Below are 57,671 nucleotides of genomic sequence, written 5' to 3'. Positions count from 1 at the left end.
CGTCCACCGCGATGAACGGCCCGTCGTGTTGACCGGTGCGATGCGCTCCGCCGATCATCCCCACCCTGACGGGCCCGCGAACCTGCGTGGCGCGATCGAGGTGGCCGCCACCCAACGCGGCGGTGGCGCCTTCGTTCACTTCGGTGGCACAACCTTGCCTGCACGCGGCCTACGCAAGCGGCACACTACCGATCTGGACGCCTTCGACGTCCCCGTTTCACTGCGCCGACCTATGCCTGTCCCCGCTGCGCCATTGGATGGCTTGTTCGTGCCGATCCTGCGTGCGTGGCCGGGTGACGACGGCACCGTTGCACATCTTGTCGCCTCGAAGTCCCCCGACGGCGTCATTGTCGAGGCCCTCGGTGCCGGCAACGTCTCCGACGGCACCGGCGAAGCACTTCGCGACATGCTGCGCCGCGGCATCCCCGTAGTGATTGCCACTTCTACCCCCTACGGTGCAGTGACCTTCGCCTACGGCGGCGCAGGTGGCGGCTCTACCCTCGGCGACCTCGGCGCGCTGCCCGCCGGCCATCTCTCCCCCGGCCAAGCTCGTATCGCACTGCTCACCGCCCTGGCCACCGGTGTGAATCCCAGCTCACTGCTCTGACAGCCAGTCCTCCCACGCCAACGAATCGACGGGGTCGGCCGGGACGAGCGCGGGATCGTCGCTACGCAAGCTCTTGACCCTGCCAGGCCCCGTCGCGCGAGTTTCAAACCGCACCGTGACCCACCCTTTGCCGGCCCCTTGCACCCAACCGTGCCCAAACTCAGGGTGAAACACGTCCTGGGTAGCCCGCCACTGCCCTGGCGTGTCTCCCATCTCTGAGACCACCTCGAGTCCAGCCGGTGCGGCATGATCACTCACCCCAGTTTCGTAGTCCTCCGCCACCGGCGCCGGCTTCACAATCTCCTGATCCAACTCCGGAAACAACACATCCTGCAGCGCATCCTCCAGGCCCGAATACGACACCCCGACAAGCCTGATTGGCCCGACTTCGTCCGGGTAACGCACCAGTCGAAACGCCGTTGCGAGCAGGGTTTCCGCATCGTCGGTTGCATACGGCAGGGTCGCCGAGCGGGATTCGATGCGAAAGTCCGCCATCCGCAGCTTCACTGTCACCGTGCGAGCCCCTCTCCCGTCCTTGAGCAACCGTCGATGCGAATCCGCTGCCGCACGTTCCAGCGCAGTGTCTACCTCCGACGGCTGGGTTAAATCGTTCGGGTAGGTGTGCTCGGAGGAGATCTGCTTCGCCACAGCACGCGGGGCAACCGGCCGCTCATCCACACCGCGAGCAAGCCACCACAGCTGCTTGCCCACCGCACCACCAATCGCGATATCGAGTTCTTTCTCGGTCAGCGCCGCCAAATCCCCAATCGTCTCGATCCCCGCCGACGCTAACTTCGCCTCCGTCACCGGCCCCACACCCCACAACTCATTGACCGGCATCGGATGCAGGATCTCTAACTGTTCTTCATGCGGGATGACAAACACTCCGTCCGGTTTCGCGCGGCCCGAACCAATCTTGGCGTATTGCTTGCCCGACCCAGCCCCGATCGAGCTCGGCAAGCCAGTCTCCTCCTTGATCTCCGCGCGCAACTGGTTCGCCCACTCACGCACCTCGTCAGGGGTAGCACCAATGAGCTCAGCTGGCTCCATGAAGGCTTCATCGATGGACAGTTGCTCCACCACATCAACGTGCTTGCTAATCACCTCGAACACTCGCCTCGACGCGGTCGTGTACACCGCCCGCCGGGGTGCCACAAGAACTGCTTTTGGCCCCACCAGACGTGCCGCCCGGTGTGTTGGCATGGCGGAGCGCGCCCCATACTTTCTTGCCTCGTAACTGGCGCCCGCCACGACCCCGCGGCCGGTCACACCCGCAACGAGCACTGGCCGCCCTTTCAGCGTGGGACGGGTGAGCTGCTCACATGACGCGTAGAACGCGTCCATGTCGATATGCAGCACCCAGCGAGTCATGCCACCACTGTGCACCACCGCTACCGCCGAGTTCCAATTTCGTCATTCATCGAATGAGGTACCCGTGATGAAATCCAGGCGACGCGGCAACCCTCGCCCGCGGGAAACAAACCGCGCACCATCGTTAAACGTGAAGAACAGGTCGGTTCCCCTGCTTTCAATTATGATCGTCCCGTGGCTAACCTGCGAGTGACAACTCGAGCACAGTGGAATGAGGTTATCCATGTTGGTCGAGCCACCATGCTCCCATTCTCGGATGTGGTGGATCTCAATAAACCGGCGATGCGAGCACCCAGGCATGGCACATTGATACCCCCACGTTGCTAGCAACGCCTGCACCTGGCCGTCAGTGGCGAACCGCTGTGCACGGCCGACGTTGATGGTCAGCCCATGTTTGTCCATCAAGTGCAACCGCACCACGGCGTTAGCAAGGTAGCTTCGCACATCCTCTGACCGTGCGGCACGGTTTTCGGGCATCCAACAGCCCCCGCCCTGATTCACCATGAGATTGACCTGCACACCGGGGCTACGAAGCGGACTAATCGGGTGAGCCCGCACCATATCCACCATGGCCAGCAACGCTGCGTAAACGTCCTGTTTCTCCGGAGGCCCGTAGCGCGAAACCGTCTTCGCGATGTCTTCGGCGGTGATCTTTGTCCGTTTCCGTGGTTCGCGATCCTGCTCAGAGGCGACAGCATCCTTGGCGTTGGTGGCGTCGTCGATAAGCAGTTGCACCTTTTCAGGATCGTTGAGATCCTCCGGATCGACGTCCTCCAGACCAAAACTGGCCAACTGCGCCATTTTCAGCGCGGTCAGAAGTTTCTGCCCAGCCACGGCGGGAAGACGGGCCTCGAACGCAAGCATGCCATCGTCGCACTCTCTGGCCCGGGCGAAAGGTTCGGTCGGCTCATCGCCTTTCGGCCCGGCACCGGCGAGCACAAGTTTCAGGTCCGAAAACGCCAGAGACAACGCAAGAGCGACAAGCTCCTCTTCGTTTTGCTCGTCTAGAAACTGCAGGAGAAAACGAACCGTCGAATACGGCATCACCCCAGACTCAAACGCCTCGAATAACCGGCGATACCTGCGCAGGCCCCGGGCAACCCGCACATACTCAAAGGCCGTCGGTTCGGGCAGGTTGAGTTCCCTACGCAACCACGTCGCGGTCGACTTCTCCCCATACTGCGACGCGAGATCCTGCTCATCGAACTGCCCGACTGCTTCAAGCATCCGCGCACGATGGTGATTGGCCGAAAGGTGGTTGACCTTAATCCGGTCTTCGAGCACCTCTGCCGACAAATCATTCGTTCGATCAGCCACCCACTGGCTCACTGCAACTGTCATGTTCACACCCCTTGTTTACAAACATTGACACCTTTATATATCGAATAGGTGTGCGAGTCAATAGTTTTCCTCAAATCTACCCAAAGAGGCCATTCCCCCACCTTGGCTGCGCAGCTTTTTCACTATGCCGCTGCATAGTTTGGAGCAGACGGCGGTTCTTTGTTCGAAAAACTATGCCGCTGCATAGTCGACACATTCGTCGCCACGATGTGTCACCATGACATCTGTGAAGATCATCCAAACGTTAATCTCGGTAGCGCTCGCATCCGCGACCACGCTCACTGCGCTCACTGCCTGTTCCGGTGCAGAAGATATCGCCGCCGATGCTCCCGAGACCAAACTGACACCGACTGAGGTCGCCGAATTGTGTCAGAACGCCGCCAGAAACGCGTCCACCGCCGACGGCGTTGCCTACGACGCCCTAACGGTCTATGCACACGAAGTGCCCACCGACGCAATCACAGGACAGACGTTCGACAGCGAGATCTCCGGTTTTCTCAGCAATGACGAATACATCGGTGAATTCACATTCCGCTGCACGATCGACGGCTCCGACGCCCAAGTGAGCAATTTTTATTTCCCTCCCGAGAACTTTCTCGCCCCGCAATCGGAATCCAGCCCCACAAGGCAAGCACAGCGACAGCACGCACAGCCGCAGCAACCACAGGCACAGGCCGTGGACCCGCAACGCATCGACCCACGAAACAACGGCGCGGGAGTAACCGGCAGGGACGACAACCTGGGCATTTACTATCACAACAAACAAGACTGGCTGTTTCTCGAGGCTCCGGGCAAGGTTGTACCTGGCGCGAAGATTTACAACGTGAACAAAAGCTACTGCTCTACTGGTTTTATCGCGTCGCGGGAGAACCGCACATTCATCGTTACTGCCGGGCACTGCGGCGATGTGGGTGACCAGTTTTACGTCAATGACCAATACGGCGGGTCACTGGTTGTGGGCGAGATGGTCGAATCCTTCTACGAGCGCGACAACACGGGCTTTATCGGCACCGACATCGGACTGATTGAGATTTACGACGATGCCAAGCCGTACGTGGATTCCGCACTGCCCGTAAATTCCCGATTGAAGGGCTGGATCACCCCAGCCCAAGCGGGGCAAGGCAACATGACCATTTGCCGTCTCGGTGCCACCACTGGCTACTCCTGCGGCAAATTCGTCGAGGTAGATAGGGCCGGCCAATTCGTGTTTCGCAACATCGCTGACAGAGGCGATTCCGGAGGCGCGATCTTCGCGTTCGACGGCACGGACGCATGGGCACTAGGGGTGACGTCGAACGGCAGCGACTACAACAAGACGCTCACCAGCGGCATGGAAATCGCCGGCGCAATGCAGCACTGGGGCCTCACGCTTCACGGCTAGCCCCTAAAAACACTATGCCGCTGCATAGTGGTCCGGGTCAGGATCCACTATGCAGCGGCATAGTCCGTCAGCGCCTAATTCTTGCGAACGGTGGCGGTCACACCGTCGACAACATCATGGCCTTCGACTGGTTCGGTGACCACATCGAAGGAGGTTGCCAACGTTTCAGCGGCGATGTGCTCTGCGTGACGACGAGCCCACTCCTCCTTCTCAGCCGGCACCGCAAGCACAACCGCAATGCGATCGGAGACCTCAAGGCCCTCACGCTTGCGCGCATCCTGCAGGCCACGGATGACATCGGCGGCCCAGCCTTCAGCCTCGAGTTCCTCAGTGACGTTGGTGTCCAGGACGACGAGGCCGACGGCGGCGTCGGCGTCGACACGCGCAGTGCTCTCCGGGTTCTCGGCGACGAGACGCTCGGTGTAGAGCTCCGGAGTCAGCACGATGTCTCCGTCGACCACCACGTCGTCGCCACGACGCTCATAGTTGCCAGCCTTGACGTTCTTGATCGCGCGCTGGACATCCTTGCCCAGCTTCGGACCAGCAATCTTCGCATTAACGACGACCTCGAACGAACCAGCCGAGTCCACATCCGCGGTGAGCTCAACGTCCTTGACGTTCACTTCGTCGCGAATGGTGGAGCGGAACGGCTCAAGTAGATCAGCCTCTGGCAGAGCAACAGTGAGCTTCGGCAGTGGAAGACGGTTACGCAGCTTGTTCGCCTTGCGTACCGACGACGCCGCCGAACACACCGCACGCGTCGCATCCATCGCAGCGACCAGGTCAGCATCCGCCGGCAGGTTGTCTGTCTTCGGGAAGTCAGTCAGGTGCACGGAACGGCCACCGGTCAGGCCACGCCAGATCACCTCAGAGATGTACGGCAGCAACGGCGCGACGGTACGGGTCACGACTTCAAGCACCGTGTAAAGCGTATTGAACGCCTCCGGGTGGGCCTCCTGGCCTTCCCAGAAACGGTCGCGGGAGCGACGCACGTACCAGTTGGTCAGGGTGTCCGCGAAGCGACGCACCTCATCGCAAGCATCGGCGATGCGCGTGTCGTCGAGAGCCTCGCCCACGGCCTCCACCAAGTCGTGGGTCTTGGCCAGGATGTAACGGTCGAGCACGTTGTCGGAATCCACCGACCACTGAGCGTCCTCAGAGGAGTACAGCTGCAGGAAGGTGTACGCGTTCCAGATCGGCAGCAGCGCCTGGCGCACGCCCTCGCGGATGCCCTGCTCAGTGACGATCAGGTTGCCACCACGCAGGATCGGCGAAGACATCAGGAACCAACGCATCGCGTCGGAACCGTCGCGGTCGAAAACCTCGTTGACGTTCGGGTAGTTGCCCTTGGACTTGGACATCTTCTGGCCGTCGGAACCAAGCACGATGCCGTGGGCGACGACCTTCTTGTACGCCACACGGTCGAACAGCGCGGTAGACAGCACGTGCTGGACGTAGAACCAGCCACGGGTCTGGCCCGAGTACTCGACGATGAAGTCAGCCGGCTGGCGAGCGTCGTGCTCCTCGCGGTTCTCAAACGGGTAGTGGTACTGCGCAAACGGCATAGAGCCGGATTCGAACCAGCAGTCGAGCACGTCCGGCACGCGGCGCATCATGGACTTACCGGTCGGGTCGTCCGGGTTCGGACGCACCAGTTCATCAATGTGCGGACGGTGCAGCGACTTGGGGCGCTCACCGAAGTCACGCTCGAGCTCATCGAGGGAACCGTAGACATCCACGCGCGGGTACTCCGGGTTATCGGATACCCACGCCGGCACCGGGGAGCCCCAGTAGCGGGTACGCGAAATGTTCCAATCGCGAGCGCCTTCGAGCCACTTGCCAAACTGGCCATCGCGGATGTGCGACGGGATCCAGTCGATCTCCTGGTTGAGCTCGACCATGCGGTCGCGGATGTCCGTGACCTTCACAAACCAAGCCGGCAGCGCCATGTAGATCAGTGGCTCGCCGGAGCGCCAGGAGTGCGGGTAAGAGTGGACGATGGTCTGGTCACGCACGACACGGCCCTTGGCGCGCAGGTCGCGGATGATGTCGCGGTTCGCGTCGAAGACCAACTTGCCTTCGTAGTCCGGAACCAGCGAGGTGAACTTGCCGTCGGCGTCGACGGGGATGACCAAATCGATGCCGTAGTCCTGGCAGGTGAACATATCGTCTTCACCGAAGGCGGGCGCCTGGTGGACGACACCGGTGCCGTCCTCGGTGGTGACGTAGTCCGCGTTGAGCACCATGAACGCGTTCTCGTGGTCGCGGAAGTAGTCAAAGACCGGCTCGTACTCCAGGCCCTCGAGCTGGGCGCCGGTGAACGTGGAGATGACCTCGTACTCGCCGAGTTCCTTCGCGTATGCGCCGAGCAGGTTCGTCGCCAAGAGCAATGGCGTATCGACGACACCCTCATCCCCCGGCTTCACCAACGAGTATTCAACCTCCGGGTGAACCGCCAACGCCAAGTTCGACGGCAGCGTCCACGGCGTGGTGGTCCAGGCGATCGCAGCCGCATCGTGCAGTTCAGGGTGCTCAGCCCACGTCTTCTCCGCAGCGTAGCCGGCGCGCCCGCCGGTGAACGGCATGGTGACGGTGACGGTAGGGTCCTGGCGGTCGCGGTAGGAATCGTCGAGACGCGTCTCCTGGTTGGACAACGGCGTGTGCTCTGCCCAGGAGTACGGCAGCACACGGAAGCCCTGGTAGATCAAGCCCTTGTCGTAGAGCTCCTTGAACGCCCACATGACAGATTCCATGTACTCCGGGTCCATGGTCTTGTAGCCGTTCTCAAAATCGACCCAACGAGCCTGGCGGGTGACGTACTCTTCCCACTCGCCGGCATAGTGCATGACGGACTTGGCGCAGTACTCGTTGAATTTCTCCAGACCCATGTCATGGATCTGGGCTTTGTCAGTGATGCCGAGCTGCTTTTCTGCCTCAAGCTCCGCAGGCAGACCGTGGCAGTCCCAGCCGAACACACGCGGCACGTGGAAGCCGGTCATCGTGCGGTAGCGCGGAACGATGTCCTTGACGTAGCCCGTCAGCAGGTGGCCGTAGTGAGGCAGACCGTTAGCAAACGGCGGGCCGTCATTGAACACGTATTCTTCGCTGCCTTCACGCTGCTCAAGCGATGCCTGGAACGTTTCATCCTTGTTCCAGTAGTCGAGCACAGCGCGTTCCATCTCGGGAAACTTGTCGCTGCCTCCGGTCATATCGACCTTGGGGTAGACGTTGCCAACCATGACACTCCTCCACACACAATCTGCAGGGACGCATGTGCTGCGCGGTACCACCCTGCTTGGGGCGAAAGCCCCCACTTCATTTGTGGTGAAGGAAGTGACGTCTTCCCATTTAACGTCCGGTTCTAATAAGCGTAATGCCGTTCTTCCGGAATGCTCCCCGGTGATAGCCGGATCAAAGCGTTACGCCCGGAAGTGTAGCACTCCCGGGCGTTGAGGTTTTACTTCTCGTTCGGCGCCGTAGTTGAGCGGGCCTCGAGTTCCTCGAGCTGGGACTCAAGCAGCGTCTTCAGGCGAGTACGGTACTCGCGCTCGAAGGTGCGCAGCTCCGCAATGCGGTTCTCCAGCGCAGTCTGCTGCTGCTTCACCGTGTTCATAATCTCGGTGTGCTTGCGCTCTGCGTCTGCCTTGAGCTTGTTGGCCTTCTCCTCCGCCTGGCGGATCTGGGCCTCGGCGCGGGAAGCGGCCTCGCCAGTGGTCTCCTCGGCCTTCTTCTGGGCCTCGGCGACGAGCAGCTTGGCGCGAGTCTCCGCCTCCTGCAGCTGAGACTGGGAGCGGGTCTGAGCGTCCTGCAGTTGCTTCTTGGACTTCGCCTCAGCCTCGGCCACCTCACGCTCTGCAGCGCTGCGTGCGTCTGCCAGCATGGAGGTTGCCTCTGCCTGGGCATCGCTGGTCAGACGGTCTGCCATCTCCTGTGCAAGGCCGAGCACCTTGGCAGCCTGGATGTGCGAATCCTGGGAAGGCTCTGCCTTCTGCGGGGCGGTGTTGACCGCCTTGGACACGCCTTCAGCCGGACGCTTCGCAGCCTGTGCGCGAGCTTCCTCAGCCTGCTTGCGGGCTGCTGCCGCATCTTCCTTGGCAGCCTTAGCCTCAGCCTCAGCCTTGTCCTTGGCTTCCTTCGCGGAACGCAGCTGTGCCTCGTAGTCAGCGCGGATCTTCTGCTCCACCTCGCGGCGGATTGCAGCCTCGTCTGCGGAAGAACCGGCTGCTGCCGGTGCCGCTACGCCAGCGCCACCCTCTTCGAGTCGTGCGCGGAGCTCTTCGTTTTCATCCTGGAGCTGTGCAAGCGCGTCTTCAACCAGGTCGAGGAACTGATCAACTTCGTCCTCGTTGTAGCCCCGCTTGCCAATCGGGGGCTTGCTGAAAGCGACATTGTGCACGTCAGCTGGCGTCAACGGCATTTGCGTTCCCTTCATGTTCTTGTAACGGACCCGCGTCTGCGGGTCGCGAATGCGCCCCACGTTACGGGAACGTACTTAATTTGTCTGCTGAATTGTAACTGTTTCGTCTACACAACGCACATGACAGCGCGCTAATGCAGTGCCGGAACGATCATCGTCGCCCGGATAACCATCTGGAGCAGGGAAAGTGCCAGGAAAAGCACGATCACGCTCACATCGAGCCCTACTCCCCCGTTCAACCTCAACGGGGGGATGAGCTTGCGCAATGCAAACACTGGAGGGTCGGTGATCTTGAACAGTGGTTCCGCCACCATGATGAACCAGTGTGGCGGGTCGAAGTGCTTCGAGAAGGCCTGAATCATCTCAATGATGATGCGCACGACGACAAATAGCGAGTAGATGCCGATGACGGCGTAGAGAATTGCTCCGATAAGTGCCACGCGTTCACACCCTACAGGTTCGCTAGCGCAGGCCTGCAGAGCGCTTCAGCGCATCTTTGTCCACGTTGGCGTTTTCCGGGACGATGGCAAACAGGCGCTTGCGAGTGTCCTCACCACGGGACAGGTTGTGCATGCTGCCGCGCAGGCCGAAGCACAGGCCAGCAGCAAAGTCGACGATGCGCTTCGCGTCGGCGGTATCCAGGTCGGTCAGATCCATAACCACTGCGTCGCCATCGCGGAACGGCTCGCCGATCTCCTTGGCATCGTTGTAATTACGCGGAGACACGTTGACGATGCGCGGGGTCGGACGGTAGCTGGCGCGTGTCGACGACACCTCGCGGGGGTCACGCTCATAACGCGACGGACGCTCAGCACGGTCGTATGCGCTCGCACCAGTTGCCGAAGACGTCTCGGAGTAGCGCGAATCCTCAAAGTAGGCGTCGTCCTCGTTGTTCTCGATCGGACCGAGGCCGAAGAATTCTTTTGCGCTGCCAAAGAAGGACATAGTGGGGCTCCTTGGGGGTGGTTTTGCGATGAAGGTCAGCCTACGGGGCGGGGCCCAAGCAGCGCTGTTCCGACACGCACGAGATCGGATCCGCACGCGATTGCTGTCTCAAAGTCCCCGCTCATACCGGCCGACAAGATGAGGTCGCGGCCGAGGTGGGCGGAGGTGTCGTCGACAAGCGCACGTGCCCTGCGGAACACCGTCTCGGGGTCGGAGTCCAGCGGGGGCACGACCATGAAACCGTCGAGGCGAAGATGCTCGGAATTTTCGACTGCCTCGATGATTTCCGGCACGTCGTCGTAGGAGGCGCCGCCACGGGCGGTATCGCCGTCGTCGGAAAGCTGGATCAGGCACGGCAGGGTGTCCGTGGTGCGGTCGCCGCGCTCGAGGGCAAGCGCCATGCCACGGTCAAGGCCGTGGGCGAGTTTGACCGAGTCGAGCGAGTGGACCTGAGCCGCCCAACGCGCGACGGCGTTAGCTTTCTTGGACTGGATCTGGCCGATCATGGCGATCTGGCACCGCCCATCCAGAGCTTCAGCCTTCGCGCGGGCCTCCTGCTCGCGGTTCTCACCGACGAGGGTGATGCCTGCCTCGGCGAGTTCAATAATGCGCTCAACGGGGTGGAATTTGGTCACGGGCAAGAGTTGCACGCTGCCTTCCGGGCGGCCGGCGGCGCGCTCGGCGTCGTGAATCTGCTGGGTTACTTTTTCGAGGTTATGCATCTGGCATCCAAATCACGCCGGCTTGACGTCCGGTGACGCCCTCGCGGCGATGAGAGAAGAAATCGGTATCGGTGATGGTATCGCGCGGATCTGCGTCGATGTGGGTCACGCCCATGCTCATCAGTTGGTGCACAAGCCCGGCACGGACGTCGATGCCCGCGGTCCCCTGCTTGGTGGTTGTGCGCGAGCCGGGCAAATGCTTTTCGACGTCCGCAGCCATCTCGGCAGGCACCTCATAGGACTCACCTGCCGCCGCCGGCCCGAGCAGCACCTGGATACGCTCCGGGGCTGCGCCAAGCGCCACCATCTCCTCGACGGTGCGGCGCACAATGCCGTTGCGCGCTCCCATACGGCCCGCGTGGGCTGCGGCGATCACACCTGCGCTGTGGTCGGACAGCAGCACGGGGGTGCAGTCCGCAACCAGCACGCACAGTGCGAGGTTTTTCTCGCGAGTCACGATCGCGTCAGTGGCCGCAACCGGCTCATCCGCAGGCCCGTCGACCACGGTGACGGTGTTGGTGTGGAGTTGTTCCATCCACACGAAACGCTTGGCGGGAAGGCCCAAGATGTCGGCGAGACGCTGACGGTTCGCGGCGACGTCGGCTGGGTCGTCGCCAACATGCGTTCCCAGGTTGAACGCATCGTACGGAGAACGCGAAACCCCGCCAGCACGGGATGTAAACACCATGCGGACGGGGCGGTTGGAAAGATCTGGCATGCCAGCCAGTCTAACTAGCGCATGAAATCAGGCACATCCAAGTCGTCGAAGCCGCCGCCGAACTCCTCGTCGCGGCGCGGACGGGAGTCCTCACGGTCCGTAAACAGGCCACGGTTTGGCTCGTAGCGGTGACGAGCCTGGTAGCTCTCCGACGGCTGCTCGGTGCGGGTCTCGGTCCGGGTCTCAGTGCGTGGCTCGGCCGGCTTCTCCGGCTGGGACTCGAGCTCCTCGGCTGGAGCGACGACGCTTGCCTGCGGGGCGTCCTCGGCAGGGCGGGCGTTGGCCTTCTCGTCGAAGCCGGTGGCGATGATGGTCACTCGGACCTCGTCGCCCAGGTTGTCGTCGATAATCGTGCCGAAGATGATGTTCGCATCGTCGTCGGCCTTCTCCTCCACGATGGAAGCAGCGTTGTTAACTTCCATCAGGCCGAGGTCGGAGCCACCAGCAACGGAGATGAGCACGCCCTTGGCGCCCTCCATGGTGGTCTCCAGCAGCGGGGAGTTGATGGCCTGCTCGGTCGCGGTCATCACACGGTTCTCGCCGCGCGCAGAGCCGACGCCCATGAGCGCGGAGCCAGCGTCAGCCATAACGGAGCGCACGTCCGCAAAGTCGACGTTGATCATGCCCGGGATGGTGATCAGATTGGTAATACCCTGAACACCGTTGTAGAGCACCTCGTCAGCCGCGCGGAACGCTTCCATCATGGAGAGCTCCGCGTCTCCTAGCTGCAGGAGGCGGTCGTTCGGGATCACGATGACGGTGTCGCAAACTTCCTTCAGGTTCTCAATGCCAGCCAGCGCCTGGCGGGTACGGCGCTTGCCCTCAAAGGTGAACGGGCGGGTCACAACACCAATAGTCAGTGCGCCCATCTTCTTTGCAATACCTGCGACGACCGGGGCCGCACCAGTACCGGTGCCGCCGCCTTCGCCTGCGGTAACGAAGACCATGTCGGAGCCCTTCAGGGACTCCTCAATCTCCTGCTTGTGGTCCTCGGCGGAAGTGCGGCCAACCTCGGGGTTCGCGCCTGCGCCCAGCCCACGGGTGGCTTCTCGACCAATGTCGAGCTTGGTGTCGGCATCGGTAAACAGCAGCGCCTGCGAGTCAGTGTTGATGGCGACGAATTCGACGCCCTTCAACCCCTCCTCAATCATTCGGTTCACAGCGTTGACGCCGCCCCCGCCGACACCGACGACGCGGATCATGGCGAGGTAGTTGGCGGGAGAAGTCATAGCGTAAGTCTCGCCTTTCAAAACTCGGGTGTTCAGTTGCGTCCCATCATGTTTGAAAGCGAAGCATTTTTTGTGTTCTCCCCCGGCGTGTCACAACCCTAAACCTGTACTTTAGGGTTGTGACCTGGGGTTTTAGCGCGAGGTCACCAACTCGGGGTTAGAAATATTGAACTCGTGGCCTTCCAACTGGAGCACGGTTTCGAGCGCCAGCGCCTTATTCGCATTGTCGGTTGCAGCTCCCCACTGGACTACGCGGTCGTCGTCAAGCACGAGCGTGTAGGTGTAGTCACCGTTGGCTTTGAGCGCGCGGACGCGAGGCCGGGCAACATCGCTAATCGACGACGCCACCTCCACCGCCTGCGCAAACCGCTCCTGGGCCACCCCCTGGATCTCCACAGCGCCTGCGGGCGGCGCCGCAACGATGAAATCGCGGCCCTCCCGGTCGATCAGGTGCGGCTGGCCATCAATGTCCACCCACGCCACCGGATCATGCTCTGTGATCTCCACACTGACACCGTTCGGCCACGCGCGCGACACTGTTGCGGAATCCACCCAGGGGTTTGCGGCAACATTCTCGGCGGCTCGGCGCGGCTTCACCTTGCCTATCGGCGTGCCGTAATCAATCCCGGTGAGGTTGCGTACTTCCTCCTCGGGCAGGTTCACGGACCCCTCGACGGCAATATCGTTCACGCTCATCAGCGGCGTGAACGGCACGGCCGCGCACACAGCCACAACAATGGCCACCGTTGCTGCGATCGCACCGTACGGGATCTTCCGGTGCTTCGGCTGCTCCTCAGTTGAGTCAGGCATGGGAACTTTCGTGGACATTACTTGCCCGCCAACGCATCCAGGATCTCGTCTGCCAGCATGGTCACACTGCCCGCCCCCATCGTGAGCACCAAGTCACCCGGCTCGGTCACGGACGCAACGGTTGCAGGAGCAGCAGAGAAGTCCGGTTCAAGGTGCACCGGGATGGTCATTTCGTCGCTAATAATGCGCGAGGTCACACCCTCAACCGGGGTTTCACGGGCACCGTAGATATCTAACAGCACGCACTCGTCTGCCAGCGACAATGCCTTAGCAAACTCGCTGGAGAACTCCTGGGTGCGCGAGTACAGGTGTGGCTGGAAGCACACGACCACACGCGCACCGTTGCCTTCTGCTTCCACTTTGTCGCGGGCCGCGGTAAGCACCGCCTCCACCTCGGTCGGGTGGTGGGCGTAGTCGTCGTATACGCGGGTCTCGCCGACGCTGCCCTTGTACTCGAAGCGACGGCGCACGCCAGTGAACTCGCTGAGCCCCTGGGCAAGCTTCTCCGGATTCGCTCCGACCAGCACCCCGCCAAGCAAGGCCGCTGCAGAGTTAAGCACCATGTGGCGGCCCGGGATGGCCAAACTGTAGGTGACCTCGCCGGAGACATCAGGCGTGCGCAGACGCACCCCGACGGCGGTGTGCTCACCTTCCTGACGCTCTTCGGTAATCACCGCCGCTGCCGGCATGCTCGGGTGGCGCTTTGCGGCTTCTTCAGTGCCGTATCCGTAAACCGTCAGACCACGCTCGATTGCGCGCTCACCGCAAGCTGCGGCGTGTTCGTCATCTAGGCACACCACGATGTTCTTCGCAATGTCCGCAAAATCATCGAACACCTTGAAATACGCCTCACGCGTGCCGTAGAAGTCCAGGTGATCCGGCTCAATGTTCGTAATCACGGCGACATCTGGGGAGTAACGCAACAGCGACGCGTCCGACTCGTCGGCCTCCGCGACAAAAACCTCGCCCTGGCCGTGATGAGCGTTCGTGCCAGCACGGTTGAGTTGCCCGCCGATCGCGAACGACGGGTCTTTCCCTGCTGCTTGCAACGCCACGACCGCCATCGACGTCGTCGAAGTCTTGCCGTGCGTGCCAGCGAGCAACAGCTGAGTACGGCCCTCCATCAACTCGGCCAGCAGGTCCGAGCGGCGCAGCAGCGGAACACCCTCCCGCTTGGCGCGGACGAGTTCGGGGTTGTCCTGCGGGATAGCAGCAAAGCTCGTCACCACCGCGGTGGGAAGCTCACCAGAGAGCTCCAGGTGGGCCTCGTCGTGGCCAAGCGCCACCTTCGCGCCCTTGGCCTTCAGTGCGCGAACCGGACGAGAGTCCTTCGCGTCAGAGCCAGTCACGGTTGCGCCTCGGTCCAACAAGATATGCGCCACGCCCGACATGCCAGCACCGCCGATGCCAATGAGGTGCACGCGTGAGAGATCCGTCATCAGTTTTCCTTTCCAGCCGCATCAGCAATGCGGCGCGCGAGGTCCTCGGCAACATTGCCGGCACCGGATTGAGCAATAGCGTGGCGCATCTCGGCGCGCACGTCGTCGTTATTCAACAAAGGCAGCAGCTTCTCGACGAGTACGTCGCCGGTCAGCTCCGCGTCGTCGATACGCAATGCCGCCCCTGTGGCCACCAAGTGTGCAGAGTTCAACCCCTGCTCACCGTTACCGTGCGGCAGCGGGATGTAAATCGCAGGCACACCGGCCGCAGAGTTCTCCGCAACCGTCATCGCCCCCGAGCGGCACACCACCACATCTGCGACCGCATAGGCCGCCTCCATGTCGTCGATGTACGGCACAGCCGTATAGCCATCGTGGGGTGCAGGTGCGTCGTTCTTGCGCCCGTAGGCGTGCAGCACCTGGTGGCCGGCAGCGGTGATGCGCTCCACTGCATCGGCGAGCGCCGTGTTGATGCTCACCGCACCCTGGGAACCACCAGTGACGAGGACAGTCGTCTTCTCCGGATCCAGCCCCCACGTGCGTAGGCCACGCTCACGCTTTGCCCCATCCGGGTCGACCCCGACACCGGGACGCACCGGAATGCCGACGACGTCGCCGGCCATCCCCGAGTTCGCCACCGCATTCAGGCCAACGCCACCGAGCTTGACCCCAAGCTTGTTCGCCATCCCCGCAAGCGCGTTTGTTTCCAGCACGAAAAACGGCAGCCGCAGCGACTTCGCCGCCAAGTATGCCGGCGCCGACACATACCCTCCGGTACCGAGCACCACCTGAGCACCCGAAGATTTCATCGCTTGCTTCGCCTGATTCACGGAACGAAGCAACTTCGCCGGCACCGTGGCCAGCTTCCACGGCTTCTTGCGCGGGATGGGAACCGGGTCAATCAACGCCAGCTCGAACCCGCGGGCGGGAACGATTGTGGTTTCCAAACCACGCTCGGTGCCTAACGCAACGACGTTCGCGCCAAACTGATCGCGCAACACCTCCCCCACGGCAAGCGCTGGCTCAATATGGCCTGCGGTGCCGCCGCCTGCCAAGACGACGTTGAGTTCACTCATGTAATCCTCCTGCTATCTACGCACGCGGCGCGGCCCACCAGTGGCTTGACGCACCGGCGCCGTCGGGCGGTGATTGCGCTGTACCTGCTCACGTGGGTGCTGGCGAGGCTGGCGTTGCTGTGTGATCGGACGGGGCTCCTGGACGCCAAGCATGCGGTCGAACACTGGGCGGCCGTAGTTCTGCATCGCGGAAATCGCATCCGGCTCGTGGCGAGCCACGTTTGCCAACACACCCATCGCCCCCAGGGTGATCACAGCCGAGGTACCGCCAGCAGAGAGCATCGGCAGCTGAATGCCGGTCACCGGCAGCAGACCGATGACGTAGCCGATGTTGACAAACGCCTGCGAAACAACCGCTGCCGTCAGCGCCGCCGCCATCAGCGTCTGGTACTGCGACTGCGCACGCCGAGCGGTACGGAAACCGAAAAAGCCGAGCAAGGCGAACAGGGAAATAACCAAGGTGCCGCCCCACAAGCCGAGCTCTTCGCCGATGATCGCGAAAATAAAGTCGTTGCGTGCCTCAGGCAGGTAGAACCACTTCGCGCGGGACTGGCCAAGACCGACACCGAAAATGTGACCGTCTGCGAGCGACAAAAAGCCTTGGTGGGACTGGAACGCAATACCTTGCGTGTCATCGAAGTGGCCGCGCAGTGCGTCGAAGTACACGTGGAAACGCGCAGAGCGGAAACCTCCGGACAAGAACGCCACAATCAGTGAGAACGCGCCACCAATTCCCAGGTAAACGATTGCCTTCTTTGGCACACCCGCGAAGATCAGGATGAAGGCGACCACAACCGCGAACGACAAAGCCATACCCATGTCGCCCTGTGCGGCAATCAGCGCGACACAGATTGCAGCCACGATAAAGAACGCGAGGAAACCGTTGTTGGCCTGGAACAAACGTTGCGGATTTCTGTGTTCGAGCACCTTCGCGCCCCACATCGCGATAGCCACACGGGCCACCTCCGATGGCTGCAGGCGCAGCGGGCCCAGCACAATCCACGACTGGGAACCTACCTCTTCGCGGCCGGTGCCCAAGGGCGTGAGCACCAAGATCAGCAAAATAACGGAAGCGGCCATCAGGACAGCGGAGAAGCTGCGCAGCCGCTCAGGCGGCGTTTTCAGCGCCACCCAAAACGCGATCAGGCCACCGATGACCATGACGGTTTGGCGGATGGCCACGCCCCAGACGCTCTCGGAATCTGCGAACGACGTCGCCATTGACGACGACATCACCATCACCACACCAAGACCTGCAAGCACCAGGACAATGCTGCGGATCATGGTGTAGTCGATGAGCGGCCGGGAATCCAGAAACTCCTCGAATTTGCGCACCTTAAGTGCCAATTTTGAGGTTGGCTCGGTCGATCGCGGGGCACGCCGCGTTGTCCCCTGTTGCACCGCCATGCAGCTGCCCTTTCATTCGAGAAGTCTCAACGTGAAGTTGAGCTTACTTGTTATCCGGGCTCCAGTGTCGCATCGCTGCCGCTGCGAAGGCGTCGCCACGCGCTGACATACCCGAAAACATATCCAAGCTCGCAGCCGCCGGCGCCAACAGCACCGTATCGCCCGGCTGCGCCTGGGTCGCCGCCCACGCAACAACCTCATCCATGGCTTGTTCCGGATCCGTGGAGTCAGAGACAAACACCGGAACGTCCGGGGCGGCCGCGTTGACAGACGCGCGGATGAGCTCACGATCCACACCGAGCAGAGCAACGGCGCGGAACTGATCAGCGTGTGCTTTGACGACACCGTCGACGGCAGCGCCTTTGAGCTGTCCTCCCGCAACCCACACCACCGTGCCCGCACCGGTGAGCGCAGAATCCGCCGCGTGCGGGTTCGTGGCCTTGGAGTTATCCACCCAATCCACACCGCCGCCGGAGTGCACCACCGCCCCACGGTGACCGGCCACGCGGTACTTCTCCAGCGCCCGCTGGATGTGATGCGGCTTCGCCCCCTGGGTCAACGCCACCGCAGCGGCCGCGAGTGCGTCAAGCAGACCGGCGGCTCCGGCGGGCTCGATGCCGTCGGCACTTGCAACGTCGATAGTTTCGCCGCCGAGTTTGGCCACGATCCTGCCGCCCGAAACACCGACCTGGTTGTCGCCAGGCTCTTGAAGTGTGAACCCGATGATGTCGTCGCGACCAGTCTGCTCAGCTAAACGACGAACCTCCGCATCGTCGATACCTGCAACCGCATGCGTTGCTTGCAATACCTTCGCCTTCGACGCGGCGTATTCCGCAAACGAGCCGTGCCAGTCAATGTGGTCTTCAGCCAGGTTCAGCAGCACGCCAGCATCCGGCACGAGCTCGGAGGACCAGTGCAGCTGGAAGCTGGACAGTTCGGCAACGAGGACATCGACGTGTTCGTCGAGAAGCAGCACCTCTCCGACCGCGGTGCCGATGTTGCCGCAGGCACGTGCGATACGGCCGGAGTCGGCGCCGACTTCGGTCATCATCGCCGCCAGCATGCCCGTAGTCGTGGTTTTGCCGTTGGTGCCCGTGACGACGAGCCACGTCCGCGGTGCGCCAAACACGCCGGCGCGGTCAAGGCGGAAGCACAGTTCAACATCGCCGATGACGTCGATGCCGGCGGCGGTGGCGTCGACAAGCAACGGCGTATCAGGTCGCCACCCGGGCGAGGTGACCACAAGGCCAGTGTCAGCGAAGCGCTCGCGCGCTTCAGCGCTGGAACACACCGCGAAGCCTTTTGCGGTAGCGGCTGCGCGCCCATCCGGGTTGTCGTCGACAACCGTGCAATTCGCACCCGCCTTCGTCAGCAAGTGCGCTGCGCCGAGACCAGAAACACCAGCACCGGCGACTAAAACATGATCTGGCAGCGTCACAGGCCCGCTCCGTTCAGCGAGAGCCACTCACCATAAAACGCGGCGAGGCCAAGCATGACCGACATCCCGGAGATGATCCAGAAACGCACCACTACGGCAGTCTCTGGCCAGCCGCCGTTTTCAAAGTGGTGGTGGAACGGCGCCATGCGGAACACACGCTTGCCGGTGGTCTTGAAGGACGCAACCTGAATCACCACGGAGGCGGCCTCCAGGACGAACAACGCGCCGATGACAACCATCAGCAACTCGGTGCGCGAAGCAACCGACAGGCCCGCAACAAGGCCACCGAGTGCCAGCGAGCCAGTATCCCCCATAAAGATCTTCGCGGGTGCGGCGTTCCACCACAGGAAACCCACGCAGGCGCCAAAACCGGCCGCCGCGAGGATAGCCAGGTCCAACGGGTCGCGCACCGAGTAACAGCCAGCGGTCGCGACAGCGTCACAAGAGTTACGGAACTGCCAGAACGTAATGCCCGAGTAGGCAGCCATCACAAGTGCCGTCGTACCAGCGGCCAACCCGTCGAGACCGTCAGTCAGGTTCACTGCATTCGACCACGCGGCCAGCAGGATGTAGATGAACACCAGGAAGATGATGGTGCCCACCACACCCCCGCCGATGGCGAGGTTGATCGTGTCGATGTCGCGCACGAACGACAAGAACGTCGAGCCAGGTGTCAGACCGTTCTCGTCCGGGAACTGCAAGATAAGCAGCCCGAAGGCGATCGAAATGACAAACTGCGCCACAAGCTTCGCTGTCTTATTGAGGCCAAGGTTGCGGTGCATGAACAACTTAATGCCATCATCGGCAAAACCTACGAGGCCGAGCGACAGCGTAAGCCCCAGCACGATCAGGCCCGAGGCAGTAAACGCCGTGTGGCCCGTAGCCAACGCTGAGAGACTGCCGCCGACGTAGCCAAGCGCGATTGCTAACAAAATAGCGATGCCGCCCATTGTTGGCGTGCCACGCTTGCGGGCGTGCGACTTCGGGCCGTCCTCGCGGATCTCCTGCCCCATCTCGCGGCGATGGAAATATCTAATGAGCAGCGGGGTCACAAAAATCGAGACCAGGAAACTAAGAATCCCGGCGCAAATGACTTGAACCATGAAGTGTTACCTCGCTGCTGTTTCGTTATTCATGTTGAACTATCTAAGCGTATGCCCTTGCAGTAGCGCCTCGGCCACTGCCCACAGTCGCGCAACGTTTGATGCTTTTACCAGCACGACATCGCGGTCGGTGCGCGACTGCCAGTCGTCGATACCCGCTGGCGGCATAGCCAACAGTTCGCGCACTACCTCGCTGGCTTCGGCAGCATCGGCGACGCTGCTGGTGCGGATGCCGAATTGCTCAGCACGCTCGGCCAGCGCTTCCATCGACGCATTATTCCCGACAGTGATGAGGTCGGTGACGCTGTAGCGCGCCAACTCATCGGCAAGCGCCGCGTGCTCGTGTTCCGCACCGGCGCCAAGTTCGCCCATCTCCCCCAGCACCGCAAGAGAGCGCACACCTGGGCGCGCCGCGGCGGTGTAACCCAACGCGGCAATGGCAGCCCGCATCGATTCAGGGTTGGCGTTGTAGGCATCGTTGATCACGGTCACGCCATCGGCGCGGGTGTTGACGTCCATGCGGTTGACCGACACGGAGTGCGCATCAGACAACGCCTGCGCGACAGTTGCGGCATCCATGCCCGATTCAATGCCGACTGCAGCTGCAGCCAGCGCATTGCCCACCTGGTGGGCACCGAACACGTTGAGAGTTACGCGCTGCGGATCACCCTTCGGGGTGTGCATGATAAACGACGCACGCGCCACCGCATCCAGTTCCACATCGGTGGCGTAGTAATCCGCTGCCGTATTGCCGTTGGCGGAAAAGCGCACCACGCGTGCCTTCGTCCGCGGAGCCATCGCGTTGACCAGGTCGTCGTCGGCGTTGAGCACCGCGATGCCATCGGCAGGCAGCGCCTCAACGAGTTCGCCCTTGGCCTGCGCGATGTTCTCGCGGGAGCCGAACTCCCCCAGGTGCGCCGAACCCACGTTAAGCACCACACCGATCTGCGGTGGTGCAATCGTGGCCAAATGCGCAATATGCCCGATACCGCGCGCCGACATCTCCGCGACCAGGAACTTCGTCTCCTCCGTGCAGCGCAGCACCGTGTACGGGTGGCCGATCTCGTTATTAAACGACCCCGGAGGAGCCACCGTCTCGCCCGCACGCTGCAGGACCGCCGCGATCAGGTCCTTCGTCGAGGTCTTGCCGGCAGAACCAGTCACGCCGATGATCCGCAACCCGTGGTTCTCCGTCAGTTCGCGGGCCACATAGGTGGCCAACTTTGACATCCCATCCACAACGCCTGCTGCGGAGCCAGTTGGATCGTTGACCGCCAGGTCCGAGTTGTCGTCGGCACTGGGCGGTCGCTTCTCGACGACCACAGCCGGCCGACCGACCTCCCTCGTGGTCAACGACGCCGTGGCACCCGCCGCAGCCGCCTTACCCACAAAATCGTGGCCATCCACGTTCGCGCCCGGAAACGCGACAAACAACCCCCCTGGACCGATCTTGCGGGAATCGAACTCCACAAACCCGGTCACCGAGTTGTCCGGATCAGCCTCCGGGCTCAAGTGTCCTCCGGTGATCTCCGCGATCTGGCGAAGCGTCAGTGCAATCATGCGTTCCTCTTCTCTCGGCGGGCGCGAAGTGCGCGCCGCATCTCTTCGCGGTCATCAAAATGGTGCTTGGTGTCGCCGATGATCTGTCCAACCTCGTGGCCTTTACCCACGACAATGATGGCATCGCCGGGCTTTGCCCACTCGACGAGCGCGTCGATCGCCCTCGCGCGGGAGCCTGCCTCGATGATCTCGTCTGCCGTTTCTGCGTCGCGTGCGCCTTGCAGCACCGCTGCGCGGATCGCTGCCGGGTCTTCGGTGCGCGGGTTGTCATCAGTCACCACAACAAAGTCTGCGCCCTTCGCTGCTTCCGCTCCCATGAGCGGGCGTTTCGAGGAATCTCTGTCACCACCAGCGCCGATCGCCACACCAATCCGGCCATCGACCTGTCCACGCAGCGTCTGAAGCACTGCTGCGACAGCGGCCGGCTTGTGGGCGTAATCCACAACAGCTACAAAATCCTGGCCTTCATCAATTCGCTCCATGCGCCCCGGCACCGCCGCCTGCTCTAGGCCTGCGACAAACGCTGCTACATCGACACCAACCTGCGCCGCAAGCGTGGTGGCAAGGGCGGCATTGGCGACGTTAAACGCACCCGGCATCGGCAGAGCAAACTCCACCTGACGCTCTGGAGTGTGAAGTCGAATGTGCTGGGTTCCGGTGTCGTCGATACGCAATAGCTCCGCAGTGACATCTGCATGCTCACCACGGGTTGCCACCGTCACCGGGTGCTCCGCGCGCGCGGCCATCTTCTGACCCCAAGAATCGTCGACACAGATCACGCTGCGCTTCGCGTGGAGGTCGCTCGACGGGTCAAAGAACAAGGCTTTCGCCTCGAAGTAGTCCTCCATCGTCGGGTGGAAATCAAGGTGATCCTGCGACAGATTGGTAAAACCAGCGACGTCGAACTGGGCACCCGTGACGCGCCCAAGCATGAGCGCGTGGGAGGACACCTCCATCACCACATGCGTAACGCCCTCGTCGCGCATACGGGCAAACAGTGCCTGCAACGTCGGCGCCTCAGGCGTGGTCAACTCGGTGGCCACATCGCGGCCCATGATCTTCGTGCCCGTCGTACCAATCAGGCCGACCTTGCAACCAGCCTGTGTCAGTCCACGCTCCAGCATGTACGTCGTGGTGGTCTTGCCCGACGTGCCAGTCACGCCCAGCAGTGTGAAATCCTTCGACGGATGCCCGTACACCTCCGCGGCAACATGGCCAAGAATCGCGCGCACATTATCGACGACCAACACCGGCCGGCGATCCGACGTCTGCTGGATGATCGCAAGACCTTCTTCGTCAGTCAGAATCGCACCTGCGGCCGAATCGAACGCGTACGACGCGCCATGCACCCGCGTGCCAGGCAGCGCAGCAAACAAGCCACCGGGCTCCACGTTTTGGGAATCAAGACCAATAAACGACACCTCAAACGGTGCCTGCGGCGCATTGACGATGCGTGCCCCCGCAATCTCAGCGAGGGATGTCAGCGTGGGCGCTGAGGACATGATAATTCCTTCCTTTCAGGGCCGTTACTGGGCTTGCAGAACAAACGGTTCCGCGGGCGGGCTCGGCGGGATATTTTCCTTATCCAACATCCAGCTCGCAATCTGACGGAACACCGGCGCCGCAGACTGGCCACCGGCACCGCCGTCGAGTACACCGCGCTGCGGCTCGTCCAGCATGACCGCCACAACAAATCTCGGATCGTTCGCCGGGGCAATACCCGCAAACGTAATCCAATACTGGCTCTGTGAGTATGCGCCCGTTTCCGGGTTCACCTTCTGTGCAGTACCTGTCTTGCCAGAGAACTGGTAGCCCTCCAGCGCATTTCCTTGTGCAGTACCCGACTGGTTGCCGGTCGGGTCTTCTTGGAATGCGGCACGGAACATATCCACCGTTGTACGCGCCGCCTCCTTGCTCACCACTTGGTTGCGCTGCGGCTCATCCTGCGGGATATCTTGCCCGTCCGGTCCGACGATGCGCTCGATGATGCGTGGCTGGATGCGCTCGCCGTCGTTGGCCAACGCCTGGTACACACTCGCCATCTGCAGCGCAGTCCAGCTCATGCCCTGACCGATTGGCAGGTTGGCAAAGGTACCGCCCGACCACTGTTCAAGCACCGGCAGCAGACCCGGCGACTCATTGGGCAACTCAATGCCGGTCGGAGCACCGACACCGAAACGGTTGAGGTAATCCCAGTAACGCTCCTCGCCGAGGCGCTGCGCCAACTGCAATGTGCCCACGTTGGAGGACTTACCGAAGATGCCTGCGGTGGTGTACGGCAGAACATCGTGCTGCCAGGCGTCGCTCACTGTCACACCGGCCATGTCGATCGAGCCCGGCACCTGGTGCACCTCGAACGGGTCAGTCACCCCCTGATCGATTGAAGCCGCTGCAGCGATGACCTTTGCCACCGAGCCTGGCTCGAACGGGTGCGAGATCGCTGGGTTTTCAAAATCCTTACCCTGCTTGATCTGCTTTTCAATATCCCCGTTCGGGTTGATGGTGTCTGTATTTGCCATCGCCAACACCTCACCCGTGTGAGCGTCAAGGACGACAGCCTCAGCCGACTTTGCCAAAGAGTTTGCCTTTGCCTGCTCAAGCACTTGCTGCACATACGTCTGCAGGTCGAGGTCCACCGTGAGCTCAATGCGCGCACCAGGTACCGCTGGCACCACATCGCGCAGGGAGCCCGGAATGGACTGCCCACCTCCCGAGACGTCCTCGGTCGAGCGGCCGTCGATACCGGTAAGCACCGCATCGCTAGAGGCCTCAAGGCCGAACTGACCGTGCCCGTCCATGGAAACCTTGCCAATGATGTTCTCCCCCACAGCACCGTTCGGGTACTGGCGGATGTCCTGCTGGTCAGCAGCCACACCGTGGAACTTCGCCGCCACCTTCGCAGCGACATCCGGGTCAACGTTGCGCACTAAAACTTCGTACGACGTGTCGGCGTGGAGCTTGTCCAAAATCTCCTTGGCACTGACACTGCCCACAGTGCGCAACTGCTCTGTGTCTGTACCCGTAGGCTGTGGATCAGTTTCGCCACCGATCATGTCGGGGATCTCATTCGCCATTGTGCGCAGCACGTCTTCAACGCGGGCGTCGAGCTGCGCGTCGATATCTGCCTTGGGGACGCCGTCGATACGCATCTGCAGCTCTTGCTGCTGTCGCAGTTCCTCACGCAACTGCTTCGGCGAGACCGTCAACGACCTTGCCTGCATCGTGTACGCCAACTGCTTGCCGTCACGGTCCACGATCTCACCGCGACGTGCTGGCTCAACATACTCGCGCTGGCGTTGCACCTTGGCAACTTCACGCAACTCGCCGCCGATGATCACTTGGACCCAAAACAGGCGTGCGATCAGCAAGGCTGCGACGCTGAGGAACACAAGCGTCAAAAGGAATACACGGTGGTTGGTGATGTGACGCTGACTCTTCCGTGGCGCCGGACGCTTCCGGGGTGTGCCCGTGGATGTCACGTGCCCTCCTCACCTACCAAAACTGCTCATTGACTCGTTTATCATGCCCCGCACAAATGCGAAACGAGGTTGCGCCACACGCCTGCGGCACAACCCCCACCGTTAACGTCTATTCGCCGGCGGGCACATTTGCCTGATACGGCGCCACGTTGGCAACCTGCGGTGCTTGCTGCGGACGAGGCGGAGCTTGATTGCCACCTGGAACCTGAGTCAGCGCATCCGCCAGCTCGCGGGTTGCACGGTCATCACTGCTTGCACGGCCCTGACGCAACGCTTCGCCGTTAACGTCGACAATCTTGGCAACCTTTTCTGGGTTGAAAGGCCGGCGCTCTTCAGCACGACCATCTTCCATGACCTCCACTAGGCCAGGTTCTCCAGCGACCACCATGCCTGCGCCTGCAGCGCGCTGTGCGATCTCCGCAGCAGAACGACGATCCTCTAAGTCACGGTTGAGCGACTCGACCTCGTTGGCAAGTTCACGCTCCTTCGACTGCAGCTGCTGGATGGTGAAGGTTTGTGTCGTGGCCACGCCGGACAGCAGCATCGCTATAGCAATACCGATCACCAGCAGAGGCACCGCAAGTGCGGACACTGCGGAAAAACGCGACGGCGCCGCGACCGTGCCAACCCGACGCCCACGCACAGACACAACCTGCTGCGAGCCGAGGCGCCCCCGCCCTCGGGAGTGCGGCACATGCGGCTTCACACCCGGCATCGTGCGACGACGTGCCGGAGCGCTTGTACGGCTGGTGCGGGCACTGCCATCGCGCGTCAGCGTCATCGCGCGGGAGCCACCTCGTGTGTCTCGTGCTGCCATGGTGTCCGTCCTCAGATGGTTGTGTGTTGTACGTGGTTTGTTGTGGGTTATGTGGTTGTCGTTGAGTGCTTAAGCTTCTCGACGCCGCGCACCCTCACCGGTGCTGCACGCGAGTTGCGCTCAATCTCTTCCTGCGGAGCCTTTTCCGCCCCGCGGGTGATGAGTTTGAACGTTGGCTCGGTGCCCGGCAGATCCATCGGAAGTCCCGCCGGCGTCTTTGAAGCTGTCAGTTCAGCGAAGGCAGATTTGACGATCTTGTCCTCGAGCGACTGGTAACTCATGAACACTGCTCGCCCGCCGACGCCGAGCAAATCCGTAATCACCGGAACCACTCGCTCGACAGCCTCAAGCTCGCGGTTGACCTCAATCCGCAGCGCCTGGAAGGTGCGCTTCGCCGGGTGACCGCCAGTACGTCGCGTGGCGGCCGGGATGGTGCTGTACAGCAGTTCCACGAGCCGGTCCGCACGGTCAAACGGCGCACGCTCGCGCTCCTTCAGCACAGCCGACGCAATCTTGCCTGCGAAACGTTCATCGCCGTAGGACTTCAGAATCCTCGCCAGGTCTCCGTGCGAGTACGTGTTAAGTACCTCGGCCGCAGTGATGCCGGTGGTCGGATCCATGCGCATATCCAGCGGTGCGTCACCGCGGTAGGAAAAGCCACGCTCCTCCTGATCCAACTGCATCGATGAAACACCGAGGTCGAACAGCGCACCAGCCACACCGTGCTGCCTCACAAGGTCGAAGGTCTCGCCCTCCCCCGATGCGATCTCGTCGCCGATGTAGTCGAACCGGCATTGCACCGGAGTGAAACGCTCACCGAACTGAGCCAGGCGCTCAGTCGCCTGCTGCAGCGCATTCGGGTCGCGATCCACACCGATCACGCGCGCTTGCGGAAATACGTTGAGAAAGTATTCGGTGTGGCCACCAGCGCCAAGAGTTCCATCGACAATGACGGCGTTGGCGCCGAACGCCTCTACAGCTGGGGCCAGGAGTTCGGCCATGCGGTCGCGCATGACCGGCACATGCCCATGAGGGTCTGCAGCGTGTGTGCGGTACACCATCCGGGCTCACCCCTCGCGGTCAGTTAGTCGTCGGCTCCTTCTAAGCCGGGGAGTATGTAGAGCCCTGTCCGGGCCGGCTGTTCTGATGTCGGGGAAGTACACCAGAATGCTTCACGCCCCGGACAGAGTCCGTACACACTCTCCGAATTGGTTGCCCGCTGTTGGGTAGTCAGTCCTACAGCAGACCGGAGAGAATGTCGTCGTCATCCGCCGCGGAGAACGCGGCTTCAGTCTCTTCTTGATACTTATTCCAGGATTCAAGATCCCAGATCTCGAGAAAATCCACAGAACCGATAACTACGCATTCCTTGGAAAGGCCTGCGTACTCACGGTGTGCCGGCGACAGGGTGATACGTCCGGACCCATCGAGCGTTTGCTCATCCGCACTGGCAGCCAGATTGCGGATAAACGCGCGCGCCTTCGGGTTCGTCCTTGATGCTGCAGCGGCCTTGCGGGCGCGTGCAGCAAACTCGTCCCGCGGGTACACCGCGAGGGAGTGGTCCTGCCCTTTGGTCACCATCAGGCCGTCTGCCAAGTCCTCACGGAACTTCGCAGGCAGCGTCAGGCGCCCTTTGTCGTCGAGCTTGGGAGTGTAGGTTCCCAGAAACATCCGGCGACCTACCTTCCTTCACCTTCAGAGATTGGCATTTGCAGTTTTCTCGGCTTCGCTCCGCATTACGCACGTAGTCAAGATGCGCACCACGGTGCTCCGCTGTGCCCCACTTTAACCCACTTCCCCCCACAAACGCCACACTCTGAGCAACTTAGTTCCCACAACAAGAAGAACACGCAGGTCAACGGCCACAATCCCCGTGGGGCAATTACCCGCCAATGTCCCCCACTTACCGCCACATCCCCCACTACAACCCCATCAATCACCTACAGGCACACGAGACGCAACCCGCTCCGAACGTCCTTTAACAGGCAAAATGGCCGGATCAAACCAACGGGTGGGGCAAAGTGGGGAATGTGGGGCGAAGTGGGGATAAAAAATCGCCCTCCCGAAGAGACCGGGAGGGCGAAGGGAAAGCTAAAAGCTACTGACGATCCTCAAACCGTCGACGGAAGCTCTCCTCCAGGCTAACACTGCGCGGCGAGCGCGACTTGGACTGAGCCTGCGCTCGCTGCAGCGAAACACCAGCGGCAGCCGGGGTACGGAGCGCCATGATCCCCCCATAGAACATCACACCGAAGCCGACGATGCTCAACACCACAGTCCACAGACTCCACGACGCCAGCGCCACTCCCCCAAGAAGAAGGACAAGGCCCAGCACAATGAGGGCGAGGCTACGCATAGTCAGCCGGCCCGACGGGCGCGAAGCACCATACTCAGAGGACGGAGCGACCGAGGAACCGAACTTCGGGTCGTCCGCAAGGAGCGACTGCTCGATCTCGCGCAGTGCGCGCATTTCCTGCTCAGAAAGAGACACTACTTTCTCTCCAGATCCCAGCTATGAATGAACAATGTATGGATACAACGAACATCGTACCCACATTGTTCCCGCGCCTTATTACGCCGCCATTGGCGCATCACCCCCAGTGGTGTCCAGGAGAAAGTCCTCAGCCGAACCGATAAGGCTTGAGACCACGACCGGCGACGGGTTGTCGTCGATCCCAGACGCCACCCTCGCCCGGCGCGCCGAGTATGCAGAAAATACCGTCGCCCAGTGCTGGCCACTTTCCCCGGTGAGCGCGAGCTTGTCCCACGCATTAGTTGGCAGCCGCTTCCGCTTCCGGAGCACAATGCTGCGAGCGTTGCATGCGCCAGCGATGCGCAGTGCAGCCCGGTATGCGTTTTCCATCGCAAGGTCGTAGCGCCTTGCCGCAAAGTCAGCATGCGCCTGTGCAAGCAGTGCCTCCGCAGAGAAGATGAACGAGTCAAACTTTCGCGGCGCCCCCATATCCCCGTACGCCCTGCCCGTTGTGGCTGAAACTACGCTTCCCATGACACTTTCCCCTTTCGCTGTTACCAGTGCATGTCGCCTCTTGATTGCCCATGACCTTAGAAGTCACCCACGACACCACAACCAAAAATTAGCACGTTTGTTCGACTGTTCGAACGAGGATGTGTGGTCAAGCCCCGCAACAGGCACATAAGTGGTTCGATAGTGGGGTGCACATTGAGATCCAAAGGCTGACCAAGGCGGAGTTTTCTTTCCTCGTGCCACGGTTGGTGGACATCTACATGGAAGCTATGGGGTACCCCCAAACCATGCGCGCGCAGCGTTTACGCGTGTGGCGTGGAGAGGTCACCTGGCCAGGCTTTTCCGCCGTGGCCGCAATCTCGGACAACAGCGTCATCGGAGTGGCCTACGGTTTTCTCGGCGCGCGGGAGCGCTGGTGGGACCAACAACTCGTCAAAGCACTCACTCAGCAACGTCTAGACGGCATGCTTTCTGACGACGACCGTGCGCTACTGGCCAACTACTTCGAAATCGCCGAAGTGCATGTGGATCCGAGGCACCAGGGCCGCGGCATTGGTGCGGCGATGCTCAGGGAACTGCTCGCATCGACATCAGCTCGTTGGGCTGTCCTATCTACTCCCGAGGTAGACGGCGAAGCTAATAACGCATTTGGGCTTTACCGCAAGTTTGGGTTCCAGGACGTTGCTCGCAATTTTTATTACGGAAGCGACCCTCGCCCGTTTGCGATTCTCGCACTCGACATGGCGGGCACACCTCATGTCGGCGAGGCTGACTAGGGTACGTTCCAGAGAGATTTTTGTAGACGACGGTGAGGAGCAGCGTGGCTACACACGAATTGGGGATTGGGAACTTAAGTGCGGTGCCTGGTGTCGTCGAAAAGCATTTGGAGCAGTTTTTCGACGAACACGGGCCGGCAATTTCCGCGATCGGTGAGCCTGTCTCGGAAGCAGTCGCGCACTTGCGCGCGTTCACACTGGGTGGTGGCAAGCGAGTGCGTCCGCTGTACGGCTGGGCCGGTTTTGTCGGCGCCGGTGGTTTGGAAACTAGCGGCGAGGACCCAAACGCGGTCTTGCGCGCGATGAGTGCGCTTGAGTTCATCCAGGCGTGTGCGCTGGTCCACGACGACATCGTGGACGCCTCCGATACCCGTCGCGGAAACCCCACGGTGCACCGCAGTGTGGAGGCCCAGCACCTCGAAAACCATTGGCTGGGCGACGCTGCGACGTTTGGCGTGAACACCGCGATTTTGCTCGGCGATCTCGCCTTAGTCTGGGCGGAAGATATGTGGCGCTACTCCGGTGTTTCGTTGGAGGCGCTGCAACGCGCCGCGGAACCGTGGGTGGGCATGCGCACGGAAGTCATCGGTGGGCAGATCCTTGATATTTCGTTGGAAAGCCGTGGCAGCGAGTCTGCGGACATGGCGGATCGGGTGAACCGGTTTAAGACCGCCGCGTACACGATCGAGCGTCCGCTTCATCTTGGTGCGACTATTGCTGGTGCCGACGATGAGACCATTGCGGCATTCCGTGGTTACGGACGCGATATTGGCATCGCATTCCAGCTTCGCGACGACCTCCTCGGTGTCTTCGGCGACCCAGCAATCACCGGAAAACCCGCGGGCGATGACCTGCGCGAAGGAAAGCGCACTGTCCTTTACGCGACGGCGCTTGAGCTTCTCGACGCCAACGATGCCGACGAGCTCCGCGCCGGTGTAGGTACCGCCACCGACCCAAAGGTGCTTCAGCGCCTCGCCGATCTCATCCGCCAAAGTGGTGCGGAGGATGCGGTCGAAGAGCGCATTAACCGTCTCACCGCGTCCGGCATTGCTCACCTGGATACCGCCGGTATTACTGCTGAGGCTCGCCAGGCACTGTCCGAGTTGGCCCACAAGGCCACAGACCGGCGTATGTGATGGCCGGTAAAATCCGGCCGATCCCCCTCGGCGTTGTCGCAGCCGTTCTCATCGCGATCGGTTCCTTTGGTGCCGGAGCGACGCGTTACCGTGACGGCCTCATGCGCTCGATAGGCCTTGAGTTCCTCACGTACGGCCACGGCCGCGGCATGATGGACGGCCTCCTGATGGCGGGCACTGGTCTTCTCGTGTTTGCCTGGCTGTGGCTGTGGCGCACCCGCCCAGGCGAGCAGACCGTGCTCCGTGCGGTGTGGTCGTGGGCCGCTCCACTCGCCTTGAGCGCACCAATCATGTCGCGCGACGTGTACTCCTACCTCATGCAGGGGGCAATGCTTCGCGACGGCTTCGACCCCTACTCCGAAGGCGCCGCTATCAACCCCGGCCCGTATTTGTGGGAGGTCTCCCACGACTGGCGCAACACCACAACGCCGTACGGGCCACTGCACTTGGGCATTGGCAAAGCGGTGACCACGATTGTCGGCGACCACGTCGCGTTTGGCGTCGTTGCCTACCGGCTGATCGCGCTGGCAGGTTTCGCGCTCATTGTCTGGTCGGTACCGCGCATCGCGCGCCTCGCAGGTGCTAGCCCCGGGTTTGCACTGTGGGTAGGTGTAGCCAACCCTGTCATGCTGTTGCACCTGATTGGCGGCATGCACAACGAGGCGGTCATGGTCGGCCTGGTGTGCGCGGGCCTGTACCTGTGCATGCGACACACGTGGTGCACCCCCGGAATCGTGCTCATCGCATGCGCGGTGTCGCTCAAGGCCACGGCTGCGTTCGCGTTGCCGTTTGTGGTGTGGCTGATGGTCACGCGTCGCGCCCGCGTCCACGATGTGCCCCACCACCTCGCCGCGCTTGCCGTCTCTGGAGCCTGGGCGCTGGCGGTCTCGGTCGCCGTCATCCAGGTGGTGACGTGGGTCTGCGGCTCAACGTGGGGTTGGCTCGAGGAAATCACCGGTAACTCGAAGGTGATCAATCCGCTGGCCGGTCCGACGTTCGCCGCAGAACTGATTACCCCGCTCGTGCAGTTGGTCAACGACGACTTCAGCTACAACACAACGCTTGCAGCCACCCGCACGGTGTTCAGCTTCGCAATGCTCCTCGCGCTCGTGATCACGTGGTGGTGGTTCCGCCCGGCGCGCGGCAAGGCCTACGCGCCGCGGATGCTGGCGGGCACCACCGTGGCGTATACGGCAGCGTTTGTCACCAACGCGGTAACGCTGCCGTGGTACTACGCCTCCATCTTGGCGCTCGTGGGCACGTTCCGGGCACCGGCCTGGGTAGCTAGAATTACCACCGGCGCATCCATCGTCGTGGCACTCGCGTTTACAGGCAGCGGCAACCACAGGCTCTACGACGTGTGGTTCCTCGCCGCAGCCTTCATCGTCGCCGTGGTAGCGACTCGCTGGGTGTTTAGAACGCCATCGCTTGCGCACGACGAATAACCTCGCGCGCTTTCTGACCATGCAAGGCGTCAATCGGGCGCCCCGGCAGCGAATCCTCTTCGGTGTAGAGGAATGTGAGGATCTCCTCGTCGTTGTAGCCGCCATCGGCAAGCACGGTGATCGCGCCTGAGACGAACTTCGACAACCCATCCTCACCGATCAGCCCAGCCGGGATGAATTTTTTACCATCCCGGATGTACATGACAAGTTTGCGGGCACCGACATAGTCGTGCACACGAGTGACCGGAACGCCCAACGCTTCGGCGGCGTCGGGAAAGGCCAGCAAGGTTTCGTCGCTAAGCAATTGCTCGAGATTCGTTTGTGTGCTCACGGCGCACGATTCTACCCTGGGGTACATGGCAACACTCGCTCCAGGCACAACTCTCGACGAACGCTACGTCGTGGACCGCGCCATCGCCCGTGGTGGCATGGCCACGGTGTATCGCTGCATCGATTCCCGCCTGGGCCGGGAAGTCGCTGCGAAAGTCATGCACGAGCAATACGTCCACGACGCTGTGTTTCGCGACCGCTTCCGGCGCGAAGCCCGCGCGATGGCGCAGCTCAGCCACCCTAACTTGGTCAACGTGTACGACTTCTCCGCGTCCGGCAACAACGTGTTTCTCATCATGGAACTCATCACCGGCGGCACGCTGCGCGAATTGCTCGCCGAGCGTGGTCCGATGCCTCCCCACGCAGCCGCGGAGGTGATGCGCGGCATGCTCACGGGACTTTCTGTCGCGCATGAGAAAGGCATGGTGCACCGCGATATTAAGCCGGACAACGTGCTTATCGACGCCTCCAGCCGCGTCAAACTCTCCGACTTCGGCCTCGTGCGCGCAGCCGCCGAAAACACACATTCGACCGACCAAATCGTGGGCACCGTCGCCTACCTCTCCCCCGAACAAGTCGACGGCAGCCCTATCACAGCCGCGTCGGATGTGTACTCCGCCGGCATCGTGTTGTTCGAACTCCTCACCGGCCGCACGCCATTTCACGGCGACACCCCCATCGCGCACGCGTACGCACGCCTCCATGGAGATGTGCCCGCGCCGTCCTCACTCATTGCCGGGGTGCCAATGCTTTTCGACGAGCTCGTCGCCACCGCAACCGCCCGCACCCCCGAAGCGCGCTTCCGCGATGCGGGAGAATTCCTCGCCGCACTCGACGACGTAGCAGCCGAACTTGCACTGCCGGATTACACCGTGCCTGCCCCGCGCAATGCCGCAGCCACGCGAGCCGCAGCACACCCGACTAACTTCGGACTGGTCAACAACGCCGCACAGCGACGCCTCTTCCCCGATGACGAGGCGCCAACGCGAGTCGCCCCTGCAGTTGCGAGGCCAACTAAGCAGGCGTCCCCAGAACTGCCGTCACGCAGCCAATGGCCCGCTGCACAGGCGTCTCCGGCTCCGGTTCCGGCCCCCGTTCCGCCTGCAGCCGCCCCCGTGCCCGCACCCGTGCCACCACGTGCACCCCGGCCTGCCGCTCCCAATCCGGCAAAGCGCCCCGCTGTCAAGCCGGTAACTAACCGCTCTCTGATCGGTGTCGTGCTCTACACCGCTGTTGCAATCGCCGTGGTAGCTGCGGTTGGTCTGGGCGCGTGGTGGTTCGGCTCCGGGATGTATGGCGACATCCCGGAGATCGTCATCCCGCGGTAGCGCTGGCCGAGTAGCGCTGTCTTAGTAGCGCAGCATCTCTGCAACGAGGAACGACAGCTCGAGTGCCTGCTCGGTGTTCAGACGCGGGTCGCAAGCGGACTCGTAACGGCCCGGCAGATCCACATCAGTGATGTCCTGCGCACCGCCGAGGCACTCAGTGACGTCTTCACCCGTGAGCTCGATGTGAATACCACCCGGGTGGCTGCCGAGTTCGCGGTGGACCTCGAAGAAGCCCTGAACTTCGTCGATGATCTTGTCAAAGTGACGCGTCTTGTAGCCATTGCTCGACGTGAACGTATTGCCGTGCATCGGGTCCGACTGCCAAATGACCTTGTGGCCGGAGGCCTCAACCGCCTTGACAATGCCAGGCAGTACTTCGCGGATCCGGTCCTGCCCCATGCGGATCACCATGGTCAAACGACCCGGCTCGCGGTTCGGATCAAGCCTATCTGCGTAAGCGACAGCCTCTTCTGGAGTGGTGGTCGGGCCCAACTTGATACCGATCGGGTTGCTGATCATCGCGGCGAAGTTGACGTGGAAATCGTCGATACCGCGGGTGCGCTCACCGATCCAGAGCTGGTGGGCGGACAGATCGTAAAGCTTCGTCTCACCCTTCGAATCCGTGGCCAAACGCAGCATCGCACGTTCGTAATCCACCAACAGCGCCTCGTGGGATGCGTACACGCTGGACGTGCGCAAGTTCGTGTCACTGACGCCACAAGCATCCATGAACGCAAGCGAACGCGAAATCTCGCGAGCAAGTGCTTCGTAACGCGCACCCGCAGGCGAGTTAGTCACGAACTCTCGGTTCCAGTTATTGATGTTGTGCAGGTCCGCAGTACCGGACGCCGTCAGGGCACGCACCAAGTTCATCGCCGCCGACGAGTTCGCGTACGCACGCACCATGCGGGCCGGATCGTGGCGACGAGACTCCTCGGTCGGATCCACACCATTGACGATGTCACCGCGGTAATTCGGCAAACCATTCTCATCAAGATCAGACGAGCGCGGCTTCGCGTACTGGCCAGCAATACGAGCAAGTTTGACCACCGGCATCGACGCACCGTAGGTCAACACCGCAGCCATCTGCAGCAGGGTCTGCACGTTGGCACGGATGTGTGGCTCGGTGTTGGACTCGAACGTCTCAGCACAATCGCCACCCTGCAGCATGAACGCCTTGCCGTTGGCGACGTCCGCTAGATGCGACTTGAGCCCTTCAACCTCGGGCGCGAGCACGACCGGCGGGACGGACTCCAAAATCTTGCGAACATACTCAGCCTGGGCAGGGTCCCACGACGGCTGCTGCTTCGCATCGCGGGAAATAACATCTTCAAACTGCGCGTTTAAATCTCCCGGCAGCGGCGGCAGATCGGGCAGTACCTCTTTGGGGATATCAATAGTCCAGCTCACCGTTCTATATTTAGCACGGATTACTGCCCCAGTACAGGCGGTACAGCCTGCAACTTCTCACAAGGCGGTTTTATCGTCTCACATTTTGGATACGGTGCCGTCGCGGTTCAACGGCAAATGCTCCGCACATACACGAAACTTCCGCAGATTATGGCGCGCATCAACGAGAGCATCGTGGTTGCCCTCCGGCACCCGTGGCAGGCGCGGCTTGCCTGCCATCTGCCAATACTGCTTCAGCTCGCAGGTGTAGCGCGGCAGCGAACGCGGCAGACCGGACATGTCACCCCATAGTTGCGCGAGCACCACGTGGTCATAGGCGCCAACCCAAGCCCACAGTTCTGGCCTGGTGTCACCCGAGGTGAGAAACTCATAGACCTCGTTACGGATGCGCTCCAGCGACTTCCACACTGGTTGGTTCTTCGGAGGGAGCTTCGACAACACGTGCGCTTTGACCCAAGCGTTGGCGCGTGCTGGGTCGAACTCATCGGACACCGCATAGTATTCGCGGCCATCCTCAGCAACAATGCCGATGGACACCAGCTCGATGGTTTCGCCGTCCTCAATGAATTCGGTGTCGTAGAAGAATCTCACTGCGTCGAACTACTTCCGTTGCTCCGATCGAATATCCCCCAACACCTCGCGCCGCGAAGGGCCCTTCTCACCCTCAACACGCCTCGGCCAAAACATCACTGCAGCCACCGCAACGACAGCAAGCGGGCCCGACAGTTTCGGGTACCAGCCCTGCTCAGACGCAATCAGGAACATCACAACAACGACGCATACCAACGCGATTCGGGTAACAAGTGGTTTATTCATTACTGCACACCTTTCGGCCCAGTTTTCGGTTCAGCACCTTCGGGGTACTTCCCCGTCTGCTCGAGGGACTTCTTCACATCGGTCGCGTAGACATCCACGTATTCCTCACCGATCATCTCTGCAATGCGATGCATGCAGTAGTCCGTAAAGGGACGCACGGCCTCGCGCGAGTCAGGGTCGTAGCCATTTTCAACCGCCCAAGCTCGCGGATCAATCGGCTCCGAAATCTTGATCTGCACCTTGACCGGCCTGATGAGCTTGGTGCCGATCGGGTTCGCGCGACCAGATCCAATCATGCCGACCAAAATCACAGGCACGCCGGTTGGCATAGCAATGCGCGCCATGCCAGTGCGCCCCTTGTACACACGCCCATCCGGCGAACGGGTTCCCTCGGCATAAATGCCGAAGAGCTCGCCGTCGTCGAAAATCTTCTTCACCGTTTCCAGCAAGACGTCCCCGGCGGTGTCGGAGCTTCGGTCAATGGGAACTTGGCCTACGGCGGTGAAGAAAAACCGCTGCAAACGTCCACTGAGCCCCGTGCCAGTGAAGTACTCCATTTTGGCCGGGAACTTCAGCTGTCGGCGAACCATCAACGGCAAGTAAAAGGAATCCAGCACAGCCTGATGGTTAGAAACCAACAGGGCCGGACCTTCGTCCGGGATGTTCTCCACACCGTAAATGCGCGGGCGGTTCCACACCAACAGCGGCGGCCCGAAAATAGCCTTGAACAGGGAATACCACTTGTTTGCCATTGTTTCTCCCCTTTTTATCGCAGCTGGCGGGCCAAATCAGCAACGCCAATCATACCCGCCTTCGCTCCGAGCTCAGCACAGAGGATCTCCGGCAGCGGACGGTATCCAGCGCCGACGATGTTCGACGCCATGGACGCTTTGGCAGCGTCAAGGAAAAGATCAGCGTCTTCGCTCACACCACCGCCGAGGACGATCAGCGATGGATCCAAAATGTCGGACACCATTGCCAGGCCTCGTCCCAGCCAGATGGAGAAACTCTCCAGAGCCGCCACACCCAGCCCATCGCCTGCGCGTGCTGCGGCCATAATGTCGTGCCCGCTTGCTCGCTTTTCGACGACCTCCCGGTACAAATCGGAACCTCGATACCCTCCCCTGCTGGCAATCTCGATCGCACAATCGACCAGCGAGGTGCCAGAAGCGTATCGCTCAAGACAGCCCTGCTTGCCACACGAGCACACCCGACCTCCCGGCACCACCGTGATGTGGCCAAACTCAGGCGCGGTGCCGAACGCACCACGGTAGATCTCGCCACGGTGCATCAGCGTTGCGCCGATCCCTGTGCCGACGGCGAAAAACACCCACGTCTCTGTGTCACGAGCGGCACCGAACCGATACTCACCCCAAGCTGCCGCATTCGCATCGTGCTCGAGCCGGACCGGCAGCCCCAGCGCATTCTCCAAATCTTTGCGCACCGGCTGATCATCACGCCACGGCAAATGGGGCGCAAAACGCACGATTTCACACTCCGGGTCGAGGAAGCCCGCAACGGCAGCGCCAACTGCCCCGATCTCGTGTTTGTCCTGGAGCTGCTCGACCATCTGCACGATCGTGCGGGTCAGCCCGTCAGCGTCCTGCGGGGTCCGCGTACTCACCGTGTCGAGGATCGACCCATCCGGCGCGACCACAGATGCACGAGCGTTCGTCCCGCCAATGTCAAAGCCGACTGTCAGCGCCTGGTCTCCTCGTTGTGAAGTCATAGCCGGACAGTTTATGCCCCTGACAGCGGTCAGCCCTAACCCGCCAACACGTCGCGCAGGCGCTCCCCCAGAGTGCCCCACGAAAACTCCCGTTGTACATGCTTGCGCCCGGCGGTGCCCATGGCGGTGCGGTGGTCGTCGCAAAGCAATTGCCCAATGGACCGCGCGACCTCATTCACATCGCGACCATTGACGACGACACCACTTTCCGGCACCACCGTCTCCGGCGCACCACCGGAATCGCCAGCGACTACCGCACCCCCACACGCCTGCGCCTCGAGATACACAATCCCCAGACCTTCCACATCAAGACCACCCCACCGCGTCCGCGCGAGCATGGCAAACACATCGGCGGCAGCCACAATGTCGCGCAACCGCTCGCGCGACACCCGGCCCGTGAATTCCACGCCCGGCGAAGACGCGGCGAGCTTGCGCAGCCGCTGCTCGTACGGCCCCTCCCCCACAATCACCAATCTCGCATTCGGCGCGTATCGACGAATCTCCGGCAACGCACGGATCAACACATCCTGTCCCTTGCGCGGGACCAACCGCGACGAACACACCACAAGTGGCGCATCACCCACGCCGAGCCAGCACCGCGTTTCATCCCGCTTGTGCGCGCTCGCTGGCGCGAAGAAATCCGTGTCCACCCCCGACGGCAGCGCAACATAGTCGACGTCATCGCCGAACACCGCCTGCAAGCGCTCTATCGTGAACCGCGAAATGTACGTCACCACATCCGCGCTACGACCAATCCGGCGCAACACCTGACGGGCCACAGGAATCATCGCCCAGCCAACCTCGTGGCCGTGGGTAGTAGCCACCACACGTTTTGCTCCAGCACGTTTCGCCTGGGCACCGAGAATTGCCAACGGTGCAGCCGCACCGAACCACACAGTGTCGATGCTGTGCGTTCTGATAATTCGAGCCATCTCCCGAGCAAGCCCCGGGGTAGGCAACATGATGTTGCGAGGCCAACGAATCACCGCGAAACTCTGCTCGGCGTCCCACTCGCGCGCAGCATCTGCTTCCTGGACGGAGGCGAGCACGATGATTGATTCCGGGCCTTCGCGCTTGACGAGCTCGTCGACGTAATCCCGTAAGTACGACTGAATCCCGCCGACAGTGGGCGGGAAATCATTCGTTACCAACAACGTGGTCATAATCGCGCTAGTAGCGCACAGCCCCCTGAATCGGCATGGAGTTCGCCGGCACTACCTGGATCGGAATGCCGTAGTCAGACGAGTGAACGACCATGCCGTTACCGATGTACATACCCACGTGAGTCACACCCGGGTAGTAACCAATGATGTCACCCGGCTGCAACGCATCCAGTGACACCGGCGTGCCACCCGCAAGCTGCGCTTGGGAGGTACGCGGAATGCTAATGCCGTTCTGCCCATACGCCCACACCATCAGACCAGAGCAATCGAACGCATCCGGCCCAGCGGAGCCCCAGCCATATGGCTTACCCACCTGAGCCAACGCCGCACCAACGATTCCGGAGTCCACGCCCGGAAGCGACGCGCCGCTAATCGGGTTGTCCTTATTGATCCAGCGCAGGCGATCGGCCTCGCTCAAGTTGTCTACGCGGTGTTCGATGTCACGAACCTTGTCATCCAACTCTTCACGTTCACGCTCCAGCTTCTTACGCTGGATCTCCAGCTCATTGCGCGCATGGCGTGCCTCAGCCACCGCAATATTGGCCGAGTTGGACTTCTCTGCCGCCATCCGGTTGGCATCATCCAACTCGGTCAACGCGCGTTGAGACTTGCGAGTGAGCGCCGCCAAATAAGCAGAACGGTCGATCGCCTCTTGCGGGTTGCCCGAATCCAGGGTGGTCAGGATCGCTTCAGATTTCGGGATACGGTAACGGGACTGCGCAATGTCACCGACATTCCTGCGATGCTCGTTACTTACCTCCTGAATAGCGGCAAGTTCCTGTTTCGCCTCTGCAGCGCGGCCATTGGCTTCCTCAACCTTGCGCTCTGAATCGGCGATTTTCTCTTCGAGTCCCTTAATTTCTTCCGACTTCGCAGTGGCGTCGTGGGAGATCTGCTCCATCTCATCGATGAGAGCATCGACATCATCGGCCTTCACAGGGGCCGCGACGCCGCCGGCGAGGATGACGCCGACGAGCGCGGACACTGCGGTCTTCTGAGCAGAAGGACGACGAGACTGAAAAGAGTGCTTACCCACGACCAAAACCTTTTCGCAATACTTGTGAGAACACAAAAACTATAGCGACATCGGTCCCACCGTCCAAGCAAAAAACATGGCCACACAGCATATTGTGAATCAAGAGCACTGGTGTGACGCACGAGGTGTCAAGGTCCCCAAAACGCACGAAAGCCCCAACTCCAAACACAGAGTCGGGGCTTGAAAACGTGCCGTTAGAAGCGAACCACAGAGTGGATCGGCATGAGGTGCAGATCGCGGTAGCCCACCGGGATACCGGAGTTCAGCGCATCGATGATCTGGCCGTTGCCAACGTAGATGCCAACGTGGGATGCACCACCGTAGTAAACAACGATGTCACCCGGCTGGATGTTGCTCAGCGCAACCTGCTGGCCAGCAGCAGCCTGAGCCTGGGAGGTACGCGGGATGGACTTGCCAGCCTGAGCGTAAACCCAGGAGGTGAAACCGGAGCAGTCGAATGCGTTCGGGCCAGCTGCACCGTAAACGTACGGGGAACCAACCTTGGACTGCGCGATGGACACGACGCGCTCAGCGAAGGACGGCTGCGGGGCCGGAGCCGGCTGCGGCGCAGCGGCCGGTGCCGAGTAGTTGGTTGCGGCCTGAGCCGGCAGAACCTGCTTCTCGACGTTCGCGATGAAGGCGCTGAAGCCCGGAACGTTGTTCACGCCCGGCAGAGCCTTCACGCGAGCGATAGCAGCCTGAGCGTCGCCCGTAGCGGCTGCGCCCTTCAGCGACGGGATCCAGGCGTCAATGCCCGGGATTGCCGCTACGCCTGGAATGGTCTCAATACCCGGGACCTGTACTGCGATCGGCGAGTTGGGGACGCGGACCTCTGCTGCGGAGGCGGCGGCCGGCGCGATGAGCGCAGCGCCTGCTGCGAGCGCGGTGGTGGCCGCTGCTGCGCGGGCTGCGGTGTTGGTCTGGCGACGGTGCTTTGCCACTTTAGATTTTCTCCATATCTTCTCTTCGCCAACCGGGTTAGCTGTCGGGCGGGGTGTTGAGAAATGACCCTCGGTCCGAACGACCTACGCCCCACGGGAGCAAGTACTCCACTCTGGTTCCCCGGTCCCCTTCGGCTTCGATCGGCTTTTCCGATCTCCACTTCAGAGTTACGGCTCATATGTTGTTTTCGATCCATGCTTCCAACGGCTGTTGTCGCAATGTCTCGAACAGGTTACGAAACGGCAACAAGAGTGTCCAGCCAACACGCCGTTACAGTTCCGTTATCAAAAGATTTGACGCAAAGCTGCGTCGAAGCCTCCGTTTCTAAATGAAAACTAAGAACGGTCCAATATCCCCAAAACACGGCCATACGCTGCGCATTTATCCGCCAAACCAAGAAGCAAGTTGATCTCCGCAAAGTTAAAGACAACCCAATTAAAACGGATTGTGTGATCTTACTCACACTTGCTTGTTAACCTCATTGTTACAAAGAAAACCGCCCCGCACCACAGTGTGGTGCGGGGCGATTCACGCAACTACTTACATGCTAGCGAGGCGATACGTCGCGGTCGTCGCGATCCTTGTTGGCCTCGAGAGCACGCAGCGTCTCGACAGCCTCCTCGTGCTTCTGCTTCTCTGCATCGCGTACACGCTCAGACACGCCGATCTCGGCGGGCGAGAACTTACCGATGGTCTCAGAGTCAGCGAAGCCAAGCTGGTTCATCTGCTTCGGCACACGAGCACCTGCGTACTCGAGCGGAACCGGGTGACCATTCTCGTCCACTGGGCCAAGCGGCTGGTGGATCTCGATGAAGGCACCGTTCGGCAAACGCTTGATGATGCCGGTCTCGATACCGTGCTCCAGCACAGCGCGGTCGGAGCGCTGCAGGCCGATGCACAGACGGTAGGTGATGAAGAATGCCAGCGGCGGCAGAACAATGATGCCGATACGTCCCACCCAGGTCATCGCGTTCAGCGAGATCTGGAAGAAGTGAGCAACGTGGTCGTTACCACCGGAGATGGTCATCAGCAGGAAGAAGGTCAGACCCATCACGCCGATGCCGGTACGTACCGGAACGTCACGCGGACGCTGCAGCAAGTTGTGGTGTGCGTCGTCGCCGGTGACCTTCTTCTCGATAAAGGGGTAGGCGATGAGCAGCGCAACCATCAGACCACAGAGCAGTGCGACCCAGAATGCACCCGGGATGGTGTAGCTACCGATGTAGAGCTCCCAAGCCGGCATGACACGGGCGGCACCATCAGTCCACAGCATGTAGACGTCAGGCTGCGAACCAGCAGACACCTGCGACGGGTTGTACGGGCCGATGTTCCAAATACCGTTGATGGTGGTCAGACCAGCCATTGCAGCCAGCACTGCGAACACGATCATCATGTAGCCGATTGCGTGCGTTGCAAACACCGGCATGATGCGGACACCAACAACGTTGTTCTCGGTGCGACCCGGTCCCGGGAACTGGGTGTGCTTCTGGAACCACACGAGCAGCAGGTGAGCTGCGATCAGCGCCAGGATGATGCCCGGCAGGATCAGCACGTGCAGGATGTAGAAGCGGTCCAGCATCAGATCGGACGGGAAGTCGCCGCCGAAGATAGCCCAATGCATCCAGGTGCCGATGATCGGCAGGCCCAGGATGATCGCGGACATAATGCGCAGACCAACACCGGAGAGCAGATCGTCCGGCAGGGAGTAGCCCATGAAGCCCTCAATCATGCCGAGGAGGACAAGGGTTACACCGATGAGCCAGTTTGCCTCACGCGGGCGACGGAACGCACCGGTGAAGAAGACACGCATCATGTGGGCGAACATGGCCATCATGAACATCAGTGCAGCCCAGTGGTGCATCTGACGAACAAACAGGCCACCGCGGACGTCAAAGGAAATGTCAAGCGCGGTTGCGTATGCACGGGACATTTCGACGCCGTTGAGCGGCAGGTATGCACCGTCGTAGATCACCTTGGTGATCGACGGGTCGAAGAACAAGGCCAGGTAGATACCGGTCAGCAGCAGGATGATGAAGCTGTAGAGCGCCATCTCGCCGAGCATGAAGGACCAGTGCGTCGGGAAGACCTTGTTGAGCTGCGGGCGCAGGACGCCCGCAACGGTAAAGCGGGAATCCGCATTGTTTGCGGCTTGCTGAAGTTTCGTACTCATTAGGACTGACGCTCCCAGAATGCCGGGCCGACGGGCTCAATGAAGTTCCCGTTGGCGATGAGGTAACCGTCTTCGTCAACCGTCACAGGAAGCTGCGGCAGTGCACGAGCGGCGGGACCGAAGATCGGCTTACCGTGCTGCAACGCATCGAACTGCGACTGGTGGCACGGGCACAGGATGCGGTTGGTCTGAGCCTCGTACAGCGAGGTCGGGCAACCAATGTGCGTGCAAATCTTGGAGTAGGCGTAGTAATCGCCGTAGTGGAAGTCTTCCTGACCCTCACGTTCGATAACGCGCTTCGCGTCCTCAGAACGCAGACGGATCAGCATGACAGCGTTGCGCGGACCATGGATGGAGTGCATGTGGTTCTCGTACACATCGCGCTTCGGGTCGTATTCCTTGCCGTCATTGACGTCCTCTGGGTAGAGCGGGAACACGGTCTCCATCGCAGCGGCGGCAAGGTCCTCCGGACGCATACGCACCAGGCGGGACACGCCGGCGGTGGTGTAGTGCGAGCCGACCTCACCCTTGTGAAGTTCTGCAATCGCACCGGTGTCGCGGCCGAGGTAAACCTTCACGCCTTGATCCTGGACGGTCCAGCCGTGGGTCCACAGGGTGCCGTCGCCGAAGTAGTTCAGCTCGTGGCGGACCTTCCACGGGTTCTTGATCATGCCGCCAAGCGGAGCGATGACCATCAGACCGGCGAGGACACCAGCGGTGCCGAGCAGACCCTTGAGCGCCTTGCGACGACCAAGCGTCGAGGTCTCCCAAGCATCGTTCAGCAGTGCGGTCGTAGTGCGACGATCCAGTTCGCTGGACGGGCCGTCGTGGCGACGCTGTACAGCGATCTCTTCAGGGACAAACTTCTTCACGTACTGGATGATTGCAACACCCAGGCCGAGGAAGGCCAGGCCTGCAGTCAGTCCAAGCAGTGGCGTGTAGAAGGTGTAGATCCAGAGACCTTCGTCGCCGTGGAACTTCGGCTCCCACGGCCAGAACAGGTAAACACCGAGGAAAGCAATCGCGGCGAGAACCGAGATGGCCAACCAAATCTTGATGCCACGCTCAGAGGACTTCTCGCGAGGGTCACCCTCGACCGGGAAGCGCTCCTTACGGTACGCAACCGTTACGTCGTCAAGCTCCGTGCCAAGAGCAGCGAGCTCCGCATTGCTCATGCGGTCAAGCTCTTCCTTCGTGTAATTCTTCTTCACATCACTCATGAGCGGGATCCAATCCACATAGCACCAGCGGCGACCAGCGAGATGCCGATCATCCACATCGCAATACCTTCAGAAACCGGGCCGAGGCCACCGAGGGACCAGCCACCCGGGGACGGGGTCTCCTTTGTCGACTTAATGAAGGCAATGATGTCCTTCTTCTCATCAGCGCTGAGCTGACGGTCAGAGAACTTCGGCATGTTCTGCGGACCAGTGAGCATCGCCTGGTAGATCTCCTGCTCGTTCGCAGGGTCGAGCACCGGGGCGTACTTACCAGAAGACAATGCGCCACCACGACCGGTGAAGTTATGGCAGGAGGCGCAGTTCAAACGGAAGAGTTCGCCGCCACGTGCGACGTCTGCTTCCTGAACCTTGCCGTCGTAGTTCTTGCCGCGCAGCTCTTCCTTAGCCAGGGTGCCGTCCGGGTTGTACACGAGCTCCGGGCCACCACCGTTGGCTGCGACATATGCAGCCAAGGCGAGAGCCTGGTTCTCCGTGTAGCGCGGCTTCTTACGCTCAGCCTGCGCGTCGTTCGACATCATCGGCATACGGCCAGAGTTGACCTGGAAGTACACGGCGCCTTCGCCGGTACCGATCAGAGACGGACCACGGTCGGCAACGCCCTGCAGGTTCGCACCGTGGCAGGTGATGCAAGCGACGTCGTAGATTTCCTTACCCTCCTGGATAAGGGCCTGGTCGTCACGCTGGGCGGTGGCCACCTGTGCATTAGGGGCCAACGCCGATGCGAGAAGACCCGCGCCGGACAAGCCCAGCGTCAACGCAGCAGCACCTGCGAAGGTGCGCTGCGCCTTGCGTGCGCGACGCTTCTTGTTGGGTGAGTTTTCCATTTTGTTCCTTATTAACGAGTTTTCAGAACACGTCTGCAGCCCGGGTTATACCCAGGGCACGGCTACTGGACGAGGTACAGGGTGATGAACACGCCGATCCAAATGGCGTCGACGAAGTGCCAGTAGTACGAAACCACCATGGCAGCAGTTGCCTGTGCCGGGGTGAACTTCGACTTGGCTACTCGCATCAGCACAACGATGAACGCGATGATGCCTGCAGTCACGTGCGCCATGTGGAAACCGGTGATGATGTAGAACACCGATCCATAAACGCTGGACTGCGGGGTCACGCCGTGCATGACCATCTCGGTCCATTCGAATGCCACCAGACCGAGGAAGATGACGCCAAGCACAACGGTTACGGTGAACCACTTGCGCAAGCCGTATACGTCACCTCGTTCTGCAGCGAACACGCCGAACTGAGAGGTGAAAGAGGAACCAATCAGCACGACGGTAATGATTCCGCCGAAAAGGACGTTGAGGTGGTCCGTCTGGTTGCTCCAGTCACCTGCGGCGAGGCCGTTTGCACGCGATGTGAAGTACATCGCGAACAAGCCGGCAAAGAACATGAGCTCTTGGGCGAGGAACGCGATCGTGCCAACGCTGACCATGTTCGGCCGGTTCAGCGCCGGAAGACGATTCTGCGGAGTCGCCATATTTGGGTTAGTAGTTGCGGTCGTCACGCATGCGATTATCCCCTATTTCTTCCTGATATTCATCTCATTCACCCCCACGATTTCCCTGTGAGACAGGGGCCAACCAGCAGCATTTAAAAACATTTTGGTTGCAAAAATAATTTTTAGAAGATCGGGAACTTTTTATAGCGTCTATCCGACGCACATCAACGCAGGTCATTGCGCCGCCACCCAAAGTCGCCGGCTTCCCCGCAGGATAGTTCCCCCAATTACTCGAGCAAATAGGAGTCGGACTGGAGTTCCAGATAGTTCCCAAGTGTGCCCGACATCACATTGTGGCACACCCCCGCTTCGTGCCTAAACTTTCGATTGATTGAAATCTCTTTAACAACAAAAATGCCCCTTCCGATAACCCGGAAGGGGCATTGTCGTGGGCCGGGAAGGCCGCGACCCACTCTTTCTGCGTTAGTGCTTCTCGCGCGGAATGCCGTACTGCAGGTTCAGCTGGGCGGTAGCCCAGATCAGCATGACCGCACCAAAGGCGATCAGCCAGAACTGCCAGAAGGCAATGCCGAGACCGAGGAACAGAATCGATGCAGACATCGTAAACGGCCAGATCGAGCCCGGCGAGAAGAAGCCCAGCACGCCAGCGCCGTCTTCAATCTCTGCCTCTTCCCAGTCTTCCGGGAGGACGTCAGAGCGGGACTCCGCAATGTGGAGGTAACCGCCGAGCATGAAGCAGAGTGCGGTAGCAAGCACGAGGCCCACTGCGCCGATCCACTCAACACCGAAGAGGTATGCATCTTCGCCGATCCACGCCGTTGCGAGGATGTAGAACACTGCCATCAGGGCAAGAAATGTGCCAATGGCGTAGAAAACTTTTGAACCGGTTCCCATGGCTACGTTCTCTCTTTCTTAAACGGTCGCGTTCGGATCGACAGTGTTGACGCCGTCACGAGAACCCTCGCGCTCGGACACAAACGGACGGGTGCTGGTTGCGTACGGTGCTTCACCGATGGAGCGCAGTGCCTCGGAGTTCGGTGCCTCCGGGTTCTGGCGACGGAATTCGATGTACTGCTGGAACTTCTCGGGCGTGACTGCACGGATCTCGAAGTTCATCATTGCGTGGTAGGTACCGCACATCTCAGCACAGCGGCCGACGAATGCACCTTCCTTGTCGATGCGCTCAATCTGGAACTCACGCTGCTGCTGGTTCGACTCCGGGTGCGCGTAGACGTCGCGCTTGAAGAGGAACTCCGGAACCCAGAATGCGTGGTTCACGTCGCCAGATGCGAGACGGAACGCGATCGGGGTGTCGGTCGGCAGAACCAGGACCGGAACTTCCTCGGTGGAGCCAACGGTCTCGATCTCGTTGAAGTTGAGGTAGGACAGGTCGCCCATCGAGGTGCCGTGGATCGGGTTCGCGTTGTGCATGTCCTCGTCGTCGTACTTCGTTGCCTCTGCAAGAGCCTGGCGCTCAGCGTCAAGACCGTCGTAGTCGCGACCGTCTGCAGTCAGATCGCCTGCAACCTCTGCGTAGCCGAACTTCCAGTTCCACTGGTAGCCGGTGACGTCAACGGTAACCTTCGGATCCTTATCCAGGGCGGTCGTGCGGGTCTGTGCCTGAACCGTGAAGAAGAACAGGACCATAACGATGACGATCGGGAGGATCGTCAGACCGAGCTCGAGCGGCACGTTGTACTGCAGCTGCTTCGGGAACTCGCCGGCACCCTGCTTTTCGCGGGCCTTGTGGTTCCACCGAACGATGGACCAGAGGAACAGACCCCACATAATGATGCCGATTGTCCAGGCTGCTACCCAGACCCAAACCCAGAAGTTGTACATCTGGGTACCTTCAGGGGTGACCGGGTCCGGCCAGCCCATGTCGAGGATGCGCGCGACTGACTCCGGCGGAGCTACATCACAGCCCGTCAGCGCAAAGCTTCCGAGGAGCAGCGAACCGGCGACGGCAGCCTTCTTGGCGAATCCGCGCTTAACTTCCTTTTCCACGTGTGTTTGCCTTCCTGTCCACACTAGAACCATCGAATGCACATGCCGATGGCAGAACATTCCTACGGAGCCAGAATAGTTCAAACAGATCGTCGCTACGGAATCTTGTCGAGCCTCACGCTTTTCGACGATCGCCCCTCCGAACAAAACCACCTCTCCCCCGCAAATTAACCCGCAGTGCTGGGCATTAAGTTCATAAGCAAGGCGTTGCGAAGATCAGTCGAAATCTTCGCTTTGACCCCTCAACCATTAGTTGGCCCCCTTATGGGGCACCGCAAAAGGTGGACACTCCGCGACGCGTTCGGTTCACGAGTTCGCCGTTGAAAACCCTATTGTGGAATGCGTCATGACGGTGCCGCACGGTTCGAGGCGGCGCACCTTATATATAGGAGAGGTTTCACAACGATGTGCGGTCTTGTTGCACTGTTGACTGCCCGCGGCGATGCCCCAGTGTTTACCGACGCGGTCGGTCGCTCGCTTTCCTGCATGTATCACCGCGGCCCTGACGCTGCGGGAACATGGAACGACGATGACGCTGTTTTCGGCTTTAACCGCCTGGCGATCATCGACATCGAGCACTCCCACCAGCCACTGCGCTGGGGGCCGGCAGAAAACCCCGAACGTTACGCCCTGACGTTTAACGGCGAGATTTACAACTACGTGGAGTTGCGCGAGGAACTCACCAAGGCCGGATACACCTTCAACACCGCAGGTGATGGCGAACCGATCGTGGTCGGTTTCCACCACTGGGGCGCCAACGTGGTTGAGCATCTGCGCGGCATGTTCGCCTTCGCTATTTGGGACACCGAGACCAAGACGATGTTCGCAGCGCGCGACCAGTTTGGCATCAAGCCACTGTTCTATGCGACGACCGACAAGGGCACCGTTTTCGCCTCCGAAAAGAAGTCCATCCTGGAGATGGCAGACGAGATGGGTCTAGGCCTCGACCTTGATCGCCGTGCAATCGAGCACTACGTGGATCTGCAATACGTCCCGGAGCCGGAGAGCCTGCACCGCGAGATCCGTCGCGTGGAGTCGGGCTGCACCGTGACTATCAAGCCTGGTGGCGAGGTCCACTCGGACCGCTACTTCAAGCCACACTTCAATTCCCAGCCTGTGCCAAAGGGCAAGGAGCAGGACCTGTACGACAGGATTGCCCGGGCGTTGGAGGATTCCGTCGAAAAGCATATGCGCGCTGACGTGACGGTTGGTTCCTTCTTGTCTGGCGGAATCGACTCCACGGCGATCGCGGCGCTGGCGAAGCGTCACAATCCGAACCTGTTGACCTTCACCACTGGTTTTGAGCGGGAGGGCTATTCCGAGGTGGACGTCGCTGCAGAGTCTGCTGCGGCGATTGGTGTGGAGCACATCGTGAAGATTGTCTCCCCGGAGGAGTACGCCGACGCGATTCCGAAGATCATGTGGTACCTCGACGATCCGGTGGCTGACCCTTCACTGGTGCCGCTGTTTTTCGTCGCGCAGGAGGCACGCAAGCACGTCAAGGTTGTGCTGTCCGGTGAGGGCGCGGATGAGCTGTTCGGTGGCTACACCATCTACAAGGAACCGCTGTCGCTGGCACCGTTTGAGAAACTGCCGAGCGCACTGAACAAGGGGCTGAACCGCCTCAGCCGCGTGTTGCCGGAGGACATGAAGGGCAAGAGCCTGCTTGAGCGCGGCACTACCCCGATGGAGGACCGTTACTACGGCAACGCTCGCTCGTTTAACTTCGAACAACTCCAGCGTGTGCTACCGTGGGCGAAGCGCGAGTGGGACCACCGCGAGGTCACCGCACCGATTTATGCAACGTCGACCGAGATGGATCCGGTGGCACGTATGCAGAACCTGGACCTGTTCACCTGGATGCGCGGCGACATTCTGGTCAAGGCCGACAAGATGAACATGGCGAACTCCCTGGAGCTGCGCGTTCCGTTCCTGGACAAGGAAGTCTTCGAGGTCGCGCAGACGATCCCGTACGACCAGAAGATTGCCAACGGCACCACGAAGTACGCGCTGCGCAAGGCGATGGAGCAGATCGTCCCGCCGCACGTGCTGCACCGCAAGAAGTTGGGCTTCCCGGTGCCGATGCGCCACTGGCTGGCGGGCGACGAACTCTTCGGCTGGGCGCAAGACACGATCCGCGAGTCGCAGACCGACGACATTTTCGCCAAGGACCAAGTCCTGGAGATGCTCAAGGAGCACCGCGATGGTGTGTCCGACCACTCGCGTCGTCTCTGGACGGTGCTGGCGTTCATGGTCTGGCACGGCATTTTCGTGGAAAACCGCATCGATCCCCAGATCGAGCACAAGGATTACCCGGTCGAGCTGTAGGTAGTGCCAGCACTACCCCAGTTGGGCAGCCGTCTGTATTGTCGGGCTGCCCGTTCGCCGGTTGAATGTGGTGTATGTCAACTGCAAAGAAAGTACTCACCACCATCGCCGCGGTGTTCGGCGTCCTGTTGATCGCCGCCGGCGCCGCCGCCTATGTGTACGGGCCGACCATGACTGCCATGTTCACCGGCACCGCCAAGTTCATGGGTACCGATACGCCGAAGCGCTACGCCGCGACGGTGCTCGACCTGGCAGAACAGGGCATTTACGCGGACTCCCCCGAGTTTGCCGAGGCTAGTGACAAGGCACGCGAGGCCGCGAAACAGGCGGATTCGCTCGACGAGATCCGTCCGGCGCTCAACGACGCGGTCCAGGCTGCTGGCGGCAAGCACTCGAAACTTATCGACCCGAACGTCGAGCAGGAATACGCCGAGATGGAATCCACACGTGCGGCCGTCGAACGCAACGGGAACGTAGCGTGGGCAACGGTGCCGGGCGTCAGCCGCCACGACGATATCCAGTCCTACGCCGACACGCTCACATCCGGCCTAGTGCAAGCGCGCGACAACGGCGCCTGTGGCGTGGTTGTGGATCTGCGCGGCAACGACGGCGGCGACATGGGCCCGATGGTCGCCGGCCTGTCCCCTGTGCTGCCCGACGGCACGGTGCTCGAGTTCGTCTCGGCAGGCGGTTCGTCGCCGGTGACGGTAAGCGGCAACGCTGTCAGCGGTGGCGGCAGCCCCGTAGAAACCTCCGGCGGCAAATGGGACGGCGTGCCAGTCGCAGTGCTTGTCGACGACCTCACCGCCTCGTCCGGCGAAGCCACTATGCTGGCCTTCCGCGGCCTGGATCAGTCGCGTAGTTTCGGCACCCCCACCGCCGGATACGCCTCGGCGAACACCGTCTACGACTTCCCGGACGGCAGCAGCCTAATGCTGACCATCGCGAAGGATAAGGCCCGCACCGGCGAAACGTTTGCGGAAGACCCGATCGAACCCGATGTTCAAGGTGGCCAGGAACAGGCGCTGCAGTGGCTCCGGGACGAACACAACTGTTCGTAGCGGCACTACAGCACAGAAAAATCCCCGTACTGGCGTGATGGCCGGTACGGAGATTCGTCGATAAGCAGTGGCTTAGTTGAAGCTATCGCCACAAGCGCAAGCGGAACCTGCGTTCGGGTTATCGATGGTGAAGCCCTGCTGCTCGATGGTGTCCGCGAAATCGATCGTCGCACCCGTGAGGTACGGCACGCTCATCTTGTCCACGACAAGACGCACGCCACCAACCTCATCGGCCTTGTCGCCGTCCAGGTCGCGGTCGTCGAAGTAGAGCTGGTAGCGCAGACCAGCGCAGCCACCAGGCTGAACAGCGATGCGCAGGGACAGGTCGTTGCGGCCCTCCTGATCAAGCAGGGCCTTCGCCTTCGCCGCCGCTGCCTCGGTGAGGTTCACGCCAGTTGCGGAAGTAGGTGCAGTCATTGGGTACTCCTTCGTGCTACGCGTTCGAGTGGCGCCCATGCTACGCGCGCCCCTTCATAGCCGGTGTAACGGTTCTCCCCCGCAGTCTATTCCCACTGGTTACAGGAATGTCGCGGTGGCCTTGTAGCCTAGGTGGCGTGAAACTACCCTGGCAAAAATCCGAGCAGACAGATAAGGCTGGTTCGACCAAGGCCGAACTGCCTCAGACCGACACCACGCCCGCGGCAGACACCCCAGAGGCCGCAGAGCAGAAGCTTCCGAAGGGCTACACCCCGCCGAAGGGCAAGCCGACGCCGAAGCGACTTGATCAGGAGATCAAGCGCGGTGTTGTGCGCGACCCGAATGCGGCCACCCCGGCGCAGATTCGTCAGCGTGAAAAAGAGCTGAAGAAGTCCATGACCAAAGAGGAGTGGAAGGCGCACAAGAAGCAGGTGCGCGAGGAGAATCGGGCCCGCAACCGCGAGATGCAGGCCAAGATCGACTCGGGCGACGAGCGCTACCTCATGGAGCGCGACAAGGGCGAGGAGCGTCGCTTCATCCGTGACTGGGTGGACTCGCAGCGCTTCTTCAACAACTACGTCATGCCTATGGCGCTGGTGCTGCTAATCGTGATGTTGATCGGCACGTGGCTGCCTCGCGTCGCGGCGGCATTGTCTTTGGTGAGCCTGTTGTTTATCGTCACCATCTTCATCGAGGGCATCATCATCGGCATCCGCGCCAACCGTGCGGTCCGTGCAAAGTTCCCAGAGGCGAACACTGGTTTCAGCCTGGGTATGTACGCGTTCTCCCGCGCTACTCAGCCGCGTAACTGGCGCTCCCCCAAGCCGCGGGTGGCGTTGGGCGCGAAGGTATAGCCCATGCAGTTTCCCCCGGTTGAGCCGCCGAAACGCGCGCATGCCCGTGCGGTGGCGGATGCGTTGGCAGGTGGCACGAGTGGAGTTGCCCTTGGAAGGCTGGGGGCGATCGGTGCGTGGGTGGCGTCCGTGCAGGGCCGCGACGTGCCGACTCCGTTTCTGCGCCCGCGTGCGGTGATTGTCGCAGGCAATCACGGCATTGCCGCGCGCGGTCTGTCCGCGTGGACATCGGATGCCGGCGCCGCTCAGGTTGAGCAGCTGCGCGCCGGTGTCGGCCCTGCCTCCACGACGGCGCGGGTTGCGGGGGCGAGCATCAGGCTTATCGACGACTACCTGGACACCCCCACCGGCGCCATCGACGTGGAACCCGCCGTGTCGCAAGACGTGTGGGATGCGGCGTTGGCTGCGGGTGCAGAGATCGCCGATAGTGAAATCGACGGCGGTGCTGACCTGCTGATCCCCGGAGACATCGGCGTTGGCAACACCACCGTCGCCGCGGCGGTGTACGGCACGTTTACGCGCACTGAGCCCGCAAAGGCGATCGGGCGTGGCTCCGGCATCAACGATGAGGTCTGGAAGATCAAGGTCGCCGCTATTCGCGACGCGATGTTCCGCGTGCGCGGGTTCCGCGACGACACCGAACGTGTCTGCGCGGAACTCACCGGCCCGGACTTCGCCTGCCTGGTCGGCTTCATCGCCCAGGCCGCCGCGCGCCGCACGCCGTTGCTTATCGACGGCGTCTACCCCGCCGTCGCCGCCTACGTCGCCGAACGCCTCGCACCCGACACCAAAGACTGGCTCATGGCAGCGCAGGAGGCGAACGAGCCGGCGCAGGCTGGCTGCTTCGAAGCGCTCGGGCTTCGACCGTTGCAACACCTGGATATGAAAACGGGCCAGGGCGCTGGGGCCCTGGCCGCGTTGCCGCAGTTAAACCTGGCGGCGGAGATGGTTGGCGAGGTGCTCGCCGGGGGATCGTCGATAAGCGACTAGCCCTCGACGAGCGTGAGGTTCCAACCGTGGGTGTCCTCGACCTCGCCGGTCTGGATGCCGCGCAGACGCTCGCGCATTGCCAGGGTGATCTCGCCGGCCTCGTTGTTATTCACCGTGAACTCGCCCTCGTTGCTGAGCACGCGGCCAACCGGGGTGATCACAGCTGCGGTGCCGCACGCCATGGTCTCGGAGATGGTGCCGTCCTCGGCACCAGCACGCCACTGCTCGACGGTGATCTTGCGCTCCTCGCTGGTGTAACCCAAGTCTTCTGCGACCTGCAGCAGCGACTTACGCGTAATGCCCGGCAGGAGCGAACCGGACAGGGACGGGGTGATGATCTTCGCGTCCTTGCCGGAGCCCTCGACGAACATGAGGTTCATGCCACCCATTTCCTCGATGTACTTGCGCTCGATCGCGTCCAGCCACACAACCTGGTCGCAGCCCTTGTCCGCAGCCTGCTGCTGCGCAAGCAGGGACGCCGCGTAGTTGCCGGCGAACTTCGCATCGCCGGTGCCACCAGGTGCTGCACGGACGTAGTCCTCGGAGATCCACACGCTGACCGGCTTGACGCCACCCTTGAAGTAGGCGCCTGCCGGGGAGGCGATGATGTAGAAGGAGTACGACGAGGACGGCTTCACACCCAGGGTCTTCTCCGTGCCGATCATGAATGGACGCAGGTACAGCGACGCCTCGCCGCCAGCTTCGGGTACCCACTTCTGGTCGATGGTGACCAACTGGCGCACGGCTTCCAAGAAGTCCTCATCCGGCAGTTCCGGCATTGCCATACGACGCGCGGAGCTGCGCATACGCTCAGCGTTTTGCTCCGGACGGAACGCGGTGATGCGCCCATCGGTGTGGCGGTACGCCTTCAGGCCCTCGAAGATCGCCTGGCCGTAGTGGAAGACGTTGGCGGCCGGGTCGAGCGCGATCGGTTCGTACGCCCGCACCTGGGCGTTGTGCCAGCCTTTGTCTTCGGTCCAATCGATGGAGACCATGTGGTCGGTGAACTCCTGGCCGAACGCCGGGTTAGCGAGGATCTTTTCACGCTCAGCATCAGTTGCGGGGTGGTCTGACGGGGTAACTGCGAATTCGAGGTTAGACATGTGGCCCACGTTACTCCGTGGCTATGTACCCTCGGGAGGCAATCCTGTTCAATTGTCAGAAAGGTGTTGTTTATGTCGTTCGATGTCACACTTCCTGCCCGCGGTACGACGGTGCGCGCGGTTGCCGGTTCTGCCGCCCCTGAGGGCGCTGTGCTGCTGGTTCCGGTCGCACAGGGCGATGACGGAGTCGAACTTCCGGTCACCCAACTTGCCCCGAAGGGCCTGCTTGAAGCCCTCGTTGCGGTCGGCGCGAAGGGTACGGCTAACGAGGTCACCCGCGTTGTCGTCGACGGCACGCTGGTCATCGCGTACGGCCTCGGCGACGCGAACGACATTGACGACGAAGCCGTGCGCCGCGCCGTCGGCGCCGCCACCCGCACCCTCAATGGGGTGGAAAAGGCAGCTATCTCCGCCGAGTTCGGCGTCCAGCCGGTCGTCGAGGGCCTCCTGCTCGGCGGCTACGTTTACAACGGTCTGAAGTCCACCGCCAACACGCTTGACGACGACAACACCGACGCCGAACTCCCCCAGACCACCGAAGTCACCGTGGTCGGCGCAGACGAGAAGGCGTTCGAGCAGGCCGTCATCGTCGCCGAGTCGGTCAACCTGGCCCGCGACCTGGTCAACACCCCGTCAAACTTCCTCTACCCCGAGTCCTACGCCGCTGTCATGGGCGAGGTTGCTTCGGCGGCCGGCCTGGACATCGAGGTGCTCGACGACAAGGCGCTTGAAGATCAAGGCTTCGGCGGCATCCTCTCCGTCGGTCGCGGCTCCGCACGTACCCCGCGCCTGGTCCACCTGACGTGGGCGCCGTCCGGGGCGACGAAGAAGGTCGCGCTTGTGGGCAAGGGCATCACCTTCGACACTGGTGGCATCTCGCTGAAGCCGGGCTCCGGCATGGAGGACATGATCTCCGACATGGGCGGCTCCGCAGCACAGCTCGGCGTCATCGCCGCTGCCGCCCGCCTTGAGCTGCCAGTGCGTATCGACGCCTGGCTGCCCCTGGCCGAGAACATGCCCTCCGGCACCGCCACCCGCCCGGGCGACGTGATCACCCACTACGGCGGCATCACCAGCGAGGTCATCAACACCGACGCCGAAGGCCGCCTCGTCCTTGCCGACGCCATCGCCCGCGCCTGCGAGGACAACCCCGATTACCTCATCGAAACCGCAACCCTCACCGGCGCACAGCTGGTCGCCCTGGGCAACCGCACCTCCGGCGTGATGGGGTCCGACGACCTGCGCGACCTCATCGCCGAGACAGGCCGTGCCGTCGGTGAGCAGGCTTGGGCTATGCCGCTTCTCGAGGAGCAGGAAGACGAGCTGAAGTCCCCCATCGCTGACATCCGCAACACCCACAACGCCCGCACCGGCGGCATGCTCTTCGCCGGCCTCTACCTCTCCCGCTTCGTGCCGGAGAACGTCGAGTGGGCTCACATCGACATCGCCGGTCCGGCCTGGAACGGCGGCGGCGCCTGGGGCTACACCCCGAAGCGCGCAACCGGCGCCCCGGTCCGCACAATCCTCGAGGCACTCAACCGCCTGGCTGCGAAGTAGGGGCTGTAGCGCTGTGACGCTTTGGTAGCGCTCTGTGGCGCTTCGGCAGCGCCGTGACAGCGCCCCGCCACTATGCCGCTGCATAGTCTCCCCTGGTCTCGAGCCGGTCTCCAGCCGGCAGGACTATGCAGCGGCATAGTTTTGCTTGGCTCAAGCCACCAAGACCTAGATGGTGAGGATGCACTGGTGAAGATGCGTAAAACCAGGCATCTTCACCAGTGCATCCTCACCATGTGCGGGTATGGGGTGCGGGCCACCGCATAGCCGTATGGGTCGGGCGGGGGCAGCGTAGCAGGCACGGGACGGCGGAGAAGCCGTCTAGCTGTACGGGTTTTCGCCGCGCTCGAACCGGGCGCGGCGTTCTTTTTGTTCCTCACGCTTGCGCAGAATGCGTTCTTGCTCCATTTTCTTGCGCATGCGGTCGGGATAACCGGTCTCTTCGACGTCGTAAAGCAAGATGCCCAGCATTTTGGAGACGGCGTCGATGCCCTTGGGGCCGCCGATGCGGCGTCGGGTGTAGTTGCCGTGCTCGTCGACAAGAACAACGGACATCTCGTTGACCATGGTTTCTGGCTCGACAAAGCCTTCCACGAACGCACGGCCGGCGACCCAATCGCGCAAGTATTGCGCGTCGTCGGGGCGGATTGTCTCGCCCGGTGCTCGTGGCGGTTTGAACGTCGTGGACTTCTTGCCTTTGCCGAACAGGTTGAACACGCCCCACATCATACGGGCCTGTCTAAGCAATTAGGTCACCCCTTGGGCAACGAACGTGTGTGGATGCAGGTACGCTTTGTGCCGTATAGCTTCCAACGTTTCAATGAGGAGACTTTAAACATGGCGCACTCTGTTGAGATGCCCGAGCTGGGCGAGTCAGTCACCGAAGGCACGATCACTACGTGGCTGAAGGAAGTCGGCGACACGGTTGAGGTCGACGAGCCGCTGCTCGAGGTCTCCACTGACAAGGTCGACACCGAAATCCCGTCCCCGGTTGCTGGCACCCTGATCGAGGTCCTGGCGCAGGAAGACGACACCGTTGAGGTCGGCGACGTCATTGCCCGCATCGGTGACGCTGACGCTGCTGCTTCCTCCGACGACTCCAACGAAGACGAAGCCGAGGCCGAAGAAGAAGCACCGGCTAAGGCTGAGGAGCCGAAGGAAGAGAAGAAGGCTGCTCCGAAGAAGTCCTCTGGTGAGGGCACCAAGGTTGAGATGCCGGAGCTCGGCGAGTCCGTCACCGAAGGCACCATCACCACCTGGCTGAAGGAAGTCGGCGACGAGGTTGAGGTCGACGAGCCGCTGCTCGAGGTCTCCACTGACAAGGTCGACACCGAGATCCCCTCCCCTGTCGCTGGTGTGATCCTGGAGATCAAGGCTGAGGAGGACGACACCGTCGAGATCGGCGACGTCATCGCGATTATTGGCGACGAGGGCGAAACCCCGGCCGGCGACGACTCCGCCGACGCCAAGGAAGAGCCGAAGGCCGAGGAACCGGCTGAGGAGCCGAAGGAAGAGAAGAAGGCTGCT

Annotated in this window: 51 protein-coding genes, 2 pseudogenes and 1 riboswitch (1 of these 54 only partly in view); of the genes and pseudogenes, 12 read left to right on the top strand and 41 right to left on the bottom strand. The window is 61.5% G+C overall.

Going from position 1 to position 57,671, the window contains the following annotated elements; all coding sequences use genetic code 11:
- Positions 1 to 607: the 3' portion of an asparaginase gene (locus HMPREF3120_RS03755; protein WP_070451057.1), read on the top strand. 287 nt of this gene lie to the left of the window's left edge; the window shows 607 of its 894 coding nt (coding positions 288–894); the start codon falls outside the window, past its left edge; its stop codon occupies positions 605 to 607.
- Here the strand turns inward: HMPREF3120_RS03755 and HMPREF3120_RS03750 are convergent.
- On the bottom strand, positions 596 to 1,978 hold the full coding sequence (locus HMPREF3120_RS03750) for a DNA polymerase IV (protein WP_070450902.1): 1,383 nt from the start codon (positions 1,976 to 1,978) through the stop codon (positions 596 to 598). The two genes, HMPREF3120_RS03755 and HMPREF3120_RS03750, sit on opposite strands and share 12 nt — an antisense overlap.
- Before the next feature lie 42 nt (positions 1,979 to 2,020).
- Entirely contained in the window at positions 2,021 to 3,319 is a 1,299-nt protein-coding gene (locus tag HMPREF3120_RS03745; protein ID WP_070450900.1) for an HNH endonuclease signature motif containing protein, read from the bottom strand.
- A 217-nt stretch (positions 3,320 to 3,536) separates the two neighbouring features.
- Between HMPREF3120_RS03745 and HMPREF3120_RS03740 the strand changes: the two genes are divergently transcribed.
- Positions 3,537 to 4,700, top strand: coding sequence for a S1 family peptidase (locus HMPREF3120_RS03740; protein WP_070450898.1), 1,164 nt, complete (start codon positions 3,537 to 3,539; stop codon positions 4,698 to 4,700).
- 74 nt (positions 4,701 to 4,774) lie between these two features.
- On the opposite strand, the gene ileS is transcribed toward HMPREF3120_RS03740, so the two are convergent.
- From ileS to HMPREF3120_RS03635, 21 genes are all read right to left on the bottom strand, one after another.
- On the bottom strand, positions 4,775 to 7,939 hold the full coding sequence (gene ileS / locus HMPREF3120_RS03735) for an isoleucine--tRNA ligase (RefSeq protein ID WP_070450896.1): 3,165 nt from the start codon (positions 7,937 to 7,939) through the stop codon (positions 4,775 to 4,777).
- Positions 7,940 to 8,157: 218 nt separating this feature from the next.
- The gene (locus HMPREF3120_RS03730) at positions 8,158 to 9,117 is read right to left on the bottom strand and encodes a DivIVA domain-containing protein (protein ID WP_070450894.1); all 960 of its coding nucleotides are present in this window, start codon (positions 9,115 to 9,117) and stop codon (positions 8,158 to 8,160) included.
- Positions 9,118 to 9,248: 131 nt separating this feature from the next.
- A complete protein-coding gene (locus tag HMPREF3120_RS03725; protein ID WP_070450893.1) occupies positions 9,249 to 9,557 on the bottom strand; it encodes a YggT family protein in 309 nt (102 codons plus the stop codon).
- 22 nt (positions 9,558 to 9,579) lie between these two features.
- On the bottom strand, positions 9,580 to 10,062 hold the full coding sequence (locus tag HMPREF3120_RS03720; protein WP_070450890.1) for a cell division protein SepF: 483 nt from the start codon (positions 10,060 to 10,062) through the stop codon (positions 9,580 to 9,582).
- A 35-nt stretch (positions 10,063 to 10,097) separates the two neighbouring features.
- The gene (locus HMPREF3120_RS03715; RefSeq protein ID WP_070450888.1) at positions 10,098 to 10,784 is read right to left on the bottom strand and encodes a YggS family pyridoxal phosphate-dependent enzyme; all 687 of its coding nucleotides are present in this window, start codon (positions 10,782 to 10,784) and stop codon (positions 10,098 to 10,100) included.
- On the bottom strand, positions 10,777 to 11,502 hold the full coding sequence (gene pgeF / locus HMPREF3120_RS03710; protein WP_070450887.1) for a peptidoglycan editing factor PgeF: 726 nt from the start codon (positions 11,500 to 11,502) through the stop codon (positions 10,777 to 10,779). The genes HMPREF3120_RS03715 and pgeF overlap by 8 nt, the downstream gene beginning before the upstream one ends.
- A gap of 14 nt (positions 11,503 to 11,516) precedes the next feature.
- Positions 11,517 to 12,731 carry a cell division protein FtsZ gene (ftsZ, locus tag HMPREF3120_RS03705; protein ID WP_070450884.1) on the bottom strand — a complete coding sequence of 405 codons (1,215 nt, stop codon included), beginning with the start codon at positions 12,729 to 12,731 and terminating at the stop codon, positions 11,517 to 11,519.
- A 132-nt stretch (positions 12,732 to 12,863) separates the two neighbouring features.
- A complete protein-coding gene (locus tag HMPREF3120_RS03700) occupies positions 12,864 to 13,541 on the bottom strand; it encodes a cell division protein FtsQ/DivIB (protein ID WP_070422196.1) in 678 nt (225 codons plus the stop codon).
- 17 nt (positions 13,542 to 13,558) lie between these two features.
- A complete protein-coding gene (gene murC, locus HMPREF3120_RS03695; RefSeq protein WP_070450882.1) occupies positions 13,559 to 14,980 on the bottom strand; it encodes a UDP-N-acetylmuramate--L-alanine ligase in 1,422 nt (473 codons plus the stop codon).
- Complete coding sequence (locus tag HMPREF3120_RS03690; RefSeq protein ID WP_070450879.1) at positions 14,980 to 16,056, bottom strand: UDP-N-acetylglucosamine--N-acetylmuramyl-(pentapeptide) pyrophosphoryl-undecaprenol N-acetylglucosamine transferase; 1,077 nt, start codon at positions 16,054 to 16,056, stop codon at positions 14,980 to 14,982. The genes murC and HMPREF3120_RS03690 overlap by 1 nt, the downstream gene beginning before the upstream one ends.
- 12 nt (positions 16,057 to 16,068) lie before the next feature.
- Positions 16,069 to 17,463: an FtsW/RodA/SpoVE family cell cycle protein gene (locus tag HMPREF3120_RS03685; protein ID WP_070450878.1), complete on the bottom strand. Its 1,395-nt coding sequence runs from the start codon at positions 17,461 to 17,463 to the stop codon at positions 16,069 to 16,071.
- A 43-nt stretch (positions 17,464 to 17,506) separates the two neighbouring features.
- Positions 17,507 to 18,901, bottom strand: a complete 1,395-nt coding sequence (murD, locus tag HMPREF3120_RS03680; protein WP_246815407.1) for a UDP-N-acetylmuramoyl-L-alanine--D-glutamate ligase — start codon at positions 18,899 to 18,901, stop codon at positions 17,507 to 17,509.
- The gene (gene mraY / locus HMPREF3120_RS03675; RefSeq protein ID WP_070450875.1) at positions 18,898 to 20,004 is read right to left on the bottom strand and encodes a phospho-N-acetylmuramoyl-pentapeptide-transferase; all 1,107 of its coding nucleotides are present in this window, start codon (positions 20,002 to 20,004) and stop codon (positions 18,898 to 18,900) included. The genes murD and mraY overlap by 4 nt, the downstream gene beginning before the upstream one ends.
- 39 nt (positions 20,005 to 20,043) lie before the next feature.
- Complete coding sequence (murF, locus tag HMPREF3120_RS03670; RefSeq protein WP_070450873.1) at positions 20,044 to 21,564, bottom strand: UDP-N-acetylmuramoyl-tripeptide--D-alanyl-D-alanine ligase; 1,521 nt, start codon at positions 21,562 to 21,564, stop codon at positions 20,044 to 20,046.
- A complete protein-coding gene (locus HMPREF3120_RS03665; RefSeq protein ID WP_070450872.1) occupies positions 21,561 to 23,066 on the bottom strand; it encodes a UDP-N-acetylmuramoyl-L-alanyl-D-glutamate--2,6-diaminopimelate ligase in 1,506 nt (501 codons plus the stop codon). The genes murF and HMPREF3120_RS03665 overlap by 4 nt, the downstream gene beginning before the upstream one ends.
- A gap of 24 nt (positions 23,067 to 23,090) precedes the next feature.
- Positions 23,091 to 25,043 (bottom strand): peptidoglycan D,D-transpeptidase FtsI family protein, encoded by a 1,953-nt coding sequence (locus HMPREF3120_RS03660; protein ID WP_083284761.1) that lies wholly within the window; start codon positions 25,041 to 25,043, stop codon positions 23,091 to 23,093.
- A 109-nt stretch (positions 25,044 to 25,152) separates the two neighbouring features.
- The gene (locus HMPREF3120_RS03655; protein WP_141739360.1) at positions 25,153 to 25,860 is read right to left on the bottom strand and encodes a cell division protein FtsL; all 708 of its coding nucleotides are present in this window, start codon (positions 25,858 to 25,860) and stop codon (positions 25,153 to 25,155) included.
- A 47-nt stretch (positions 25,861 to 25,907) separates the two neighbouring features.
- Positions 25,908 to 26,921, bottom strand: coding sequence for a 16S rRNA (cytosine(1402)-N(4))-methyltransferase RsmH (gene rsmH / locus HMPREF3120_RS03650; protein ID WP_070422187.1), 1,014 nt, complete (start codon positions 26,919 to 26,921; stop codon positions 25,908 to 25,910).
- Positions 26,922 to 27,096: 175 nt separating this feature from the next.
- Complete coding sequence (gene mraZ, locus HMPREF3120_RS03645) at positions 27,097 to 27,531, bottom strand: division/cell wall cluster transcriptional repressor MraZ (protein WP_070422186.1); 435 nt, start codon at positions 27,529 to 27,531, stop codon at positions 27,097 to 27,099.
- 427 nt (positions 27,532 to 27,958) lie between these two features.
- Positions 27,959 to 28,351 carry a DUF3040 domain-containing protein gene (locus tag HMPREF3120_RS03640; protein WP_070450870.1) on the bottom strand — a complete coding sequence of 131 codons (393 nt, stop codon included), beginning with the start codon at positions 28,349 to 28,351 and terminating at the stop codon, positions 27,959 to 27,961.
- An 81-nt stretch (positions 28,352 to 28,432) separates the two neighbouring features.
- Positions 28,433 to 28,867 carry an SAV_6107 family HEPN domain-containing protein gene (locus HMPREF3120_RS03635; RefSeq protein WP_070422184.1) on the bottom strand — a complete coding sequence of 145 codons (435 nt, stop codon included), beginning with the start codon at positions 28,865 to 28,867 and terminating at the stop codon, positions 28,433 to 28,435.
- 167 nt (positions 28,868 to 29,034) lie between these two features.
- On the opposite strand from HMPREF3120_RS03635, the gene HMPREF3120_RS03630 reads away from it, so the two are divergent.
- The 3 genes from HMPREF3120_RS03630 to HMPREF3120_RS03620 are packed head-to-tail and all read left to right on the top strand — an operon-like array spanning position 29,035 to position 32,203.
- Positions 29,035 to 29,622: a GNAT family N-acetyltransferase gene (locus tag HMPREF3120_RS03630; RefSeq protein WP_092102753.1), complete on the top strand. Its 588-nt coding sequence runs from the start codon at positions 29,035 to 29,037 to the stop codon at positions 29,620 to 29,622.
- Between the two features lie 44 nt (positions 29,623 to 29,666).
- Complete coding sequence (locus tag HMPREF3120_RS03625) at positions 29,667 to 30,758, top strand: polyprenyl synthetase family protein (RefSeq protein WP_070450867.1); 1,092 nt, start codon at positions 29,667 to 29,669, stop codon at positions 30,756 to 30,758.
- Positions 30,758 to 32,203: an alpha-(1->6)-mannopyranosyltransferase A gene (locus tag HMPREF3120_RS03620; protein WP_070450866.1), complete on the top strand. Its 1,446-nt coding sequence runs from the start codon at positions 30,758 to 30,760 to the stop codon at positions 32,201 to 32,203. Before HMPREF3120_RS03625 ends, HMPREF3120_RS03620 begins: the two co-directional genes overlap by 1 nt.
- On the opposite strand, the gene HMPREF3120_RS03615 is transcribed toward HMPREF3120_RS03620, so the two are convergent.
- On the bottom strand, positions 32,172 to 32,561 hold the full coding sequence (locus tag HMPREF3120_RS03615; RefSeq protein ID WP_070450864.1) for an Rv2175c family DNA-binding protein: 390 nt from the start codon (positions 32,559 to 32,561) through the stop codon (positions 32,172 to 32,174). The two genes, HMPREF3120_RS03620 and HMPREF3120_RS03615, sit on opposite strands and share 32 nt — an antisense overlap.
- On the opposite strand from HMPREF3120_RS03615, the pseudogene HMPREF3120_RS03610 reads away from it, so the two are divergent.
- A pseudogene (locus tag HMPREF3120_RS03610) lies at positions 32,560 to 33,849 on the top strand (protein kinase); the annotation flags it as partial. The gene HMPREF3120_RS03615 and the pseudogene HMPREF3120_RS03610 overlap by 2 nt on opposite strands.
- Positions 33,850 to 33,882: 33 nt before the next feature.
- Here the strand turns inward: HMPREF3120_RS03610 and HMPREF3120_RS03605 are convergent.
- The 14 genes from HMPREF3120_RS03605 to HMPREF3120_RS03535 form a co-directional block, all read right to left on the bottom strand.
- On the bottom strand, positions 33,883 to 35,271 hold the full coding sequence (locus HMPREF3120_RS03605) for a class II 3-deoxy-7-phosphoheptulonate synthase (RefSeq protein WP_070450860.1): 1,389 nt from the start codon (positions 35,269 to 35,271) through the stop codon (positions 33,883 to 33,885).
- Positions 35,272 to 35,349: 78 nt separating this feature from the next.
- Complete coding sequence (locus HMPREF3120_RS03600) at positions 35,350 to 35,862, bottom strand: polyadenylate-specific 3'-exoribonuclease AS (protein WP_070422178.1); 513 nt, start codon at positions 35,860 to 35,862, stop codon at positions 35,350 to 35,352.
- A gap of 9 nt (positions 35,863 to 35,871) precedes the next feature.
- Entirely contained in the window at positions 35,872 to 36,087 is a 216-nt protein-coding gene (locus HMPREF3120_RS03595) for a hypothetical protein (protein WP_070422177.1), read from the bottom strand.
- Complete coding sequence (locus tag HMPREF3120_RS03590) at positions 36,087 to 36,839, bottom strand: lysophospholipid acyltransferase family protein (RefSeq protein WP_070422176.1); 753 nt, start codon at positions 36,837 to 36,839, stop codon at positions 36,087 to 36,089. The genes HMPREF3120_RS03595 and HMPREF3120_RS03590 overlap by 1 nt, the downstream gene beginning before the upstream one ends.
- A gap of 14 nt (positions 36,840 to 36,853) precedes the next feature.
- On the bottom strand, positions 36,854 to 37,816 hold the full coding sequence (locus tag HMPREF3120_RS03585; RefSeq protein WP_070422175.1) for an ROK family protein: 963 nt from the start codon (positions 37,814 to 37,816) through the stop codon (positions 36,854 to 36,856).
- 35 nt (positions 37,817 to 37,851) lie between these two features.
- Complete coding sequence (locus HMPREF3120_RS03580; RefSeq protein ID WP_070450858.1) at positions 37,852 to 38,979, bottom strand: glycosyltransferase family 4 protein; 1,128 nt, start codon at positions 38,977 to 38,979, stop codon at positions 37,852 to 37,854.
- A gap of 7 nt (positions 38,980 to 38,986) precedes the next feature.
- Positions 38,987 to 40,015 carry a C40 family peptidase gene (locus HMPREF3120_RS03575; RefSeq protein ID WP_070450856.1) on the bottom strand — a complete coding sequence of 343 codons (1,029 nt, stop codon included), beginning with the start codon at positions 40,013 to 40,015 and terminating at the stop codon, positions 38,987 to 38,989.
- Between the two features lie 194 nt (positions 40,016 to 40,209).
- Positions 40,210 to 40,956: a C40 family peptidase gene (locus HMPREF3120_RS03570; protein WP_070422172.1), complete on the bottom strand. Its 747-nt coding sequence runs from the start codon at positions 40,954 to 40,956 to the stop codon at positions 40,210 to 40,212.
- A gap of 14 nt (positions 40,957 to 40,970) precedes the next feature.
- Positions 40,971 to 41,113, bottom strand: a riboswitch (cyclic di-AMP (ydaO/yuaA leader).
- A 391-nt stretch (positions 41,114 to 41,504) separates the two neighbouring features.
- Positions 41,505 to 43,127 carry a cytochrome bc1 complex cytochrome b subunit gene (locus tag HMPREF3120_RS03565; RefSeq protein WP_070422171.1) on the bottom strand — a complete coding sequence of 541 codons (1,623 nt, stop codon included), beginning with the start codon at positions 43,125 to 43,127 and terminating at the stop codon, positions 41,505 to 41,507.
- Positions 43,127 to 44,347, bottom strand: a complete 1,221-nt coding sequence (locus HMPREF3120_RS03560; RefSeq protein WP_070422170.1) for a cytochrome bc1 complex Rieske iron-sulfur subunit — start codon at positions 44,345 to 44,347, stop codon at positions 43,127 to 43,129. The genes HMPREF3120_RS03565 and HMPREF3120_RS03560 overlap by 1 nt, the downstream gene beginning before the upstream one ends.
- On the bottom strand, positions 44,344 to 45,192 hold the full coding sequence (locus HMPREF3120_RS03555; protein ID WP_070422169.1) for a cytochrome bc1 complex diheme cytochrome c subunit: 849 nt from the start codon (positions 45,190 to 45,192) through the stop codon (positions 44,344 to 44,346). Before HMPREF3120_RS03555 ends, HMPREF3120_RS03560 begins: the two co-directional genes overlap by 4 nt.
- Before the next feature lie 62 nt (positions 45,193 to 45,254).
- A complete protein-coding gene (locus HMPREF3120_RS03550) occupies positions 45,255 to 45,875 on the bottom strand; it encodes an aa3-type cytochrome oxidase subunit III (RefSeq protein ID WP_180950032.1) in 621 nt (206 codons plus the stop codon).
- 417 nt (positions 45,876 to 46,292) lie between these two features.
- Entirely contained in the window at positions 46,293 to 46,724 is a 432-nt protein-coding gene (locus HMPREF3120_RS03540) for an aa3-type cytochrome oxidase subunit IV (RefSeq protein WP_070422166.1), read from the bottom strand.
- A gap of 18 nt (positions 46,725 to 46,742) precedes the next feature.
- Complete coding sequence (locus HMPREF3120_RS03535; RefSeq protein ID WP_070422165.1) at positions 46,743 to 47,837, bottom strand: aa3-type cytochrome oxidase subunit II; 1,095 nt, start codon at positions 47,835 to 47,837, stop codon at positions 46,743 to 46,745.
- 405 nt (positions 47,838 to 48,242) lie between these two features.
- On the opposite strand from HMPREF3120_RS03535, the gene asnB reads away from it, so the two are divergent.
- A complete protein-coding gene (gene asnB / locus HMPREF3120_RS03530) occupies positions 48,243 to 50,165 on the top strand; it encodes an asparagine synthase (glutamine-hydrolyzing) (protein WP_070450854.1) in 1,923 nt (640 codons plus the stop codon).
- A gap of 74 nt (positions 50,166 to 50,239) precedes the next feature.
- Positions 50,240 to 51,226, top strand: a complete 987-nt coding sequence (locus HMPREF3120_RS03525; RefSeq protein WP_070450852.1) for a S41 family peptidase — start codon at positions 50,240 to 50,242, stop codon at positions 51,224 to 51,226.
- Between the two features lie 72 nt (positions 51,227 to 51,298).
- Here the strand turns inward: HMPREF3120_RS03525 and HMPREF3120_RS03520 are convergent, their stop codons facing one another.
- Positions 51,299 to 51,643 carry a HesB/IscA family protein gene (locus HMPREF3120_RS03520; protein ID WP_070450850.1) on the bottom strand — a complete coding sequence of 115 codons (345 nt, stop codon included), beginning with the start codon at positions 51,641 to 51,643 and terminating at the stop codon, positions 51,299 to 51,301.
- A gap of 137 nt (positions 51,644 to 51,780) precedes the next feature.
- Here HMPREF3120_RS03520 and HMPREF3120_RS03515 point away from each other — a divergent pair, with 137 nt between their 5' ends.
- Both HMPREF3120_RS03515 and HMPREF3120_RS03510 read left to right on the top strand, forming a co-directional pair.
- Positions 51,781 to 52,497, top strand: a complete 717-nt coding sequence (locus tag HMPREF3120_RS03515; RefSeq protein ID WP_070450848.1) for a DUF3043 domain-containing protein — start codon at positions 51,781 to 51,783, stop codon at positions 52,495 to 52,497.
- Between the two features lie 3 nt (positions 52,498 to 52,500).
- Positions 52,501 to 53,487, top strand: a complete 987-nt coding sequence (locus HMPREF3120_RS03510) for a nicotinate-nucleotide--dimethylbenzimidazole phosphoribosyltransferase (protein WP_070450846.1) — start codon at positions 52,501 to 52,503, stop codon at positions 53,485 to 53,487.
- Here the strand turns inward: HMPREF3120_RS03510 and HMPREF3120_RS03505 are convergent.
- Complete coding sequence (locus HMPREF3120_RS03505; RefSeq protein ID WP_070422159.1) at positions 53,484 to 54,590, bottom strand: branched-chain amino acid aminotransferase; 1,107 nt, start codon at positions 54,588 to 54,590, stop codon at positions 53,484 to 53,486. The genes HMPREF3120_RS03510 and HMPREF3120_RS03505 overlap by 4 nt on opposite strands.
- Positions 54,591 to 54,662: 72 nt before the next feature.
- Between HMPREF3120_RS03505 and HMPREF3120_RS03500 the strand changes: the two genes are divergently transcribed.
- Entirely contained in the window at positions 54,663 to 56,147 is a 1,485-nt protein-coding gene (locus tag HMPREF3120_RS03500) for a leucyl aminopeptidase (RefSeq protein WP_070450844.1), read from the top strand.
- 318 nt (positions 56,148 to 56,465) lie between these two features.
- Here HMPREF3120_RS03500 and HMPREF3120_RS03495 read toward each other — a convergent pair whose 3' ends face one another.
- Positions 56,466 to 56,861, bottom strand: a complete 396-nt coding sequence (locus HMPREF3120_RS03495) for an oxidoreductase (RefSeq protein ID WP_070451055.1) — start codon at positions 56,859 to 56,861, stop codon at positions 56,466 to 56,468.
- 120 nt (positions 56,862 to 56,981) lie between these two features.
- Here HMPREF3120_RS03495 and HMPREF3120_RS12350 point away from each other — a divergent pair.
- Positions 56,982 to 57,671 (top strand): annotated as a pseudogene (locus HMPREF3120_RS12350) (biotin/lipoyl-containing protein); the annotation flags it as partial.

Source organism: Corynebacterium sp. HMSC11D10 (assembly GCF_001806995.1).
GTDB lineage: Bacteria > Actinomycetota > Actinomycetes > Mycobacteriales > Mycobacteriaceae > Corynebacterium > Corynebacterium coyleae.
Note: the sequence above shows the minus strand (reverse complement) of the source record. Positions and strands in the feature narration are given on the sequence as shown.

Excerpts from the sequence above, each read along its gene's own strand:
- HMPREF3120_RS03750 (WP_070450902.1), bottom strand. The coding sequence starts at position 1,978 with ATGACTCGCTGGGTGCTGCATATCGACATGGACGCGTTCTACGCGTCA.
- HMPREF3120_RS03745 (WP_070450900.1), bottom strand. The coding sequence starts at position 3,319 with ATGACAGTTGCAGTGAGCCAGTGGGTGGCTGATCGAACGAATGATTTG.
- HMPREF3120_RS03740 (WP_070450898.1), top strand. The coding sequence starts at position 3,537 with ATGACATCTGTGAAGATCATCCAAACGTTAATCTCGGTAGCGCTCGCA.
- ileS (WP_070450896.1), bottom strand. The coding sequence starts at position 7,939 with ATGGTTGGCAACGTCTACCCCAAGGTCGATATGACCGGAGGCAGCGAC.
- HMPREF3120_RS03730 (WP_070450894.1), bottom strand. The coding sequence starts at position 9,117 with ATGCCGTTGACGCCAGCTGACGTGCACAATGTCGCTTTCAGCAAGCCC.
- HMPREF3120_RS03720 (WP_070450890.1), bottom strand. The coding sequence starts at position 10,062 with ATGTCCTTCTTTGGCAGCGCAAAAGAATTCTTCGGCCTCGGTCCGATC.
- HMPREF3120_RS03715 (WP_070450888.1), bottom strand. The coding sequence starts at position 10,784 with ATGCATAACCTCGAAAAAGTAACCCAGCAGATTCACGACGCCGAGCGC.
- pgeF (WP_070450887.1), bottom strand. The coding sequence starts at position 11,502 with ATGCCAGATCTTTCCAACCGCCCCGTCCGCATGGTGTTTACATCCCGT.
- ftsZ (WP_070450884.1), bottom strand. The coding sequence starts at position 12,731 with ATGACTTCTCCCGCCAACTACCTCGCCATGATCCGCGTCGTCGGTGTC.
- HMPREF3120_RS03700 (WP_070422196.1), bottom strand. The coding sequence starts at position 13,541 with ATGCCTGACTCAACTGAGGAGCAGCCGAAGCACCGGAAGATCCCGTAC.
- murC (WP_070450882.1), bottom strand. The coding sequence starts at position 14,980 with ATGACGGATCTCTCACGCGTGCACCTCATTGGCATCGGCGGTGCTGGC.
- HMPREF3120_RS03690 (WP_070450879.1), bottom strand. The coding sequence starts at position 16,056 with ATGAGTGAACTCAACGTCGTCTTGGCAGGCGGCGGCACCGCAGGCCAT.
- HMPREF3120_RS03685 (WP_070450878.1), bottom strand. The coding sequence starts at position 17,463 with ATGGCGGTGCAACAGGGGACAACGCGGCGTGCCCCGCGATCGACCGAG.
- mraY (WP_070450875.1), bottom strand. The coding sequence starts at position 20,004 with ATGGTTCAAGTCATTTGCGCCGGGATTCTTAGTTTCCTGGTCTCGATT.
- murF (WP_070450873.1), bottom strand. The coding sequence starts at position 21,564 with ATGATTGCACTGACGCTTCGCCAGATCGCGGAGATCACCGGAGGACAC.
- HMPREF3120_RS03665 (WP_070450872.1), bottom strand. The coding sequence starts at position 23,066 with ATGTCCTCAGCGCCCACGCTGACATCCCTCGCTGAGATTGCGGGGGCA.
- HMPREF3120_RS03655 (WP_141739360.1), bottom strand. The coding sequence starts at position 25,860 with ATGGCAGCACGAGACACACGAGGTGGCTCCCGCGCGATGACGCTGACG.
- rsmH (WP_070422187.1), bottom strand. The coding sequence starts at position 26,921 with ATGGTGTACCGCACACACGCTGCAGACCCTCATGGGCATGTGCCGGTC.
- mraZ (WP_070422186.1), bottom strand. The coding sequence starts at position 27,531 with ATGTTTCTGGGAACCTACACTCCCAAGCTCGACGACAAAGGGCGCCTG.
- HMPREF3120_RS03635 (WP_070422184.1), bottom strand. The coding sequence starts at position 28,867 with ATGGGAAGCGTAGTTTCAGCCACAACGGGCAGGGCGTACGGGGATATG.
- HMPREF3120_RS03620 (WP_070450866.1), top strand. The coding sequence starts at position 30,758 with ATGGCCGGTAAAATCCGGCCGATCCCCCTCGGCGTTGTCGCAGCCGTT.
- HMPREF3120_RS03615 (WP_070450864.1), bottom strand. The coding sequence starts at position 32,561 with ATGTACCCCAGGGTAGAATCGTGCGCCGTGAGCACACAAACGAATCTC.
- HMPREF3120_RS03595 (WP_070422177.1), bottom strand. The coding sequence starts at position 36,087 with ATGAATAAACCACTTGTTACCCGAATCGCGTTGGTATGCGTCGTTGTT.
- HMPREF3120_RS03590 (WP_070422176.1), bottom strand. The coding sequence starts at position 36,839 with ATGGCAAACAAGTGGTATTCCCTGTTCAAGGCTATTTTCGGGCCGCCG.
- HMPREF3120_RS03585 (WP_070422175.1), bottom strand. The coding sequence starts at position 37,816 with ATGACTTCACAACGAGGAGACCAGGCGCTGACAGTCGGCTTTGACATT.
- HMPREF3120_RS03580 (WP_070450858.1), bottom strand. The coding sequence starts at position 38,979 with ATGACCACGTTGTTGGTAACGAATGATTTCCCGCCCACTGTCGGCGGG.
- HMPREF3120_RS03565 (WP_070422171.1), bottom strand. The coding sequence starts at position 43,127 with ATGAGTACGAAACTTCAGCAAGCCGCAAACAATGCGGATTCCCGCTTT.
- HMPREF3120_RS03560 (WP_070422170.1), bottom strand. The coding sequence starts at position 44,347 with ATGAGTGATGTGAAGAAGAATTACACGAAGGAAGAGCTTGACCGCATG.
- HMPREF3120_RS03555 (WP_070422169.1), bottom strand. The coding sequence starts at position 45,192 with ATGGAAAACTCACCCAACAAGAAGCGTCGCGCACGCAAGGCGCAGCGC.
- HMPREF3120_RS03540 (WP_070422166.1), bottom strand. The coding sequence starts at position 46,724 with ATGGGAACCGGTTCAAAAGTTTTCTACGCCATTGGCACATTTCTTGCC.
- asnB (WP_070450854.1), top strand. The coding sequence starts at position 48,243 with ATGTGCGGTCTTGTTGCACTGTTGACTGCCCGCGGCGATGCCCCAGTG.
- HMPREF3120_RS03525 (WP_070450852.1), top strand. The coding sequence starts at position 50,240 with ATGTCAACTGCAAAGAAAGTACTCACCACCATCGCCGCGGTGTTCGGC.
- HMPREF3120_RS03520 (WP_070450850.1), bottom strand. The coding sequence starts at position 51,643 with ATGACTGCACCTACTTCCGCAACTGGCGTGAACCTCACCGAGGCAGCG.
- HMPREF3120_RS03510 (WP_070450846.1), top strand. The coding sequence starts at position 52,501 with ATGCAGTTTCCCCCGGTTGAGCCGCCGAAACGCGCGCATGCCCGTGCG.
- HMPREF3120_RS03505 (WP_070422159.1), bottom strand. The coding sequence starts at position 54,590 with ATGTCTAACCTCGAATTCGCAGTTACCCCGTCAGACCACCCCGCAACT.
- HMPREF3120_RS03500 (WP_070450844.1), top strand. The coding sequence starts at position 54,663 with ATGTCGTTCGATGTCACACTTCCTGCCCGCGGTACGACGGTGCGCGCG.